Raw genomic sequence first — 57,671 nt, forward strand, 5'->3', positions numbered from 1 at the left:
TCTACGTCGCCATTGTCTCCTCCGCTGTCCTTTCTCGCTAATGGGCTAAAGCCCAAAGTCGAAAGGCACTTCGGCCGTACAGATGTAGAATTGCCATGGGAACAAGCAGATAAGGTTGAAGAACTTAAAATAGCTCTTAAAAAATAATAAAAAAAGCGGATTTCCGCTTTTTTTATTTTCAACGAGTAGAATTGCTTTAAATAGAATACTTAATCCTGTAAAATAGAAGTAACAAGAAAAAAGGAGCTCCTATGAAAAAAATAATCACTAAAGATTACGCCACAATGAGTGAACTTGCTGCAGCGATTGTTCTTGATAAGATGATGCTTTCAAAAAGGGTAAATCTTTCGCTTACAGCGGGAAATACCCCTCTTGGAATGTATGAAATTCTTATTGATAAACTCCAAAAAATGAATTTTGATCGCTCAAATATCCATTATTACAATTTTGATGAAGTACCACTTGCTGGTGAACGCTATGGATTAACAATGAGTGCTTTAAAGACAGCTTTTTATGATCGAGTACATATTGATGATGGTAATCTTCATGAATTAAATGCTCAAAATAATCAAGTTTTTGACCAAAAAATCTTACAGGACGGTGGGATTGATTTGATTGTTATGGGGATAGGAGAAGATGGTCATTTTTGTGCAAATATGCCAGGACATACAAGCTTTGAGCGAGAAATTTTTGCTGTTCCATTTGAAGAAGGGGATGAGATTTATCAGTCAATCAAAAATTTGACAGATAAAGAACCGGCTTCTCCTTATGTCACTTTTGGTCCACGAACAGTTCTAGCAAGCAAGCAACTTTTAGTTTTTGCTGACGGAAAAAAGAAAGCAGAGATTATGAAAAAAGTTCTTGAGGGTCCAATCACAGAAGAAATTCCAGCTTCTATTTTACGGACGCATCCAAATGTTACTTTTATTTTGGATGAAGAAGCCGCTGCTTTACTTGAAAATTAGTTGATGAAGACAGTTAGTAAAATAACTGTTTTTATTTATTCGTGAAGGAGGTCAATTTATGATGACATAATTGACTCTAAATTATTCTGAAAGCGTTACACTATCTTTCATTGAATAATGAGCCTTAAAATGATATAATAAATGAGTGTTTTACTATGTAAAATACATTAATTTATAATCAAACTGTGAGTAGAATTTATTGGAATTACTACTGACTTTAGAGGAGACTAATGGACATTATTTCTATCGTTCTCTTGGTCTTATTGGTTGTATTAGTTGTCGCATTTATTTTTTACGCTCAAAATATAAAGAAAAATAAGCAGGATGCTGAATCTCTTTTTAATGAAGCTGAAAATAAAGCAAATGAGGTGATGGCGAATGCTAAACGTGAGGCGGAGTCTTTGAAAATGGAGGCTGAAGCCTTCAAAAAAGAAGCCCGTTACACCCTTCGTGAAGAAGAACAAAAGCAGCGTCGTGAAATCGAAGATGAATTTAAGCAAGAACGTCAGGAGTTAAAGGAGACTGAAAAGCGCCTAAAACAACGTGAAGAAATCTTAGACCGTAAGGATGATACCTTAACGAAAAAAGAAGAAAACTTAGATTCTAAAGAGGAGAACCTCGTTAGAAAAACTGATACGCTCAGTAAGCGAGAAGAACAATTAGCGCATATTGAAGAAAAGAAACGACTAGAATTGGAGCGTATTTCAAATTTGAGCACAGATGATGCTCGTGAAATTATTTTGAGTGAAACTCGAGATGGTTTGACAAAAGAAATGGCTCAAATTATTCGTCAAAGCGAAGAAAAAGCTCAAGTTGAAGCAGATAAGCGAGCTAAAAATATTATCTCACTTGCTATTCAACGCGTTTCATCTGATTCTGTAGCTGAACAAACTGTTTCGGTTGTCAATTTACCAGACGATGGTATGAAAGGTCGGATTATCGGTCGTGAAGGTCGTAATATTCGTACTTTTGAAGCTTTGACTGGGATTGATGTCATCATTGATGATACGCCAGAAGCAGTTGTACTTTCGGGATTTGACCCAATTCGTCGTGAAATTGCTCGTATGACTCTTGAACAATTAGTTCAAGATGGTCGAATTCATCCAGCGCGAATTGAAGAGTTGGTTGAGAAAAACCGCAAAGCACTTGATCATAAAATGCGTGAATATGGTGAACAAGCAGCCTTTGAAGTTGGGGCGCATAACTTGCATCCTGACTTGATGAAGATTATGGGACGTTTGCATTTCCGTACTTCATATGGACAAAACGTACTTGATCACTCAGTTGAAGTTGCTCATATTGCTGGTAATTTGGCTGGCGAAATGGGAGAAAATGTGGCACTTGCTAAACGTGCAGGTTTCTTGCATGATATTGGTAAAGCACTTGACCATGAAGTTGAGGGAAGCCACGTTGAAATTGGAACAGAACTTGCGCGTAAGTACAAGGAAAATCCAATTGTCATCAATACAATTGCGAGTCACCACGGTGATACAGAACCTTTGAGTAACATTGCGGTACTTGTTGCAGCGGCTGATGCTTTGTCAGCAGCACGTCCTGGAGCTCGTCGTGAATCAATTGAAAATTACATCAAACGTTTGAAAGACCTTGAAGCAATTTCAACAAGCTTTGAAGGTGTGGAAACAGCTTTTGCCTTGCAAGCTGGACGCGAAATTCGTGTAATGGTTAAACCAGAAAAATTAACGGATGACCAAATTGTGATTTTGGCGCGTGATGTGAAAAATCGAATTGAGGATGAAATGGATTATCCTGGTAATATCAAGATTACTGTTATCCGTGAAACTCGAGCGATTGACTATGCAAAATAAAAAACTGTCTTTTGACAGTTTTTTTGTGTCTTATTACGAAATTATATTTCTTTTTTGTTACAAAAGCTGGTTTTAAGAGCTAGCTTTTGATAGAATGAGTTTAATCGTTGATTAAGAGATGGAATTAGAGATATATCGGAGGAAAAAATGCGTGAGCGTGGTTTATTAATTGTTTTTTCTGGACCTTCTGGTGTTGGAAAAGGAACAGTTCGTGCTAAAATTTTTGAGAGTGAAAACAACTTTGAATATTCAGTGTCAATGACAACGCGTAAGCAACGTCCTGGCGAAGTAGATGGAAAAGATTATTATTTCCGGACACGTGATGAATTTGAAGAAATGATTCGCAATGGTCAGATGCTGGAATATGCTGAATATGTTGGGAATTATTATGGCACACCTTTAACTTATGTCAATCAGACATTGGACGAAGGAAAAGATGTTTTTCTAGAAATTGAAGTGCAAGGTGCGCTTCAAGTGAAGGAAAAAGTTCCAGATGGTGTTTTTGTCTTCTTGACTCCACCAGATTTGGAAGAATTGCGTGGACGTTTAGTTGGACGTGGGACAGATTCGGCTGAAGTCATTGCTTCACGACTTGAAAAAGCAAAAGAAGAAATTCGCTTGATGAGTGAATATGATTATGCCGTCGTTAATGACAAAGTTGAACTTGCTGCCGAACGTGTTAAGAAGATTATTGAAGCTGAACATTACCGAGTGGACCGCGTGATTGAACGCTACGTTCATATGATTGATGATGTGAAAGTTTGATTTAATTGGAAAAATTACTGACAGATTTGTCAGTTTAATGCGAAGGAGCTATCAATTCTACTGATAGTCCTGCCGGAAATGATTAAGTTGATAAATTTTACTGACAGAATTGTATTTTGACGATAACAAGTCTGTCAGTAAAAATAGAATGAAAAGTTTAGAAAATGAGGTAATGAATTATGATGTTAGAACCTTCAATTGACAAGTTATTGGACCAAGTTGATTCAAAATATTCTTTAGTAGTTTTGGAAGCAAAACGTGCGCATGAATTGCGTGATAAAGAACGTCCAACAAAAGAATTTAAAGCTGTAAAAAATACTTTGCGTGCTTTGGAAGAAATTGCTGATGGAACAGTTAAAATTCACCCATCACCTGAATTGAAACGTGAAACTTTAGTTGAAAAACGCGAATTGGAACGTTTGCAAGCTAAGATGAAAGAACAACTCATCAAAGAGCAAATTGCTAAAGAAGAAGCTGAAGAAGAAGCAAAACAAAAAAATAGCCGCGCCGCTAAAGCAGCTACCGCAGAATAAATTTTTTAAGCGTCAATTGGCGCTTTTTTTATTTCTAAAAGTTACTGACAGCTTTGTCAGTAAGAAGCGGATAAGTCAAAAGCAGGAAAAATGCTTTTCTGTTATAATTAAAGATAAGAAAACGGAGGTCAAAAATAAATGAAAATTGCTAAAGTCATCGTTGATGTGCCTCTGATGCAGACGGATAAACCCTTTTCTTACAGCCTTTCAGCTGAATTTGAAAATTTGCTTGAAGTGGGCATGCGGGTCCATGTTCCTTTTGGAAGTGGAAACCGGCTTGTTCAAGGAATTGTCATTGGATTTGAAGATGAAGAACTTGAGCCGTCAGTAAATTTGAAAGGAATTTCTGAACTACTCGACGTTGAGCCAGTCCTAACGGATGAACAGCTTTGGTTGGCAGATGAAATGCGTCATTCAGTATTTTCTTATAAAATTTCATGTCTAAAAGCCATGTTACCTAATCTTTTGAATTCTAATTATGACAAGCTCCTAAAATCGACTGACGGAACTTCTGTCAAATGGTCACAACTGACAGAAGCAGAAAAAATCTCGTCAGCAAAGGCTGTGCGTTTGGGTCAGCTGTCAGTAGAATATTTAGCAAAATCTAAAGAAAATAAAAAAACAGAAAAATTCTTATCTATTCCAGATATCGAAAAACTAGCTGAATTTGAAATTGAAAAGAGAGCTAAAAAACGCTTAGAGTTGAAATATTTTCTATTAAGACTTCAAGAAGAAAAAATTGCAGTCAAATCATTAAATTTTTCTTCACAAATCATTAAATTTTTCGTTAAGCATGACCTAGTCAAAATTGAAGAGGTTGAAATTTCGAGGACGAAAGAAAAATTTGAAGATGTGGAAAATGACAGTGCTAAAATTCTCAACTCCGAACAAAATGCAGCTTACGAAAAAATAATTGCATCTTCTGACAAACCATTTTTGTTGGAAGGAATTACTGGTTCAGGTAAAACAGAAGTTTACTTACAGACCATTGACCATTTTCTCAAACTCGGTAAAACAGCAATTATGCTTGTGCCAGAAATTTCTTTGACGCCACAGATTACTAATCGATTTATTGCTCGTTTTGGAGATAAAGTGGCGATTATGCATTCTGGTTTATCTGATGGTGAAAAATATGATGAATGGCGAAAAATTAAATCTGGCAAAGCTCAGGTAGTTGTCGGTGCACGTTCAGCTATTTTTGCACCTGTTGAAAATTTGGGAATTATCATCATTGATGAAGAACATGAAACTTCATATAAGCAAGATTCAAGTCCCCGTTATCATGCAAGAGATATTGCGCTTTTGCGTGCAAAATGGCATGGTGCAAGACTTGTTTTAGGTTCTGCAACGCCAAGTTTAGAAACGCGAGCACGTGCCATGCGCGGAGTTTATGAACTTTTATTACTGACAAAAAGGGCAAATGAAGCAGCAATCCTGCCAGAAATAAAAATCATTGATATGCGCAGTGAAATTTCTGACCAATCTGCTAATTTTTCACAATCTTTACTGACAAAAATAAAAGAAAAAATTGACAAAGATGAACAAGTCATTTTGATGTTGAATCGAAGGGGTTATTCTTCATTTGTCATGTGTCGTGAATGTGGTTTTGTTGTTGATTGTCCCAATTGCGATATTTCCTTGACCCTTCACATGGATACCCGAACTTTGAATTGTCATTATTGTGGTCATGTCGAAGGAATTCCGCAAACTTGTCCTAATTGTCATTCACGAAAAATTCGTTATTACGGTTCAGGAACGCAAAAAGTCGAAGAAGAACTTCGAGAAATCATGCCTGAAGCACGAGTTTTGCGAATGGATGTAGATACGACTCGGACAAAAAATGCTCACGAAAAAATTCTTGAAAAGTTTGGTAATCATGAAGCTGATATCCTCTTAGGAACTCAGATGATTGCCAAAGGTTTAGATTTTCCAAACGTAACCTTAGTGGGTGTCATTAACGCAGATACTGGCCTAAATCTACCTGATTTTAGAGCGAGTGAGCGTTCCTTTGAATTGTTGATGCAGGTGGCTGGACGAGCTGGACGAGCAGATAAAAAAGGTGAAGTATTAATTCAAACTTTCAATCCACATCATTATGCCATTGAAATGACCAAGGCTCAAGATTACGAAAAATTTTATGAAATGGAAATGAGATTTCGTCGCGAGCTTTCCTATCCACCTTATTATTTCACCGTTCAAGTGCTTGTTTCTCATCAAGAGGAAGAAGTTGCCATTCAAAAATCTTATGAAATTGCTCAGCTACTCAAGCAAAATTTGACAGAAAAAGCTAAAATTTTAGGGCCAACCGCCAGACCAATTGCCAGAACACATAACCTTTATCATTATCAAATCTTAGTTAAATATCGTTTTGAAGAAGAATTAGAATCAGCTTTAAATCAAGTGCTTGAATTAACCCAACTTCGGGATAACAAAAATTTACGAGTATTGATTGATAGTGAGCCGCAAAATTTTATATAAAAATTTCCACAGGTGGAAAAGTTAAGAATTTGAAAACAAAAGAAAGTTGGTGTGGAAAATGCAGAAAATAGAACTTTTTCAACAAACAATTGACGCATGGCTGACCAAAGACGTCAAAAAGTTACTGACAGTTCTATCAGAAAATATTATTTATACTGAGTGTTACGGCGCTCAGTATCAAGGAAAAGCTGAAATTGAAAAATGGTTCTGTCAGTGGAATAATCCTGTGGAAAACAAAGTTAAGTCATGGACTGTGGATAAATATTATGTGGATAATGAAACTGGGTTTTTCACATGGACTTTCCACTATGTTTATAAAGGTAAAGAAAATATTTTTGATGGAATTTCTCTTGTTAAATTTTCCGGAAATAAAATTTGTGAAATTCAAGAATTTGAACAAAAACATGAAAAATTTCGGCCATTTTTGAAATGAAATGAGGTAAATATGTTTGAGAAATTCGATTTATTGAAGCATTTTGGAGTCTATGGTGTGGCAATTGACAATGAGAAATTACTTGTCATTGAAAAAAATTCAGGTCCCTATCAAAATCGCTATGATTTACCTGGCGGTTCGCAAGAAGTTGGTGAATCAATGTTTGACACATTAGAACGAGAAGTTCTTGAAGAAACAGGCTTTACGGTTCTTGCAAGTACTAATAATCGCCTGTATTCGGCTTGGATTTATGAAAATGACCGTCGAGTTGTCAGTCATCACATTTTCAACCTTTTTGATGTAAAATTAAATAGTGTAGCCAAAAAATTACCACAATTTGTTGCTGACGGAAAAAATGACTCTGACAGAGCAGTCTGGAAGTCGATTAAAAACTTGTCAGTAGAAAATTCATCTCCACTTGTCCTAAAAGTAATTGCCGAAATCAATAATTATCCCCATGTGGATAAAGCTGAAATTTACAGAGATTGGAAGGTCAACTATGGAAGCAAAAATTATCCCAAGCCTTTGGTTTGATAACAATGCCAAAGAAGCAATGAACTATTATGTATCTGTATTTCCAAATTCAAAAATCAAAAACATCGAATATTATCCTGATGAAAAGCTAGATGAGCATTTCGTAGGAATGTCTGGAAAAGTATTAAATGGTGAATTTAGTCTGAATGGCCTTGACTTTATCTGCCTTGATGGCGGTCCAATTTTCAAATTTAATGAAGCAGTTAGTTTTACTGTAACTTGTAAAAATCAAGCCGAAATTGATGATTATTGGTCAAAACTTTCTCATGTTAAAGAAGCCGAACAATGCGGTTGGTGCAAAGATAAATTTGGTATTTCTTGGCAAATTATTCCAGAAAATCTTGGACAGTTAATGGCAAAAGGCGATAAGGCTGTTCAAGTATTAATGAAACAAAAGAAAATTATTATCGAGGAGTTTGAAAAATTATGACAAAAACAAAAATTATCTTTATGGGGACACCACAATTTGCTGCGACCGTTTTAAAAGGTTTGATTGATTCTAATCAATATGAAATTCTAGCAGTAGTGACTCAACCAGACCGTAAGGTTGGTCGGAAACAGGAATTAAGAATGACACCAGTTAAAGAACTTGCCTTAACGGTTAACTTGCCTGTTCTTCAACCAGAAAAACTTTCTGGCTCAGTAGAAATGACTCAAATCATGACGCTCCTTGAATCAGGAGAAGTTGGAATTGTGACTGCCGCCTTTGGACAATTTTTGCCAGGTAAATTATTAGATGTTGCTCAATTTGCAGTCAATACTCATGCTTCTTTACTACCAAAATATCGCGGTGGGGCACCTATTCATTATGCTATTATGAATGGCGAAAAAGAAGCTGGTGTAACCATCATGGAAATGATCCGTAAAATGGATGCCGGTGACATGATTGCTCAAGATTCTACTCCAATTCTTGAGGATGATAATGTTGGCACTATGTTTGAAAAGTTAGCCCTTGTTGGACGTGATTTGTTACTTGAAACATTGCCAAAATACCTGAGTGGCCAATTAAAAGCTCAAGCTCAAAACGAAGATGAAGTAACTTTTAGTCCTAATATTTCGCCAGAAGAAGAAAAAATCGACTGGAATAAATCTGCACGTGAAATTTTCAATAAAGTTCGTGGTATGAATCCATTCCCAGTTGCACATACCACATGGAATGGAGAGCGTTTCAAGATTTATGAAACAAAAGTTGTTGATGATTCTGTCGGTAACTTACAAGCTGGTGAAATTGTGGAAAAAACGAAGAAATCATTAAAAGTTGCCACAGGTGAGGGCTTCCTTGAACTTCTTTTCGTTCAACCAGCCGGTAAACCCAAGATGGATATCGTTAGCTTTCTTAATGGCCTAGGTCAAAAAATACAGGTTGGGGATAAGTTTGGCGACTAAATTTATCCACAATAATAAATTAAAAGTTCTATCATTTTTAATGATAGAACTTTTTTTACATCAAAATATGGTAAATAAGTTAGAGTGTAATAAAAAGAAAGCGAATTACTTTAAAAGTTGCTTGAAGTTTGATATATTAAAAATGTACAGGAACTGTACTAGAAAGAGGTATTTATGATTTGGTCATTAATTGTTGGAGCTATTATTGGTGTAATTGCAGGAGCAATTACAAATAAGGGTAAATCAATGGGATGGATTGCTAATATTTTAGCCGGTCTTGTTGGGTCTTTCGTCGGGCAAGCACTTTTAGGCTCTTGGGGTCCAAGTTTAGCTGGTATGGCACTTATCCCTTCTATTGTTGGTGCTGTCATCGTTGTTGCTGTCGTTTCATTCTTCTTAGGTAGAGCTAACAACTAGATAAAGCAGCAAAAGAGAGGAGGTATCGTGTCAAAAGGAAAAAAATTTATTTTTATTTTGGCTGATTTATTCTTTCTCACCATTCTTATCCCCATATTATGGGATTACTTTAATTATATGAATTTTCGTTGGGAGCTTATGCCCTCATCAGAAATTCCTTACATTGGGAATCATCTTTCCCAATATATATTTATCAGCTCTTCAATTTTAGGAGCATTATTGTTAATTTGTTTGCTGATTCTTATTTTTTATCCAAAAACTTATCAGGAAGTTCTACTAGATGATAAAACAGGAAATCTAACTTTAAAAGTTTCAGCAATCGAAGGATTGGTCAGAGAAATTGTTAGTAACAACGGTTATATCAGAAATCCAAAAATCAATGTGACTTTATATCAAGCCAAAATAAAAATTGATGTTAAAGGAGAAATTATTCCCAGAGTTGAGATTGTCGAAAAAACAAAAGAAATTGAGCAAGAAATTAAAGAAAGTATCAAAAATTTCTTTGGTATAAATTATGACTTAAAATTAAAAATAAAAGTTAGCTCACTTGCTGAAAATAAAAGTTCGACAAGTCGTCGTGTAGAATAAGGAGGTGGAAATGAATCTTTTAGAAAGATATCGCTATCCGATAATTGGAGGAATAGTAGGTTTAATTATAGCTATTTGTATCTTCACAATCGGATTTTGGAAAATGATTCTTCTCTTCTTACTTATTGGCTTAGGAATTTTCTTTGGCCTTTATCTTCAACGTACGGGAATCATTGAACAACTATTAAAGAAAAAATAAGAAAATACTAGGAGGAAATTATGGTACAAGAAAACACAAAAACAGAAGTAACTGAAGTTAAAGGTAGCTTGACTTACGAAGATAAAGTGATTCAAAAAATTGTTGGACTTGCCCTTGAATCTGTCAATGGACTATTGTCTGTCGATGGAGGATTTTTCTCAAATCTGACAGGAAAACTAGTAAATACAGATGATGTTACAGCAGGTGTCGGTGTAGAAGTTGGTAAAAAACAAGTTGCAGTGGACCTAAAAGTAGTCACAGAATACAAGAAGAACGTTCCTGATATTTACCAAAAAATTAAGGATGTCATTCGTAAAGAAGTTTCTGATATGACTGATTTAGAAGTTGTTGAAGTTAATGTTACAGTTGTTGATATTAAAACGAAAGAACAACAAAAAGATGATGAAAAAAGTTTACAAGATCGTGTGGTTGGCGCAGCTCAAACAACAGGGAAATTTACATCTGATCAAGTAGATAAAGTAAAAGAAAAAGTTGATGACATGGGCGATGATGCTCGTGTAAAATAAGAATCAATTTAACAAAAAAACTGACAAGGTGTCAGTTTTTTTGTTACTTTCAAGAAAATTTTACTTTAAGTAGAAAACGGTTAAGTATTATATATAGTACAAACGAATCATGAAAAGAGAGTATTTTTAAGAAATTTAAGGAAAATCATCTGACGAAAGTCATTGACAGTCATTGACTACTAAGGGTATAATAGCTCTATGACAAAAAATGCAAGACAAACCGCACTCGATGTATTGAATGACATTTTTGGCAATGATGCTTATGCCAATATTTCATTGGATCGAAATTTGCGAGATTCTGAACTATCCACAGTTGATAAAGCTTTTGTGACTGCCCTTGTATATGGAGTGGTTTCTAAAAAGGATTTATTAGAGTGGCATATTACTCCCTTCTTGAAAAAAGAACCAAAACCTTGGGCAAAAATGCTCCTATTGCTTACAGTTTATCAAATCTTATTTATGGATAAGGTCCCAACTTCGGCAGCAGTAGATGAAGCAGTCAAAATCGCTAAACGTCGTGATGGTCAAGCGACGGCTAACTTTATCAATGCTGTGTTACGTAATTTCATGCGTTCTGAACATCGAAATGAAGAACCAAAGGATTGGGAAACAAAATATTCAATGCCCAAACTTTTATTGGATAAAATGGTTCGTCAATTTGGTGGAAAAAGAACAGGAGAAATTTTAGAAAGTCTTGAAAAGCCAAGTCACGTTAGCTTACGAAAAATTGACCCAACCGTAGAAATTTCAGGAGCTCGTGCTTCTCTACTGACAGAAAGTGCTCTAATTGCTGACAGTGGAAATTTTGCAATGACAGAAGAATTTCAATCTGGCAGAATTACGATTCAAGATGAAACAAGTCAATTAGTTGCCCCTCAACTTGATTTAGAAGGAACAGAAGAAGTTCTTGACGCTTGTGCAGCTCCTGGTGGTAAAAGTACTCATATGGCTCAATATTTAACAAGTGGCCATATAACAGCACTAGATTTATATGATCATAAACTTGATTTAATTAATCAAAATGCAGAGCGTCAACATGTTGCGGATAAAATTACTACTCAAAAAGCCGATGCGACAATGATTTTTGAAGAATTTGGTTCAGATAAATTTGACCGAATTCTTGTGGACGCTCCGTGTTCAGGTATTGGATTAATTCGACGCAAACCAGATATTCGCTATAGAAAAGAAAGTTCGGATTTTGTCGATTTACAAAAAATTCAGCTAGAAATTCTGAACAGCGCCTCGAAAAGCCTGAAAAAAAGTGGTATAATGGTATACAGTACTTGTACAATTTTTGATGAAGAGAACTTTGACGTTGTTCGTCAATTTCTAGAAAGTCATCCTAATTTTGAACAAGTTGAAATTTCTAGCGATAAGGCAGATATGATTAAAGAAGGATGTATTTTTATTACTCCAGAAATGTATCATACAGATGGCTTTTTCATCGCGAAATTTAAGAAAATAGGCGAATAACTGCTGACAAATATTTTTTTTAATTCTGTCAGTAATTTTTAGACCTAAAAATAAAACTTTATTCTTGTTAAGGAGAAAAAGTGGAATACAGTATTTTATCAGATATCGGTTCAAAACGTAGTACTAATCAAGACTATGCCGGTACTTATGTCAACCGTGCAGGTTATCAGCTCTTTTTATTAGCTGATGGCATGGGAGGACACAAAGCAGGTAATGTCGCAAGTAAACTTACCGTAGAAGATCTCGGCAAACTTTGGTCAGAGACATTTTTTGATGCGGGAACACCAGAAGCAACTCTTGAGATTTGGCTAAAAAATCAAGTTCGTAATGAAAATGAAAATATTGCCAGCCTTGGAAAACTTGATGAATACCAAGGAATGGGAACAACTCTTGAAGCCTTGGTTATTAAAGCAGGAATGCTCGTTTCTGCCCATGTAGGTGATAGCCGAACTTATTTAATGCGCGATGGTGAATTAAATAAAATAACCACAGACCATTCTTTAGTTCAAGAGCTTGTAGATGCAGGACAAATTACCGAAGAGGAAGCTGAAGTTCATCCGAATAAAAATATCATTACTCGTTCACTTGGGCAAACTAGTGAAGTTCAAGCAGATATTCAAGTTTTAGAACTTCAAGTTGGGGACATTATTTTGATGAACTCCGATGGGTTAACAAACATGGTTTCAACTACCGAAATTATGGAAGTTTTAGAGCGGGAAGATTTAACTTTAGATAATAAATCTGAAGCTTTAGTTCGTTTAGCCAATGAACATGGAGGTTTGGATAATATTACCGTCGTTTTGATTAAGTATGATGAAACGTCAGAAAGCGAAACACCAACGCAGGAGGTTAGTTGATGATTCAAATCGGTAAAATCTTTGCCGATCGTTATCGGATTATCAAAGAAATCGGACGTGGCGGAATGGCGAACGTTTATCAAGGTGAAGATACTTTTCTTGGTGACCGCTTAGTTGCAATAAAAGTGCTACGTTCAAATTTTGAAAACGATGATATCGCGATTGCTCGTTTTCAGCGAGAAGCATTCGCCATGGCAGAACTTTCACATCCAAATATCGTAGGTATTTCTGATGTTGGTGAATTTGAAAGTCAACAATACATTGTCATGGAATTTGTTGACGGCATGACACTTAAACAATACATCAATCAAAATGCACCTTTAGCCAATGATGAAGCTATTGAAATTATTACTGAAATTTTATCAGCAATGGACATGGCCCATTCACATGGTATTATTCACCGGGATTTAAAACCACAAAATGTTTTAGTTTCCAGTAGTGGAACTGTAAAAGTAACGGATTTTGGAATTGCGAAAGCACTCTCTGAAACTTCACTTACTCAAACAAATACAATGTTTGGTTCGGTTCATTATTTATCACCAGAGCAAGCGCGTGGTTCAAATGCAACTGTTCAATCAGATATTTATGCGATTGGAATTATTTTATTTGAACTTTTAACAGGTCAAATTCCATTTGATGGAGATTCTGCAGTTGCTATCGCTCTAAAACATTTCCAAGAGAGTATTCCAAGCATCATCAATCTCAATCCAGAAGTTCCGCAAGCTTTGGAAAATGTTGTCATTAAAGCTACAGCGAAAGATATTAAAAATCGCTATACTGATGTAGAAGAAATGATGACTGATGTGGCAACTTCAACGAGTCTTGACCGTCGTGGGGAAGAAAAATTAGTTTTCAATAAGGACCATGATGAAACAAAAATTATGCCTGCCAATCTAATTAATCCTTATGACACCAAGCCTCTGATTGATAAAAAAGAAGATAATGATTCACAAACAGATGAAAAAGCTGCAAGCTCAGAAGTAGTAAATAAAAACAAAAAATCTAAAAAAGGCTTGATTATTGGTCTTATTATCCTTCTTTTAGTTGTTGGCGGTGCTACTTTGGCTTGGGTTGTCTCAACACCAACTAATGTTAAGATACCTAATGTGACAAACTCGACGCTTGACCAAGCAAAAAGCAAAATTAAAGATGCAAAACTAAAAGTGGGAACAGTTCATAAACAACAAAGTTCAACGATTGCTGAAGGAAAAGTTATCAAGACTGATCCAACTAGTGGAACAACCGTGAGATCTAATAGCTCCGTTGATATTTATGTTTCTACGGGAAATGAAGATATCATCAAAATGAAGGACTTTGTCGGTGAAAAGATTGATGAGGCGATGGCAACATTACTTAAGGATTATGGTATTGATGAAAGCCAAGTCACTCAAACTTCCGTTCCTAGTGATTCTTACCCAGCAGGTACAATCATTAAACAAAGCCCTAAAAAAGGTTCTAGTTTTGATACCAAAGGGAGTGAAAAAATTACCTTTGAAGTTTCAAGTGGAAAACAAGTTGAAGTTCCGGATTATAAACCGAACGGTCAATATATGACTTATTCACAGTATCAAGCTGCCTTAAAAGCTGCAGGATTCACTAATATTACACTAGACCCTCAAGCAACAACGAATCAACAAGCTGATGGTTATGTTTACTCAGTGTATCCAAATGTAGGGACATCTGTTGATCCAACTCAAGAAATTGTAGTCACTTATAGCGTCTATACTGCTCCAAGTTCAAGTTCAACAACTTCTGAATCAACTACGACGTCTGAAACTTCATCAAGTACAACTTCAAGTACTTCAAGCTCTACAACAAGTCAGCCGTCAACAGATAACAACAATAGCAGCAAAGAATCTTCAACAACGTCATCAAGTAGTTGAGAAAAATAAACTAGGAATCTCGTGTTCCTAGTTTTTTGATAAACAAGTTAACTTGCAAGAGACTTGTAAAATTAGGCAAAAAAGTGTATCATGGTAGAGTAGTTTTTTACAACCCGTTCTTGGTTTCATGCTTGCCAAGCTGTCACTCGGACTGGGCAATACAAATAAAGGAGAAAAACTCATGGCAATTTCAAAAGAAAAAAAACAAGAAATCATCGCTCAATACGCTCGTAAAGAAGGCGATACTGGTTCACCTGAAGTACAAATCGCTGTATTGACTTGGGAAATTAACCACCTTAACGACCACATCAAATCTCATAAAAAAGACCACGCAACACAACGTGGTTTGATGAAAAAAATCGGTCACCGTCGTAACCTTCTTGGATACCTTCGTGAAAAAGACGTTCAACGTTACCGTGAGCTTATCGCTTCATTGGGACTTCGTCGTTAATAAAAAAATGCCATATGGCATTTTTTATTTTATAAAATAAAAACTAAAAGGAGCATTTTCCTTCTAGTTTTTTTATTTTTAAAGATTTTTTTCTTTTTCAATAGTAGCACTAATAGCATCAATAACTGTTCCGATAAAATGGTTTTGTTCTAAACTTACCACACCAGCGACAGTAGTTCCACCAGGACTTGAGACTTTATCGACTAATGACCAAGGATTTTCACCACTTTGGAGAATCATTTCAGCTGAAGCGCGAACCGTTTCGGCAACAATTGCTGTGGCTTGATCTTTAGGAATACCATGCAATACACCGGCACGTGCCATGGCATCAATGAACATATAAATAAAAGCAGGGCTTGAACCGGCAATTGCTGCAAATGTTGAAAAATCTTTTTCAGCAATTTCATGGACAGAACCAGTTGATTTAAAAATTTCTTGAACTGTAGCATAAGCAGAATCATCAACAAATTCATTTTTGACAATGGCTGATGTTGACTGACCGATTTGTGCATTGATATTTGGCATCACTCGGATGATCGGTTGATTTTCTGAATCAGCCAGATGTTTCAAGTCAGATAAAGTGAGCCCCGCTGCAATTGAAATTAATGTTTTGTCTTTAGTTAAATGATTGATTAATTTACTTAAAACAGAGGGAAGTACTTGAGGTTTAACTGATAGAATGATAAAATCAGATTCTTGAACGAGTTCTTCATGATTACTTGCAGCCGTAACATTAAGAGTTTCCGCTTGATTTTGAGTTTTTGTTAAATTGTGTCCGGAAATAATGATTTTGAATTTATTTTTGTCAAGTCCAGAAATAATAGCTGTTGCCATTTTTCCAACTCCAATAAAACCTATTGTTTTCATAAATAAAATCCCTTCTTTTCTTTTCGTCCATTTTATCATAAAAAGTAATAATAAATCACTTTAGTAGCATCGTAAAATAAATCAGATTTTTTCTAAGTCTGAGTACTAGCTCGCATATTTAGCGCATATTGAGAGGATTTGAATTAAAAAGATAACGAAAATGCCCCTTGATTATGGTATAATTAGGTAAACATTTTATTTTATTTGTAATAATAAAGGAGAAATCTATGAATAAATTCGCAATTGTCCTAGCGGCTGGTAAGGGAACTCGTATGAAATCAGCACTTCCGAAGGTCTTACATCAAGTGGCTGGAAAATCAATGCTTGCTCATGTTCTTACAAGTGTTTCTGAAGTAGAAATTGCTAAAAATGTGGTGATTGTTGGTCATGAAGCGGATCGTGTGATTGCAACTTTACCTAAAGGGACTCAATTTGTGAAACAAGTTGAGCAATTGGGAACGGGGCATGCCGTTCGGATTGCTGCGGATTTATTGGCAAATGAAGATGGAGCAACTCTTGTTATTGCTGGTGATACACCATTAATTACTGGACAAACGTTAGAAGCACTTTTTGACTATCACTTTGCACAAAATGCAACAGCAACTATCTTGACAGCAATTGCACCAAATCCAACTGGATATGGACGAATTATTCGTGATGAAAATGGCTCAGTAGAAAAGATTGTTGAGCAAAAAGATGCGAATGATTTTGAAAAATCAATTACCGAAATTAATACTGGGACTTACATTTTTGATAATAAGTCACTTTTCAAAGCCTTGAATGAAATCACAACTGATAATGCCCAAGGAGAGTATTATTTAACGGATGTCATTGAAATTTTCAAAAAAGCTGGTCAAACGGTAGCGGCTCATATTCTTGATGATTTTGACGAAAGTTTAGGAGTTAATGACCGTGTTGCCCTTTCACAAGCTGAGTTGACGATGCGCAAACGAATTAATCATCAACATATGGTGAATGGTGTAACTCTTATTGACCCTGCGACAACTTATATTGACAGTGAAGTAACGATTGGTGAAGAAACTGTGATTGAAGCAAATGTAACAATAAAAGGAAATACCTTTATTGGTAAAAATGTTTTGATTACAAATGGTAGCCGTATTGAAAATTCAGAAATTCATTCAAATTGTGAAGTTCGTAATTCAACGGTTGAAGAAAGCAGAATGAGTGTTGGAAGTAATGTAGGACCCTATGCTCATTTGCGCCCCGGAACTGTTTTGAGCGAAGAAGTTCATGTTGGAAACTTTGTCGAAATTAAAGGTTCAACGCTTGGTAAAGGTACAAAAGCTGGTCACTTAACTTATATTGGAAATGCAACGGTTGGTGAGAAAGTGAACTTTGGTGCTGGAACAATTACAGCAAACTTTGATGGTAAAAATAAATTCAATACTGAAATTGATGACTTTGCCTTTATTGGTTCGAATTCAACAATTATTGCTCCATTGCATATCGGTAAAAATGCCTTAACAGCAGCAGGATCTGTTGTAACAGAAGATGTACCAGATGAAGCAGTCGAAATTGGACGTGGAAAACAAGTGAATAAACTTGGACGTGCTAAAAAAATGCCACATTATCGTGGTCAATAATTAACAAATAAAAGAAAGAGTTTCTCCTGAAGCTCTTTCCTTCGATTTTGATGAGAAAACTATTCTTTAAATTATTTTAAAAAGTTTTCGGAAGAAAGGACACAATGTTAAATTTTGATGATAAAAAATTTGAAGAAAAAACTTTAGCTAGAGAAGAAATTTTTAGTGGGAAGATTTTTCATGTTGTAAAAGATGTAGTTTCTTTGTATGATGGACAAGAGAGTTTTAGAGAGCTTGTTTTTCATAATGGAGGAACAGCGATTGCACCTGTTCACAACAATAAGATGATTTTAGTTGGTCAATATCGTAAAGCATTGGAAAAATTTATTTTTGAAATTCCGGCAGGAAAACTTGAAAAAGGTGAAGAAAAAGATCCCAAAGCTGCGGCCTTAAGAGAGCTCGAAGAAGAGACTGGATATCTGGCGCAAGATTTGACAGAAATTACAGCTTTTTATGGGACACCCGGTTTTTCATCAGAGAAAACATATGTCTATTTCTCATCAAATTTAACAAAAGTGGAACATCCAAAACCCGCTGATGACGGTGAGTTTTTGGAACAAATTGAAGTCACTTTAAGCGAAGCAAAAAAAATGATTGAACTTGAACAAATTGCGGATGCAAAAACAATTATGGCTATTTGGTATTGGGAAATGCAATATTTGAAAAAGGAGCTTGAAAATAATGCCTAAACCTCTTTTAACAGACGAAGTAATTGAACAAGCAAAACAGGATAAGAAAAATCTTGAACGCAGATTGCAAAGAGAGCTTGAAGAAGATACTGAAATCGCTGAAAAATACGATAGTATTGAGAAAAATTTAAGCAAAAATGCTGTTTATAAAAGTCGAAGAATTGAAAATGCCAAGGCTCAAAAACGTGGGAAAGCAATTAATAAATGGCTTTTCATCGTTACATTAATTGTTGTTCTATTGGCAGTAGCTTTCTTTTTGTACTACTTTTAGAGAGTAAAAAGATTAGAAAAAAGGTAAAAAAATGAAAATAGGAATTATTTGTGCGATGGATGAAGAAATTCGCATACTTGTTGAAAACTTAGAAAATGCAGAAAAACATACTCGTCATGGTTTAGTTTTTCATACAGGTTCAATTGGCCGGCATGAAGTGGTCCTTGTCCAATCTGGAATTGGTAAAGTGATGTCTGCTTTGGCAGTTGGATTTTTGGTTGACATTTTTGATGTCGACGCCATTATCAATACTGGATCAGCGGGAGCAGTTGCTCAAGGTTTAGCAATTGGTGATGTTGTAGTTGCTGATAAACTTGCTTATCATGATGTTGATGTTACTGCTTTTGGTTATGCTTATGGCCAAATGGCTCAACAACCTTTATATTTTGAATCAAGTAAATATTTTGTTTCTGAATTGAAAAAAGTTTTAGAAAATGTGCATGTTGGATTGATTACTAGTTCGGATAGTTTTATCAGTAGCTCTAGTAAAATTGCTGAGATTAAAGAGCATTTTCCGGATGTTTTAGCCGTTGAAATGGAAGGGGCTTCTATTGCTCAAGCTGCAACAGCACTTGGAAAACCATTTGTAATTATTCGTGCGATGTCTGATACTGCTGACCATGATGCTAATGTTAATTTTGATAAATTTATTATTGAAGCAGGAAAAAAATCAGCTGAGGGCTTGATTCGTTTACTCGAAGAAATGGTATAAAATTGGAATCTATCTTTTGATAGATTTTTCTTTTTATGAGAACAAAGAGGAAGTGAAATGGGAGAAATCAAGGATAAAAGGTTAGAACTCCTAATTGAGGAAGTTAATTTTTTTTTGAATAATGACCAATTGTTTGAGCACTGTTTAGCAGTGGCAAAGACGGTTGAGGCACTGACAGAAGAATTAACTGATTCTAATGAAAGACGTTCGCAAGCTTTTATTGCAGGACTTTTACATGATATTGGTGGAATTTATCCAAATGATCAAAGAGTAGAAAAAGCAGAAATTTTTAATATCGAATTACTGACAGAAGAGCGTGAATTTCCATTAATTATTCATCAGAAACTTTCTAAGTATTTGGCGAGTCAACATTTTAAAATTACTGACGAACAAGTTCTGTCAGCAATTGAATGTCATACTACTCTAAGAAAAAATTTTACAGAATTGGACTTGATTGTTTTTCTTGCTGACAAAATTAGCTGGGATGGTGGAGATAATGCGCCATTTAGGCAGGGATTACTGACAGCTCTGTCAGTAAATTTGCAAAGTGCGGCACTTTATTATATTAATTTCATTATTGCTGATGGATTGAAAGTTGCACATCCATGGCTTTTAGAAGCAAAGAAAGATTTAGAAAATCAGCTTTCCTAGCTGATTTTTTTGATAATTTAGATTATAATAGAAGAATGTAAAAAATAATAGAATATCATTATTCAAAATTGATAATGATTATTTTTATCGAAACTTTTGTCAGAAGTTTCGATTTATTGGGAGGTATTATGACAGTAACATCAGATTTCACACAAAAACTCTACGAAAATTTTGCAGAAAATACAAAGTTGCGTGCGGTGGAAAATGCCGTGACTAAAAATGGTTTGCTTTCATCACTCGAAGTCCGTGGTTCACATGCAGCAAATTTGCCTGAGTTTTCAATTGACTTGACAAAAGACCCTGTAACGAATCAAAAACAATCTGGTCGTTGCTGGATGTTTGCTGCTTTGAACACTTTCCGTCATAAATTTATCAATGAATTTAAAACAGAGGATTTTGAGTTTTCACAAGCTTACACTTTCTTCTGGGATAAATATGAAAAATCAAACTGGTTCATGGAACAAATTATTGGTGATATTGAAATGGACGATCGTCGTTTGAAATTCCTTTTACAAACACCACAACAAGATGGTGGTCAATGGGATATGATGGTTGCAATTTTTGAAAAATATGGAATTGTTCCCAAAGCTGTTTATCCTGAATCACAAGCTTCAAGTAGCTCACGTGAATTGAATCAATACTTGAATAAACTACTCCGTCAAGATGCTGAAATTTTGCGTTATACAATTGAGCAAGGTGGAGATGTTAAAGCAGTTAAAGAAGAACTTTTACAAGAAGTCTTTAATTTCCTTGCGGTAACTTTAGGTTTGCCACCACAAAATTTTGAATTTGCTTTTCGTAATAAAGATAATGAATACAAAAAATTTGTTGGTAGTCCAAAAGAATTTTACAATGAATATGTTGGAATTGATTTGAATAATTATGTGTCAGTAATCAATGCTCCAACTGCTGACAAACCTTATAATAAGAGCTACACAGTTGAGTTTCTTGGAAATGTTGTCGGTGGTAAAGAAGTGAAACATTTGAATGTTGAAATGGACCGCTTTAAAAAATTGGCCATTGCCCAAATGCAAGCTGGTGAAACAGTTTGGTTTGGTTGTGACGTGGGTCAAGAATCAAATCGTTCAGCAGGACTTTTGACAATGGATTCTTATGATTTCAAATCTTCATTGGATATTGAATTTACTCAAAGCAAAGCAGGACGTCTTGATTATGGTGAGTCGTTGATGACACATGCCATGGTTTTAGCGGGTGTTGATTTAGATGCTGACGGAAATTCAACTAAATGGAAAGTTGAAAATTCATGGGGTAAAGATGCGGGTCAAAAAGGATATTTTGTTGCCTCTGATGAATGGATGGATGAATATACTTATCAAATTGTTGTCCGTAAAGACCTTTTAACTGAAGAAGAATTGGCTGCTTACGAAGAGAAACCTCAAGTACTTCTACCATGGGACCCAATGGGTGCTTTAGCTTAATTTGCAAACAAAGAACATTTAACTTTAGGTTAAATGTTTTTTTATTGACTTAAAGTTCACTTCAAGTGTTAAAATAAAAGAATGAATATAAAGAAAGCTGCTGAATTATCAGGGATAAAAACAGATAATATAAGGTATTATGAGAGAATTGGGCTGATTCCTAAAATTACACGGACAGAATCTGGAATAAGAAATTTTACAGAAGCTAATATTAGAACTTTGAAATTTGTCAAACACATGCGAGATGCAGGTGTGCAAGTTGAACCTTTGACCCGTTATATGGCATTAGTGAATGAGGGAAATCCTGAAACAAAAGAAGAAAGAATTGAAATTTTGAAGAATCAGGTTGAACAATTGAGAACAGAAATTATTGAAAAGCAATCTGCCTTGGATTATTTGACCTTCAAAATTGAAAATTATGACGAAGTAATGTTGCCAAGTGAAATTAATTTGGACCAAAGTTCAAAAGAAACAGTCAAGATTTAAATAGGAAAAGAATAAATGGAACTTCGATTATTAAAATATTTTTGGACAGTTGCAACTGCTGGAACAGTATCCAAAGCTGCTGAACAGTTATATATTACGCAGCCAACATTATCTAGACAAATTAAAGAACTTGAACGCGAACTAGATACACAACTTTTTATGCGTGATGGGAAAAAACTGATCTTAACTGAAGATGGACAATTTCTTAAAATTAAGGCTGAGGAAATTTTACAGCTGACCAGTAAAACAGTACAAGTTTTTGAAGACCGAAAAAATGCAGAATTATCTGGCCATCTGACGATTGGTGCTTTAGAAGGCTGGACAACTTCCAGTATCGCTAAAACGCTCCAAAGACTGACAAATAAATATCCGTCAATTACATTTACAATTTTGTCAGGAAATGCTGATGATATCAAATGGAAGATTGACAACGGACTAGTTGATGTTGGTTTTTTGTTAGAGCCAACATCAACTGAAAAATATAATGTTGAAAAAATTGGCTTTCCTGAACGTTGGATGATGCTCACTCAATCCGATTCAGAACTTGCAGAATTAGATGAAGTAAGTCCAGAAATATTTAAAAAGCAAAGAATATTAATTTCAGAACGACCAGAAGTTCGTCAATTTATAGCCGATTGGGCAGGCTGCCAAGTGAGTGATTTAGAAATTATTGGCGGCTTTAATCTCGGTTTTCATCTTTTTGAAATTGCTCGTGCAGGAATTGGCGAAGCAGTTGTTACAGAAGGGGCGCTTATTCGAGATTACCCTGATTTAAAAGCTATTCCATTGAGTCCGGAAGTGAAAACTTTAAGTGTGCTTGCTTGGAAAAAAAATATTCCACTGACTCCTCTTACAAGAGCATTTATTAAGCAATATCTTCAAGATAATGAATAAAAAGTTACTGACAGAAATTAGAGCATATTTGTAAAGACTTAAGTCTCAACAGCTATTCTCAGACAGCTCTGTCAGTAACTTTTTTGTCAGTATTATGCTCGCAAAGCATAATAATAACTAAAATAAGCATTTCTAATCAGTGAATTTTTATTTTAAAATAAATCTATGAAAAATAAAAAAACATTTGGTCTTATCCTTTTTATTATTTTGTTTTCCTATTTCCTTATTTTAATGGATAACTCAATAATATTTACAAGTAGCTTAAAAATTTCTCAAGATTTAAAAATGAATGAATCAACTTTATCTTGGGTTTCTAATGCTTATACGATTACGTTTGGTGGTTTTCTTTTATTAGCAGGACGCCTGGGTGATTTATTAGGGCGAAAAATAATTTTCCTTCTTGGACTTTTCATTTTTGGATTTTCTAGTTTAGTTGTCGGTTTGTCAACTTCTTCAGAAATGATGATTATTGCCAGAGCAGTTCAAGGGATTGGTTCGGCTATTCTTGCTCCAACAAGTTTAGCTTTATTAATGGATACATATAAAGGGGATTTAAGAGTTAGAGCTATCTCATATTATGGAGCAACTGCGGGAATTGGCTCAAGTTTTGGACTTATTCTAGGTGGCTGGCTCACTTCGGCTCTTTCATGGCGTGTTGGCTTTTTATTAAATGTTCCTTTTAGTTTATTATTAATTATTCTAACTCTTGTTAATGTTTATCAAAGCGATATCAAAGCTAGCAAAATAGACTTTTTGGGAAGTTTTCTGTCAGTCCTTATCTCAGTCCTATTTGTTTTCGGAATTACGGTAAGTAATTTGTTCATCATTATCCTCTCATTCATTTTAATTATCTTATTTATACTTTGGGAAAAAAAGTTAACTTATGCATTAATTCCTTTAGAATTATTTAAAAATAAAGTACGGACGGGTTCGTATGTTGCACGCTTTGCCTTTATGATGGCAATGTTGACTTACTGGTTTATTCTGCCGCAGATTATGCAAGAAATGTATCATTTTTCACCATTGCAATCCGGACTTGCTTTTCTTCCTTTAACAATCGTAAATTTTATCGCGGCTCTTTTTCTTCCTAAATTAACTAGAGCATTAGGAAATAGTAAAGTAATGATCCTAGGACAAGTGATTTTACTGACAGGAATGATTTTGTCATTAATTTCGCAACCAGAATGGGGATACTTCTATGCGATGATTTTTCAAATGATGATTATTGGATTAGGGCAAGGTTGGCTTCTTGCTCCGCTGACGGCAGCGGGAGTAGAAGAGGTCAGTCCAGAATTATCAGGAGCTGCATCAGGTTTGACAAATATGATGCATCAACTTGGAGGACCTGTTGGTTTATCTATTGTTGTGTTATTTAGTTCAAATATTGTTGACTTAAATGCTTATTATCATTTGGTCATGGGATTCATCACCGCTTTTCTATCAGTAGGCCTTCTTGTCTTAATTTTTACTAGACCAGACAATAATAAAAAATAAAAGGAGAAAAAATGCAAACAAAATTAACATTAAATGATGGCAATATCATTCCCCAATTCGGTTTGGGACTTTATCAGCTTCCAGAAGGAACAGAAACGCAAAATATTGTAAAAACTGCCTTGGAATTAGGTTATCGTCATCTGGATACGGCACACGCTTATCAAAATGAAGCTTCTGTCGGTCAAGCAATTCAAGACTCAGAAATTTCAAATTCTGAAATCTGGATTACAAGCAAGCTTTGGCCTTCTGATTATGAGCAAGCACCAGAAGCAATTGAGCGAATGCTAAAACGTTTAAAAGTTGAACAAATTGATTTACTCTTATTGCATCAACAGGTTGGAAATTATCGAAAAGCATGGATTGCTTTAGAAAATGCTGTAAAAGAGGGAAAGGTGAAATCAATTGGAATTTCAAATTTTGATGGAGAAAGATTAGTTGATTTATTTAATTTTGCTGATATCAAACCGAGTGTCATTCAAGTAGAAACTCATCCTTATCATCAACAAGTAGAATTACAGGATTTTTTGAAACCTTATGGTACAAAAATTGAAAGTTGGTATCCTCTGGGACATGGCGATAAAAACTTACTTGAAGAAAAAATATTTAAAAAAATGGCTAAAAAATATAATAAAACAGTCGCACAAATCATTTTGCGTTGGCATATTCAAGAGGGAATTATTGTTTTTCCACGCTCAACGCAAAAAGAACATTTAGCAGAAAATATAAATATTTTTGATTTTGAATTATCCTGCTCCGAAATAAAAGAAATTCGTAAATTAAATAAAAAACAACCTTATTTTACGATGACCTATGAGGAGCAAGAAAAAAACTTTTTGTCATGGAAACTAGAAGACTAAAGCACAGATTCTCATGCTTTTATGCAAAAGTGATATACTTTAGAGAGTTAGAACTTTTAAAACAAAAAATAAAATCAAGCCTAGATAGTCTTGATTTTTTCTATATTTCATTGAAAAAAGGAGAATGTGATGAAAAAAATTGCAATTATTGGTGGCGGAATAATCGGTATGACCTTAGCCAATTATTTAGATACTGATAAATTTGATATTAGTCTTTTTGATGATGAAAAAAATCAGGCAACTAAAGCAAGTGCTGGGATTATTTCTCCTTGGCTTTCTAAAAGAAGAAATAAAAAATGGTATCAATTGGCAAAAGATGGTGCAGCTTTTTTTGAAAAAATGAAAAATGATTTTGAGTTAACTGAGGATGTTTATGAAAAATGTGGTACTCTTTTTTTGCGACAAAAATCAGACTTAATTGAGTTAGAGAAGTTGGCAATTGAAAGAAAAAAAGAAGCTCCCGAGATGGGTGAGATTAAGAGACTCTCGGAGGAAGAAACTGTTGCTTTATTTCCATTATTAAAACCAAGAGAAAGTTTGTATCTTTCAGGAGGTGCAAGATTAGATGGAAAAGCTTACTTATCGTCATTAAAAAAGCGAGCTCAAAAAAGAGGGGTCAAATTTTATTCAGAGCGGGCAACAATTGCTCGAGCGTTAGATAAATGGCAAGTCATTCATGAAGGTGTGACGGAAGTGGTAGATGATTTAGTTTTATGCCCGGGGCCAGCTTTAAAAGAACTTTTGGAATCAATTGGCACACAAGTGGATGTCAAGCCACAAAAAGGACAATTAATTTCATTTCAAACGGATTTTGAAACAAAAAATTGGCCAGTTTTATTTTTAGAAGGGGCTGCAGATATCATTCCTTTTCAAAATGGTCAAGTTCTTTTGGGAGCAACCCATGAAAATGAAGAGGGTTGGGATTTGTCAGAGAGTCAGGAAGCTTTTGAAAGTTTGACAGAGGGGGTCAAATCTTACTTATCGGATACAAAACTAATTGACTTTCCATATCATTATCGTGTGGGAACACGTGCTTATTCTTCAGATTTTTCGCCTTTTTTTGGTCCGCACCCTGACTTTTCTTCATTAGCTTTTGCCAGCGCTTTGGGGTCATCTGGATTAACTACTGGTCCTTATATCGCCTATTTACTTGCCCAATATTTTAATCATCCAGAAATTTCTTGGGATAGTTCAAATTATCAAAGAGACATAAAAAATTATATTAATATAGAAAAAACGAGCAATTAAAAGGCTTATTATCACACTAAAAAATTATGTAAATCATTAGAAGAGGAACTTTTGGTGTTTTACATAATTTTTTTGTCAGATACATAATGAGCTAAAGTAACGAATTGAGTCAGGTTTTTTTGTCTAAAAATGATATAATGATTTCATGGAAAATACAGATTTGATTTACGGACTACATGCGGTCACGGAAGCTTTAAATGGAGACCTTGTCAACAAACTTTACGTTCAAGAAGATTTACGTGGTAAAAATGTTGAAAAAATAAAAGAATTAGCACGACTTAAAAAAGTTAATATTTCATGGACACCCAAAACAGAATTAAATAAATTAACAGAAAACGGTGTTCACCAAGGCTTTATGGCAAGAGTGTCCGAATTTGCTTATGCAGATTTAGAAAAGATTCTCCCAGCATTAGCCGAGAAATCTGATGCCACAATTTTAATTTTAGATGAGTTAACAGATCCTCATAATTTAGGGTCAATTGCTCGAACAGCTGATGCTACAGGAGTCGATGCAATTATTATTCCTAAACACCGAGCCGTTGGAATTACTCCAACGGCTGTCAAAGCTTCAACGGGTGCTTTACAACATGTCCCTATTGTCCGTGTTACTAATCTTTCTCAGACCTTGGATAAACTTAAAGCTTCTAATTTCTGGGTTTTTGGAACGGACATGGACGGCACAGTTTACAGTAAGTGGAATACCAAAGGTAAAGTTGCCTTGATTATCGGAAACGAAGGGCATGGAATTGGCCAAAATCTCAAAAAGCAAGTTGATGAAATGATTACAATTCCAATGACAGGACACGTTCAAAGTTTAAATGCATCAGTAGCAGCAAGTATTTTGATGTACGAAATTTTTAGAAATCGACTATAAAAATTACTGATGAAAGCTTTAGCGCTTGGAATCATTAAAGCCCAAACTTATGATTAATCTGTCAGTAAATTCAAGAAATTATCAGCAAGTTGAAACAGCAGAAAGGATTATTATGACTTTTCAAATCATGACAGACTCAACAGCAGACCTGAGTCCGTATTATATTAAAAAACATCATCTTACAGTTTTGGGAATGACTGTAACTGTTGGAGAAGAAACTTATGAAACAATAGGTGAAGCCGCATTAGATAATTCCACGCTTCTTGCAGCAATAAAAAAAGGAGCTACTGTCCACACGTCCCAAATTAATTCTGGACAATTTTTAGAAGTTTTTAAAAAATTTGCATCTGCAGATGAAGAACTCCTTTACCTTGCTTTTTCGTCAGGACTTTCTGGGACTTATCAATCAGCTCTGATTGCTCAAGATATGGTTTTAGAAGAATTCCCTTCTGCAAAAATCACTGTTGTTGATACACTGGCAGCAGCTTCTGGAGAAGGGTTCCTTGTTGAAGAAACTGTAAAGTTGCGTGACTCTGGAAAAACACTGACAGAAACGCTTGAAGTTTTGTCAGATATTATTCCACGTTTACAAAGTCACTTCATGGTTGACGACTTAAACCATTTGGCAAGAGGTGGAAGAATTCCTAAAGCTGTTGCTCTCGTTGGAACAATGGCAAATATCAAACCTCTTCTTGATGTTGACCCTGAGGGAAGACTTCGGCAAGTGACCAAAGTTCGAGGAAAGAAAAAAGCAATTAATCAACTCCTTGAAAAGAGTCTTGAAGAGATGGATACAGCCTATCCCCGCCTACTTATCTCTTATTCTGGAACAGATGAAATAGCACAAGAAATTAAAAAACAAGCTATGCAAAAAAAAGGGATTAGTGATGTCGATGTTCGTCCACTTAGTCCAACAATTGTAACTCATACAGGTGACGGGACAATCGCAATTTTTTCAATAAGTAGAAAAAGTAGAGAATAATTCAATAAAAAACGAAAAAAATCACAGCTAAACTCTTGTTTTACTGTGATTTTATGTTAAAATAATTAATGAGTGTAATTGTATACAAAATTATCTTTACACTTACCTAATTTATTAAAAAAATATGAATCGTGATGTGTGAGGGAAAGGAGTCGCTTTTATGGCCAAAAGTGGACTTTATACAGGCGTAGATATCGGGACAAACACAATAAAGGTGCTTGTTGCTGAATACGTCTCAGGTGAAATGAACATAATCGGTGTCGGAAATGCAAAATCCGATGGCCTTAAAAATGGAATTATTGTAGATATTGAGAAGGTGGCACAAGCATTGCGTAAAGCTGTAAATGCTGCCGAAGAACGCGCAGGAATCACGATTGATAGAATTAACGTGAGCATCCCAGCGAATTCCCTCGAAATGGAACCTTGCCAAGGAATGGTTCCTATTGTCAGTGATACTAAAGAAATCACGGATAACGATGTTATTCAAGTTGTTCAAAATGCTTTGATGCGTGGGATTGTTCCTGAAAGAGAAATTATTGCTGTTGAAACGAAAGAGTTTACAGTTGATGGATTTACAGGTATTTCAGACCCTCGTGGAATGTTTGGTGTACGTCTTGAGATTCGTGGGGTTGTTTACACTGGACCTAAAACTCTTGTTCATAATGTTCGCAAAGTTGTTGAACGCGCAGGATTGCTCGTTGACAATATTGTAATTGCTCCTTTGGCAATGGCACAATACGTGCTTACAGAAGGTGAACGTGAGTTTGGAACAATCATGGTTGATTTGGGTGCTGGACAAACAACAGTTAGCATCGTTAAAGAACAATCATTAAGATTTACACATACTAGCCCCGAAGGTGGCGATTATGTAACTAAAGATATTTCAACAGTTCTTAACACTTCTGTTTCTGCAGCGGAAGATTTGAAAGTCAACTATGGTGAAGCAAGTACAGAACGTGCTAGCCAAGATGAGTACTTCCTTGTTGATGTTGTAGGTAAAGAAGAACCAGAACAAATTACAGAATATTATCTTTCACAAATTATTGAAGCACGTATGACTCAAGTTTTTAATCGTGTACGTCAAGATTTGGAACACGGACATACTTCAGAAACTCCTGGAGGTTTGATTTTGGTCGGTGGAACGGCTGCAATGCCTGGTGTTGTTGATTTAGCAACAAAGATCTTAGGAATAAATGCTCGTCTTTTTGTTCCAGGCGAAATGGGATTACGTAATCCAGCATTTGCTCAAGTGATTAGTGTTGTTAATTACATTGGAAATCGTAGTGATATTGATGTTTTAGTATCTCAAGCATTTTCTGGTGATTATGCTTATACGACGACAGAAGAAACTTATGTTGCTCCTGTTCCAACAATTACACCACAAGCAACAACAGTTGCTGACGTAGAAAATGATTTCTACGTTGAACCTCAGGCACGTCCAGTAGTAGCTCAAAAAGCTTCTGAGCCTGAAGAAGAAAAAGAAGGTCTCGTTGACCGTGCCAAAAATTTCTTTGGCAATCTCTTTGATTAATCTGAAAGTAAAAAACGGAGAAATAAAAACATGGAATTTTCATTTGATACAGACTTAACTTCTGGTGCTGTAATTAAAGTTATCGGTGTTGGTGGCGGTGGTGGTAATGCCATCAACCGTATGATTGAAGAAGGTGTTTCTGGCGTTGAATTTATCGCTGCAAATACTGATGTACAAGCATTGCGTAGCTCAAAAGCAGATACAGTTATTCAACTTGGGCCAAAATTGACTCGCGGTTTGGGTGCTGGTGCGCAACCTGAAGTTGGTAAACGCGCAGCTGAAGAATCAGCTGAAACAGTATCACAAGCCCTTGAAGGCTCAGATATGATTTTCATCACTGCTGGTATGGGTGGTGGAACTGGTACAGGTGCTGCACCAGTTATCGCACAAATTGCTAAAGAGCTTGGCGCTTTGACTGTGGGTGTTGTTACTCGTCCATTTGGTTTTGAAGGATCAAAACGTTCATACTTTGCAACTGAAGGAATTGAAGCTCTTCGTGCAAATGTTGATACACTTCTCATTATTTCAAACAATAACTTGCTTGAAATTGTTGATAAGAAAACTCCTTTAACTGAAGCTTTGCGTGAAGCTGATAATGTTTTACGTCAAGGTGTTCAAGGGGTAACTGACTTGATTACTAACCCAGGAATGATTAACCTTGACTTTGCCGATGTTAAAACAGTAATGGAAAACAAAGGTGATGCCCTTATGGGTATCGGTGTTGCGACTGGTGAAGAACGCGTGATTGAAGCAACTCGTAAAGCAATTTACTCACCACTTCTTGAAACTACAATCGAAGGCGCAGAAAATGTTCTTTTGAATGTTACTGGTGGTATGGATATGAGTTTGATTGAAGCACAAGATGCTTCAGAAATTGTTATCCAAGCAGCTGGCAATGATGTTAATATTATGTTGGGTACAGCAATTGACCCTAACCTTAAAGACGAAATCCGTGTAACAGTTGTTGCAACTGGAGTTGCTAAGGAAGATGCTGACGAAGCTTTGGGTTTGCAACCTGAACCACGTCGTCAACCTAACTTGACTCACAATTCTAATATGCAACATGCTCAAACAAGCCGTCCAATGCAAAGTCAACAACAAACGCAAGCGGCTCCACAAGGGCAAAATCAATCTTCTGCATTTGGAGATTGGGATATTCGTCGTGAAACTTCAACACGTCAAAACGTAAGTAATACACGTGATACTTCTTCAGTAACAAGTTTCGGCGGAGTTCCAACAACAGATGAAGACCTTGACACACCACCATTCTTCCGTAAAAACTAACCAATGACGATTAAAGAGAATGTTAAAAGAATACTGAGTAATGTAGATGCGGCAAAGGCTGCGTCTTCTTATTCTAATCAGTCAGTTTCAGTCGTCGCTGTGACCAAATCTGTTGATGCTAATCTTGCACGTGAAGTTTTTGAAAATGGAGTTTCACATTTAGCGGAAAATCGAACAGAACTTTTTTTGGAAAAATACGAAGCTCTTAAGGATTTAGAAATTACTTGGCATTTGATTGGTAATTTACAAAGACGTAAGGTTAAACAAGTTATTAATTATGTTGATTATTTCCACGCTTTAGATTCTCTGAAATTAGCTCAGGAAATAAATAAACGTGCTGAACACACCATTAAATGTTTTATTGAACTTAACATTTCTGGCGAGGAAAGTAAACATGGATTTTCTGTCAATGAACTTATGGAAATATTACCTGAGTTTTCTGAATTGGAAAATATTGAGATTGTTGGTTTGATGACAATGGCTCCGTTTGATGCGACTGAAAGTGAATGTAATGACATTTTTGGACGAATGAAAAAATTACAAGTTGAAATATCCGAAATGAATCTTTCCAGAATTCCTTGTACTGAATTAAGTATGGGAATGAGCAGAGATTATGAGATTGCCATTAAAAATGGTGCAACTTTTGTTCGAATCGGTACAGAATTTTTTAAAAATCTATAAGTCTTAAGATTAACGTAAACAACGGAGGAAAATATGGCATTTAAAGATTGGATGAATAATCTACGTGATTATTTTGTAGAGGATGATGAAGAGTTCAATGAACCTGCACGTCCTGTGCAAGAATCTAGGCCAACGGTGGCATCTACGCCAAAACCAAAGGTTGAGGAACGCAAAGCACAGCCGGAATATCAGACTCGTCGTCCTGCACAATCAACTTCAAAAGCACAAACACAAACAGCAGCGCCAAAACGCGCTGGTTCAACATTCACAAAACCTATGCCTGAAAAAATCGTACAACAACAAACCGTTTCACAATCTCAATCAGTGGCTGCAACGGTTTCTACTATTGCAATTAAAGAACCACGTGCCTATGCAGACATCATGGAATCAGCACGCATCGTGAAAAACGGTGAATGTGTCCTTGTCAATTTTAAATTTATGGGTGACGCCCAAGCGCGTCGTTCAATTGACTTCATGACTGGGGTGGTCTTTACTCTTGATGGTGATATTCAAAATGTTGGTGGTCAAATTTTCTTGATGACTCCAGCAAATATCACAGTCGATGCAGCGAAAGAAATGTCTATCTTAGCTGGTCAAAATTTTGAAAGTTACGATATTTACTAATGCTTATTACACTTACAATAATAAATTGGCTTTTACGCTTACTTGATGTTTATTCAATTATTCTAGTTATTTACGCCTTAATGAGTTGGATACCAACTCTTTATGGAACTTGGTTTGGACGTATAATTGTTAAAGTTTCTCGTCCCTACTTAAGTTTATTTGAAAATTTACCTCTACAATTTTGGGGATTAGATTTTTCAATCGTTATTGCTTTTATTGTTTTGAAATTTATTCAAAGATTTATTGTTATTGTATTTAACGGAGTATTCTATTGATTACTGAAAATATCTATCAACACTTTCAAGAAAAGGAACGTCATTTTATTGATCGTTGTTTAGAATGGATAAATCGAGTAGAAGAATCTTATTCGGTGATAAGTACATTTTTTCTTAATCCCCGAGAAGTGGATATTTTAAAAACACTGGCAAATAAGAGAAATGTTCAGATTTTTTCTAGTGAGGAACTAGCAAGAACGGAGTTAGTCAAAATAATTTTGGCGCCAGATTTTTATGTTCTTGACAGAGAAGACTTTGATATTTCTTTGCTTGAAATTAATTATGCTTCAAAATTTGTAGAACTTTCACATGCCCAAGTCCTTGGAACTTTTTTGGGACAGGCTGGTGTTAAACGGCAAGAATTGGGTGATATTATTGTTAGTGACAATAAAATTCAAGTTTTTGTCAGTAAACATCTTGTTGAGAGTTTTAAAGCAATAGAAAAAATTGGGCGAGCAGCAGTCAAAATTCAAGAAATTTCTTTGGGAAGCTTAGTTGAAGAAACAGATAAAGCTGTCAGAGAAGTTGTTCTTGTGGATAACTTAAGAGTTGATAAAATGATTGCAGTCGCTTTCAAAATTTCTCGCAATATTGCTACAAATATGTTAGAATCAAAGAAGGTTAAGGTTAATTACCTAGAAATTGATAAAAAAGATTTCTCTGTTGGTCTTGATGATTTGATTAGCGTCCGAGGTTTTGGGCGTATCAAAATATTAAGGATTTTAGATTTTACTAAAAAAGGAAAACAGAGAGTTGAAATAGAACTTATAAGAAATCGAAAAAAATAGATTCTAAGATGAAAATCAGATTTATAAGATTTTCTAAGGATAAAGAGGAGTGATTGATGACATTAAATAGTTTAGATGTTCAAAACAAAACTTTTAATCCACAATTTCGCGGCTTCAGTAAACATGAAGTTGATGAATTTTTGGATATCGTTGTTCGAGATTATGATGAATTCGCTCAAACAATCAAAGATCAAGAACGTGAATTAAAGGCATTACGCGAACGCGTGAAATATTTTGATGACATGAAAGATTCACTGAACAAGTCAATTGTTGTTGCTCAAGATGCTGCTGATAATCTCCGTGAACAAGCCAAAAGTGAAGCTGATACGCTTAGAATTAATTCTGAAAAAGAATCTGCTGATATTATTGCAAATGCAGGACAAAAGAGTTCTTTAATTATTGAAGCGGCTAAAAAAGAAGCTGGATTTATTTTGAATGCTGCTTCTGATGATGCTCGTAAATTAGTACGTGATACTGATGATTTGAAACGTAAAATGCGTCTCTATCACCAACGAATGACTTCAATTATTGAAAATCAACTTGCGTCTATTCAATCGGATGACTGGGCTGAAATCTTTAGACCTACTCAAGATTATGCAATCAATCCTGAAGAAAAATTGCAATCAATCATTGAAGAACATTTGGAAAATGCTGAATCTACTTTGGCAAAAACCCAAGCAATTAAACCTTTAACAGATGAAGATATTGCACAAGCAAATGAAACATCTGATGAAACAGAAACAATTGTTTCAGAGGAAATTGTTGTTGAAACCGAAGTACCTGACGAATTAAAAGAAGAAGTAGAAATTACTGACGAAGCTAATACTACTAATGATTCTAACGAAGAATCAGAAGTTGAAGCTCCAAAAGCAGATGATTCAGAAATTTTCCCAGAATTAGATTCAAAAGCACCAGCTGAAACAGCTGAGGTTGTTGAAAAAGATAATCAAGAAACAATTGATTTAAGCGAATTAAAAAATTAAAAATCAGACCAAGATAAGAAAAAATATAATTCAAGCAAGCGAGTGACGATGGAAGACTCGTATTCCCTATTTTTCTTATTATCAGCTGATTGGACTTCTAAAGTTACTGACAGAATTTATTTTCTCAAAGAATTTTTAGAAAAATCTTGGACTGAACTAAAAGTAAGTTCAAGCGTCTTGCACGTTACGCAAAAGAGTTTCTGTCAGTAAATTTTACTGACAGAAAAAATGAAGGTGGTACCACGGTTTTTCGTCCTTTGCGAAAAATCGTTTTTTTTATTCAATAAAAACAAAATCGAAAGAAAGAAGAAAATATGAAAATCAAAGATACTTTGAATTTGGGGAAAACAGCTTTCCCAATGCGTGCAGGCTTGCCAAATAAAGAACCAAACTGGCAAAAAGACTGGGCAGATGCGACACTTTATGAGAAACGTCAAGAATTAAATGAAGGAAAACCCTCATTTATGCTTCATGACGGGCCTCCTTATGCGAACGGAAATATTCACCTCGGACACTCTTTGAACAAAATTTCAAAAGATATTATTGTTCGTTATAAATCAATGGCAGGATTTCGTGCTCCTTATGTTCCAGGTTGGGATACTCATGGTTTGCCAATTGAGCAACAACTTGCTAAAGCAGGCATGAAGCGTAAAGAAATGGATTTGCTTGATTATCTTGAGGAATGTCGTAAATACGCGATGAAACAAGTAGATATGCAACGTTCAGATTTCAAATCCCTTGGTGTTCTTGCTGATTGGGACCGTCCATATTTGACACTATTGCCAGAATATGAGGCAGCTCAAATTCGCGTTTTTGGTAAAATGGCTGAAAAAGGATATATCTATAAAGGACAAAAACCAATTTATTGGTCACCTTCATCAGAAAGTTCACTGGCTGAAGCTGAAATCGAATATCAAGATGTTCGTTCAGCATCAATTTTTGTGGCATTTAAAGCTAAAGATACTAAAGGTAAATTACCAGAAGATGTAGAATTTGTAATCTGGACAACAACACCATGGACAATTCCATCAAATTTGGGAATCTTTGCTCATCCTGACTATGATTATTCAGTTGTAGCAGTTAATGGTCGTAAATTTGTGATTGCCTCAGAAATGCTTGAAGCTGTTGCTGAAAAATTAGAATGGGAAAATCCAGAAGTCCTTCAAACGATTAAAGGTTCTGAATTAGAATATATGGTTGCAAAACATCCATTCTATGACCGTGAAACTTTAATCATGAATGCAGATTATGTTACTCTTGATTCTGGGACTGGCCTTGTCCACGTTGCTCCAGGACATGGTGAAGATGACTACTTTGCAAGTCGTAAGTATAAATTGCCTGTTCTTTCACCAATTGATAACCGTGGTTATTATACTGATGAAGCTCCTGGACTTGAAGGACTTTTCTACGATGAAGGAAATAAAGTTGTCAGTAAATGGCTAGAAGAAAAAGATGCTTTATTGAAACTCGAATTCTTCACTCACTCATATCCACATGACTGGCGTACTAAAAAACCAGTAATTTTCCGTGCAACACCACAATGGTTTGCTTCAATCGATGACTTCCGTCAAAATATTTTAGATGAAGTTGAAAGAGTAGATTGGGTCATTCCATGGGGTAAAACTCGTTTATTCAATATGGTTCGTGACCGTGGCGATTGGGTCATCTCACGTCAACGTGCTTGGGGAGTTCCATTACCAATTTTCTATGGTGAAAATGGAGAACCAATTATCACACCAGAAACAACTGAACATGTAGCCAAACTTTTTGCTGAATTTGGTTCAAAAGTTTGGTTTGAACGTGAAGCAAAAGACCTTTTACCAGAAGGATTCACTCATCCAGCTTCACCAAATGGTGAATTTACAAAAGAAAAAGATATCATGGACGTTTGGTTTGACTCAGGTTCTTCTTGGAATGGTGTCCTTAACGAACGTGACTACCTGAGCTTTCCTGCAGACCTTTATCTTGAAGGTTCAGACCAATACCGTGGTTGGTTTAATTCATCAATTACAACCTCAGTTGCGGTAAATGGCGTTGCACCATATAAAGCAGTTCTTTCACAAGGATTTGTTTTAGACGGTAAAGGACGTAAGATGTCTAAATCAATTGGAAATACAATCGTGCCAAAAGATGTCACTAAGAAATTTGGTGCTGACATTCTCCGTCTTTGGGTGGCATCAATTGATACTGAATCAGATGTTCGTGTGTCAATGGATATTCTCAGTCAAGTTTCTGAAGTTTACCGTAAAATCCGGAATACATTGCGTTTCTTAATCGCTAATACATCTGATTTTAATCCAAAAGAAGATGCAATTGATTTTGCAGAACTTCGTCCAGTAGACAAATATATGCTTGTGAAATTTAATGAACTTGTAAAACAAATTCGTACAGCTTATGATAACTATAGCTTTATGACTGTTTACAAATCAATCATTAATTTCATCACAAATGATTTGTCATCTTTCTATCTTGATTTTGCTAAAGATGTTGTTTATATTGAAGCAGCAAATTCACCAGAACGCCGCTCAATGCAAACAGTTATGTATGTTATTTTGAAAGATTTAGTGAAAATTCTTGTACCAATTTTGCCACACACGTCAGAAGAAACATGGACTTACTTGGAACATGAACCAGAAAATTTTGCTTATCTTGCAGAAATGCCAGAAGCAGCAGAAATTCCTGGAAGTGAAGAATTGTTAGGAAACTGGCAAGAATTTCTTGATTTCCGTGATAAGATTTTGAAAGCTTTGGAAAGTGCTCGTGAAGCAAAATTGATTGGTAAATCATTGGAAGCAACAGTAACTATTTATCCAAATGAAGTTGTGCGTACTTTATTGACGGCAATTGATGAAAATGTTGCTCAACTTTTGATTGTATCAAACTTTGTAGTTGCCAACGAACCAGTAAATAATGCCCCAGAGTCTGCAATGAAATTTGATGATCTTGCAGTTCTTGTTGAACATGCGGCTGGAGAAGTTTGTGACCGTTGCCGTAGAACAGATGAAACAGTTGGACACAATGCTAATGAACATCTCAAAATGCTTTGTGAACATTGTGCACATATCATTGAAACAGAATTCCCTGAAATTCTTGAAGAAGGTTTTGAAGATTAATAAATAAAAAAAGTTACTGACAAAACTGTCAGTAACTTTTTATTTTAAAATTAATAATTACAATACCGCAAGCATTGATGCAAGTACGCTGAAAAGCGTAAGAACAACCATGATAATCACAACGACCATGGTTACTTTTTGGAAAGTACTTTTTTGTGGTTTTTTATATGCCATAAGTTCCTCAATAAAAATATTTTTAACTAATTGTAACAAGAAAAAGAAGACTTTTCAATTAGTTTGGGTCTTTCTCCTTATTATTTTCTTTTGGAGTCAAAAATTTAGCAAATGGATCTTCCTTTTTTTCAGGAGAAGGAACGCTTTTTTTGTCATCATCAGTTACTAAATCAACAGTTGAGACGCCTAAATCGTCCATCATTTTATCAAAATCATCACGTTTTCTAAAAGTTAAGCCCATTGAGGTCTCCTTGAAATAAAATATTTAACAGTGCTCAAAAAGAGAAGAGCAATACTAGAACTATTTTACTACTTCATAGATAAAAAAGCTAGATATATGAAAAAACTTCTTGAAAAAATGCGATTAAAAGCTGATAAGACTTGCATTTCAAAACTATTTTAAGTATAATGATAAAGAACGGTAGTTTGCTTTATGCAGACTACCTATAATAAAACAAATTCCCCAAAGGAGACATTTTTAAAATGGCTAAAGAAGTATACGACCGTAGCAAACCACACGTTAATATTGGTACTATCGGACACGTTGACCATGGTAAAACTACCCTCTCAGCTGCAATCTCTAAAGTATTGTCTGACAAAGGTTACTCTAAAGCGACTGACTTCGCATCTATCGATGCTGCTCCAGAAGAACGCGAACGTGGTATCACAATCAACACTGCTCACATCGAGTACGAAACTGAAAAACGTCACTATGCCCACATCGACGCTCCAGGTCACGCGGACTACGTTAAAAATATGATCACTGGTGCTGCCCAAATGGACGGTGCAATCCTCGTTGTTGCTGCAACTGATGGACCAATGCCACAAACTCGTGAACACATCTTGCTTTCACGTCAAGTTGGTGTTAAATACCTTATCGTCTTCCTTAACAAGGCTGACCTTGTTGATGATGAAGAATTGATGGAACTCGTTGAAATGGAAGTTCGTGACCTCTTGAGCGAATACGACTTCCCAGGTGACGATATTCCTGTAATCGCTGGTTCAGCACTTGGTGCTTTGAACGGTGAACCACAATGGGTTGCTAAAGTTGAAGAATTGATGGACATCGTTGATGAATACATCCCAACTCCAGAACGCGACACTGACAAACCACTCCTTCTTCCAGTCGAAGACGTATTCTCTATCACTGGTCGTGGTACAGTTGCTTCAGGACGTATCGAACGTGGTACTGTTAAAGTTGGTGACGAAGTTGAAATCGTTGGTATCAAAGAAGAAACTAAAAAAGCTGTTGTTACTGGTATCGAAATGTTCCGTAAAACACTTACTGAAGGTCTTGCTGGTGATAACGTCGGTGCACTTCTCCGTGGTATTCAACGTGACGAAATCGAACGTGGTCAAGTTATTGCTAAACCAGGTTCAATCACTCCACACAAACTTTTCGAAGGTGAAGTTTACGTATTGAGCAAAGAAGAAGGCGGACGTCACACTCCATTCTTCGACAACTACCGTCCTCAATTCTACTTCCACACAACTGACGTTACTGGTTCAGTTAAACTTCCAGAAGGAACTGAAATGGTAATGCCTGGTGACAACGTGCATATCGACGTTGAATTGATCCACCCAGTTGCGATCGAACAAGGTACTACTTTCTCTATCCGTGAAGGTGGACGTACTGTTGGTTCAGGTATCGTTGCTGAAATCAAAGCTTAATTATAAATCTAAGCAAATTGGAGCTGTCATTTATGACAGTTCTTTTTTTTTTTAATTTTCTTAAAATAAAAACCCCCAAAAGGGGAGTTTTTTAAATTTCTGATTTTGTAAATACACCGCGGTCAACAAGTGCATCCATTTGGAAGTAAAATTTATTTTGAATCATTTCACTCGCATTTTTAAAAATATCAACATTTCGTAAACCGGATTTATCAGTAACTGAAAGTTTAAAACCACTTAAATCTGGATTAACAATAATTTTTAATAAAAATCCTTCGTTTGAATTTGGAACTTCTTCAAGAAGTCTTTTAAATTCAAAATTACCAATTTTAGTTTGAATAAAAGTTGTATCTTTTAAAGTGAATTTTTTAACAGTAGGCGCAAGTTGATAAACATATTTGCTACCTTCCAAATGTTTTTCGGTGATAAATGCCATTGTGAGTCTCCTAAATAAATTGTTTATTTTTTTAAAATAGAACTAAGTTTTTCAACGAAGAGATTAACTTCATCAATTGTATTCATTTCTGAAAAAGAAATACGTATGTTTTCTTTTAGTTTTTCAGAATTTTTCCCGTAAACAGCTTCAAGAACATGGGAAGGTTCGATTGTACCGGCTGTACAAGCAGAACCAGTTGAGATTGCGAAACCAGCTAAATCGAGTTTGGTCAAGAGCAAATCATGATTTTCATTCGGAAAAGCAAGATTTAGAACATGAGGCATACTTGGACCAAAATTATTTTTATAAAATGAAATCTTTTGTTCTTCTAGTTTAGTTAGTAAAGTTTCGTTAAGTTTTTCAACTGCTTGATAATTTGATTCAATACTTTCAAGGGCAAGTTCTAAGGCTTTAGCTAAACCAACAAGAGAATGGAGATTTTCTGTACCAGCCCGTCTTTTTTCTTCTTGTTCTCCTCCATGAATCAAAGCATCAAAATGTAGCTTTTCGTTATAGTACAAGAAGCCGACCCCTTTTGGTCCATGAAATTTGTGCGCTGATGCTGAGAGGAAATCAGCCGAAACATCCAGAGGATGCACTGAAATTTTTCCCATTACTTGAGTAGCATCAACATGAAAAACGGCTTGATGTTGCTTCAAGAGCTCTCCGACTTCCTTTACTGGAAGAAGTTGGCCTGTTTCATTATTAGCCCACATCATGCTGACTAAAATTGTATCAGGACGCAAGTTGTCTTCTATAAGTGAAGCTGGGAATGTTCCGTCTGCTTTTGGTTTTACAAAGCTAACATCAAATCCATAACGCTCATGAAGATATTGAACAGTATTTAGAACAGAAGGATGTTCAATAGCTGTTGTGATGATATGATTTCCTTTATCTTTATTAGCCAGTGCATAACCAATTAAGGCTTGGTTATTAGCTTCGCTAGCACCAGAAGTAAAAATGATATTGCGACTTGGAACTTCTAGAGCATTTGCCACAGTTTCACGGGCTTTACGAACAATCTGACTTGAAGCACGTCCGAGACTGTGAATACTAGAGGGGTTTCCAAAATTAGCGGATAAACTTTCTGAGATTGCGGTGATAACATCAGGAAGTAGAGGTGTTGTAGCAGCGTTATCTAAATATATAATTTGATTTTCCTACCTTTCATAGTAATTGCTGGATATTTTATAAGGAAATGATTTAATTCCATCAGGATTAAAAGTCCCCTTATCTGTAAGCTCTATTTTACCATTTTTTTATTCTTTTTATATGAAAAGCAATGAGATTATTCTTTAAATATCTTATAATCTTATTCAGATCAATTAATGTGATTTATTGATGGTATATTTCTAATAATAATTATATAATATTCTTAGGGAGGTTTTATTATGGTTGAAGAATATAAAAATATCTTAGTTGCAGTAGATGGTTCAGAACAAGCTTATGATGCCCTTCGTGAAGCGGTTGACACAGCAAAATTAAATCATTCACATCTTAAAATATTGTATGTTTTAAATGATAAGTTAGCAAATATTCCAGTGCATTTAGACACAATGACTTTGTATAAAAGTGTACAAGAGCATTCTGATTATGTTGTAGAGCAAGTTCAAGAGTATCTTAAAGGCACAGAAGTTGATTTTGAGATTGTACGTTTAACTGGCAGCCCTAAAAGAGAAATTATTAATTATGCAAACGAAAATAATATCGATTTAGTTGTAATTGGGTCAACTGGTCTTGATGCGATTGATCGTTTTATCATTGGTTCAACAACACAGTATATTGTTAACCATGCCTCTTGCAACGTAATGGTTATTAAATAAAGAAAAGAAAAAGTCGTCAATTGAGATGACTTTTATTTTATAAATTAATATATCAAAAATAAAAATACCAACTTAGTGTTGGTATTTTTCAATTGCTTAAAGTGTTTCTATAAGAATTCCTTTAATCTTGAGGTTTTTCATGTTCAAAAAGTGGAGAAACTGGGCGTCCTTCGTGGATACGAAGAATAGCACTGGCTAAGTATTCAGCTGCACTCAAATATTTTACGTTTAAAGGTTTGCGATGGTTTGTTACAACAGAATCTGTGACCAAAATTTCTTTGATATCTGCTTTTTCAAGAACATCAGCGGCTCCGCTAGTAAATAATCCGTGGCTGGCAACTGCATAAATTTCACTTGCTCCCGCTTCGCGTACAACATTTGCAGCGTTGGCAAAAGTGACCCCAGTGTTCAAAATATCATCGATAAGAATAACTTTTTTACCTGAAACATTACCGATAACATATCCGTTTTCACGGTTTTTGTCATCATCTTCATAGTCAACAATGGCAATTGCTGACTCTAAGTATTCAGCAAGTGAGCGTGCACGTTTAATCCCAGAATTTTTTGGTGCAACAACAATCACGTCATCACCAAATAATCCACTCTTACGGTAGTAGTCAGCAAAAAGTGGGACAGTAAACAAGTTGTCTACAGGGATATCAAAGAAACCTTGTACTTGGACAGCGTGAATATCGAGGGTTAATAAGCGGTCAGCTCCAGCTTTAACAATCATATCAGCAACTAATTTGGCTGTGATTGGTTCACGAGAAGTCGCAGTACGGTCTTGACGAGCATATCCAAAGTATGGGATAACAACATTAATTGTACGAGCAGAAGCACGTTTACATGCGTCAATCATGATTAGTAATTCCCAAAGGTGATCGTTAACAGGGCAGCTTGTTGATTGAACAATAAAGATGTCTTGACTACGGACACTTTCTTCCATGTTAATCATAATTTCACCGTCGGAAAACTGTTTTGAAGAAAGTTTTCCTAGAGGAACCCCTGTAAACTGGCTAATTTTCTCAGCAAGACCAGGGTTTGAGTTTAAGGCAAAAAGCTTTAAGTGTGAATCAGAGTAAACCACGATTTCTCTCCATTTTCTTTTATGAAATAATATAGTTCTATTTTAGCAAAATAATAGTGATTTTCATAGTCTATATCTGTAAATATCTTTGTGAATTAATCTGAAAATAAAATTTGAGAGTATTTTGAATAATTTTTTCAAGCAAAAAATTATTTCACAAACTTAAAATTCTAATAAATTACAAAAGCGCTTTAATGCTTGATGTATAAGCGATTGAAAACATTTTCAAAAAAACGAGAATGTAAAGTTTGTGAAAGTTCGTGCAAAGTCTTGCGTTTACAAAAGCGAAGTGTTACAATGGTTCTGTAAGGTTCGTGAAAGCTAAGTGTTACGAACAAATTATTTATTTTTAGGGGAATTAAAAATGAAAAAAACAAAAGTGATTTCACTTCTTGCAGTTTCAGTACTCTCAGTTTCTTTACTTGCCGCTTGTGGAAGTAATAACTCTTCAAGTAGCTCTGATAAAAAAACAGAACAATCATCAAAAGCAGAAGTTTTTGCTGGTGCAACTCAAGGAACAAACAACTTCTCTGATTTGCAAAAAGGCTTTGCTAAAAACGGAGCTTGGTTGAATGCAACTAAAGGAGATATGGATGCTTCTGGGAAAACTTTGACTGTTGAAGGTCTTTTCTTAGGTGACGGACAAGTCGCTCGTAAATTGGCAATCTACAATCAAGATAGCAGCCACAAAATTACTGACCGTTATACTTTGACAGTTGATAAAATTGAAGTGAAATCTCCTGGTTTCTATATTTCAAATGGTACTGTTAAAGGGAATGTTGATGTATTTGCAACTGGCTTCCACGGACAAACTGGTACAGGTGTTGAAGGACAAGCAACAATTGATGGTAACTTGACTTTTGCTAGCCAAGACCTTCTTGATGCTTACAATAAATTACCAGATGCTCAAAAAGTTAAAGTAACTGGTACAACTTCAGTTGTTAAAGGCGATGTTGTTTCATTCAAACCTGGTGGAATTACAGCTGGCGCTCACGGAAATGTAACTTATTCATTTGAAGGAAATGGTACAGATACAGAAACTGGGGCAACAACTGGTACTGCTGATGTTTCAGTATTGAAAAAAGCACTCGGTAAAAATGGTGCTTGGCTTGTAGCTACTAACGCTGATGTTGATGCTTCAGATAAAGACCTTACAATTGATGGTACTTTCCTCAATGAAAAATCAGCTGTTCAACGTACACTTGCAATGATTAAACAAAATGATCAACATCAAGTCACTAAATCTTATACTTTGACAGTTAAACGCTTGATTGTTAACTCACCTGCTTTCGATCTTGAAGGTGGTAATATCAAAGGTGACGTTTATGTCGGTAAAGATGCTTCAATTATGGCACGCGACATGAAAGGGACTGATGGTCAATCAATCCAATCTGAAATCACTGGAAATCTTTACTTTGCAACTCAAGAACAACTTGATACTTACAAAGCTCTTCCAGCTGCAAACCAATTTAAAGTCTCTGGCGAAGTTGCTGTAAAAGCCGCTAACTAATGAACTAAAAATTGTCTAAAAGGCTCTCTATGAGCCTTTTTTTCTTACTTAAAATATAGTATAATGGGACATACGTGTAGTTCTATACAAAAGTGAATCTGTCAGTAAAAATGTTACTGACAGAAAATAAAAAAGTTTTTGTCAGTGAAAAATTACTGACAAGAGGTTCAGTAATGACAGATTGATTTTTGTTTAGAAAAACATAAAGCTAAAATATATTACAAAAGCAGGAGACTGGACTGTTAGAGAAAGTTCATAGCATTTCAAGTCAAGGAGAAAAACATTGGCAAAAGAAACATTTTCAATCGAATTTGCAGGTCGGACATTAACTGTTGAAACAGGTCAAGTTGCAAAACAAGCAAATGGTGCTGTTGTTGTACGTTATGGAGATACAACTGTTTTAACAGCCGCTACAATGGGTAAAATGGCTACGGGTGATTTCTTCCCACTTCAAGTGAACTATGAAGAAAAAATGTATGCTGCTGGTAAATTCCCAGGAGGTTTCAACAAACGTGAGGCTCGTCCGTCGACTGATGCGACATTGACTGCTCGTTTAATTGACCGCCCAATTCGTCCTATGTTTGCGGAAGGTTTTCGTAATGAAGTTCAGGTAATTAATACTGTTCTTTCTTATGATGAAAATGCTTCTGGTCGTGTGGCAGCAATGTTTGGCTCTTCTTTAGCGCTTGCAATTTCTGATATTCCATTTGATGGACCAATTGCAGGTGTTGAAGTTGCTTATATTGATGGAGAATATATCATCAATCCAACTGTTGCGGAAAAAGAGGCATCAAGTTTGGAGCTCTCTGTTGCGGGAAATATCAACGCAATCAATATGGTTGAATCTGGGGCCAAGGAACTTTCAGAAGAAGTGATGCTTGGTGCACTTTTGGCAGGACATAATGCTGTTAAAGAATTAATTGAATTTCAAAATGAAATTGTTGCAAAAGTTGGAAAAGAAAAAGCTGAAGTTGAACTTTTGCATGTTGATGAAGATTTAAAAGCCGAAGTGATTGCAGCTTACAATTCAGATTTGCAAAAAGCAGTTCAAATTGAAGAAAAATTGGCGCGTGAATCTGCGACAAAAGCAGTTAAAGAGGCGATAATTTCTGTTTACAGTGCAAAATATGAGAACGATGAAAATCTATCAATCATTTTGCGTGATCTTACTGAAATTCTTGAAGGAATGGAACATGCGGAAGTTCGTCGCTTGATTACTGAAGATAAAATCCGTCCTGATGGACGTAAGATTGATGAAATTCGCCCGCTTGATGCTGAAATTGACTTTACCCCACGTAATATTACACATGGGACAGGTTTATTTACTCGTGGTCAAACCCAAGCTTTATCAACATTGACTTTGGCACCAATGAATGAAGCACAAATCATTGATGGTTTGAATGATGAATATAAAAAACGTTTTATGCATCATTATAATTTCCCACAGTATTCTGTTGGGGAAACAGGACGTTACGGGGCACCTGGACGTCGTGAAATTGGTCACGGAGCGCTCGGTGAACGTGCTTTAGAACAAGTATTGCCTTCTTTAGAGGAATTCCCTTATGCCATTCGTTTGGTCGCTGAAGTTTTAGAATCAAATGGTTCGTCATCACAAGCTTCAATCTGTGCAGGAACACTTGCACTGATGGCTGGTGGTGTACCAATCAAAGCACCAGTTGCTGGGATTGCGATGGGCTTGATTTCTGACGGAACAAATTATACTGTTTTGACAGATATTCAAGGGCTTGAAGACCATTTTGGTGATATGGACTTCAAGGTTGCGGGAACTCGTGACGGGATTACTGCGTTACAAATGGATATTAAAATTTCAGGAATTACACCAGAAATTCTTGCCGAAGCTCTTGCACAAGCAAAAACTGCACGTTTCCAAATTCTTGATGTAATTGAAGCAACAATTGCACAACCTCGTGAAGAGTTAGCACCTTCAGCACCTAAAATTGATACAATTACAATTCCTGTCGATAAGATTAAAGTTGTCATCGGTAAAGGTGGCGAGCAAATCGATAAAATTATTGCTGAAACGGGCGTAAAAATTGATATTGATGACGAAGGACTTTGTTCAATTTTCTCTTCTGACCAAGCAGCGATTGATCGTGCTAAAGAAATTATTGCTGAACTTGTTCGTGAAGCAAAAGTTGGTGAAATTTACGATGCAAAAGTGGTTCGTATCGAAAGTTTTGGTGCTTTTGTAAATCTATTTGGTAAGCAAGATGCAATGGTGCATATTTCTGAAATGGCTTGGGCTCGGACAGAAAATGTTGAAGATGTTGTGAAATTAGGTGACACTGTCAAAGTTAAAATCATGAAAATTGATGACAAGGGTCGTGTAGATGCATCAATGCGTGCTTTAGTTGAGAAACCAGAAGGTTATGTTGAACCTGAGCGTAAACCAAGAGAACGCCGTGAAAATGGTGACCGTCGCAAAGGTAACGGAAATAATAACCGCGGTAATGGTTTTGACCGTCGTAACAATGACCGTAAAAACCAGGGAAATAAAGCTGGAAACCACAGTTTTGAGCTCCGTGAACGTAAATCACATATTGATGAAGAGTTTCCAGAACTCTCAACTAAAAAACCAGAATAAGCTCAATCATAAAATGGAAAAGCTGTAAAAATAGACCTTGAAATAAAATAAAATTTACTGATGAAAATGCTAGTCTATCCAGAAGTCTTAGAGGGATAATGGATAGATGATAACCGAAATGTGATTATTCATGCTTGAATTCCTGTCAGTAAATTATTTGTTTATTTAGCTTATAAATAATCACTGACAGGTCTGTCAGCAAAAAAATATGTCAAATTATAATCTCAATCCAGAACTAGATGAACGTTTGCGAGTTTCATTAGCAAATCCAGGCTCATTTATGGAAGACCTCTCATTGGTCTATGCTTTTCATCAATTTCCAGTATTGGCACCAAAATCAGTTTTCTTTGTTCCGATTGAAGACCATAAGGCACTACCTGTTTTTACAACAGAAGAAGAACTTGAAGTTTTCCTGTCAGAACTGACAGACTTTGAGACGGAATGGGAATTGCACTCATTAATTGAAATTTTAGACCAATTAATGGAAACGGATATTGATATTTTAGCAATCAATCCTAAATTACCTCAAGATGAAGATAAAGGCAACACCGTTTACTTTGGGACACCAGAATTAATGCAATTTTTAGTTCATTATACTGAAATTTTGAATAAAGTTTTTAGTCCGGAAAATCTTGAGGCTGAACAAAGAGAAAAATATTATTTCGTTCCAGCTTTCGTCACAACAAGTGGTCAGAGAACTTTCCCTAATCTAATCAATCAGGACAATGAAGAATATCTTCCTTTGTTTGATAATTTAGATAGTTTGGCTAAATGGCACAATGAAGCCTACTTTAGTCAAGCCTTTAAGGAAAATAATGGACAAGTTCTACTTTTAAAAATTGATGAATTATTAAATGGAGAAGATGAAGCCATAAATGACTTAGGAAAAAGCCTAGGAATTACTGTAAATCCTTTGGACTACTCACAAGAAGAAGTTCAAAATTCAATGGTCACTTGGGAAGAATTAACAAGAGATTAAATCAATTGAAAGCTTGATTTAGTCAATTACACGTTTTTGAATCAACAAAGCCCACAATGCTTATGGTATAATTTACTATAAGTATTTTTTAACGAAGTAGGAAAAAATGAACGAAAAAAAGAAAGGTTTTTGGTCTGAAGCAATTCGAGTGACCAAAGAAAATGATCCGGCAGCTAGAACTGCCCTGGAAGTCTTTTTGACCTATCCAGGAGTAAAAGCTCTTGCAGCTCACCGAATTTCACATTTTCTTTGGCGTCATCATTTGAAACTTTTGGCTCGGATGCACTCACAATTTTGGCGATTTTGGACTCAAATTGAAATTCATCCAGGAGCAGAAATTGCCCATGGCGTCTTTATTGACCATGGTTCTGGATTAGTTATTGGTGAAACTGCCATTGTTGAAAAGGACGTCAAGCTTTATCATGGAGTTACCTTGGGGGGGACAGGAAAAGATAAAGGGAAACGTCATCCAACAATTAGACAAGGGGCATTAATTTCTGCCCATTCTCAACTTTTAGGTCCTATTGAAGTTGGAGAAAATGCAAAAGTAGGGGCGAGTGCTGTTGTGGTAACAGATGTTCCGCCAGAAGTAACTGTTGTTGGAATACCCGCAAAAGTTGTTCGAGTTAAAGGTAAAAAAGATGTCGAGCGCATCACAAGCCTTGAAGAAAAAAGAGAAGCAAGCTATCATTCATCACATTTGTGAGGAGAAATGAGAAGTGAAAAAGAGAAAAGTAGCCATTTATGAGGGACATTTACTTGCAACTTTAAAATCATTTACGGATGCTGTTATGTCTATCATTGCAACGATTATGGTTTTAGAAATTCCTTTACCAAAACTTATTGGCAATAATCAGTATGATTTTCGTGAAACAAGCAGCTCACTCATTATTTTCTTTGTGAGTTTTCTGGTTGTTGTTTCTTATTATTTTCAATTTAGTAAGTTCTTTGGACGCATAAAGAAAATAAGTGGTTGGCAGATTTTTGCTTATACAATTTTTCTCATGCTTGTCTCACTTTTTCCCTTTATGACCCAAATTGATAATGGAATTCATCCCGCATACTTCACAATCATCTATGTTTTATATATTATTGTGACCTCACGGTTTGCTTCTTTGATTATCAAATATACTTACCGCCTGAATGAAATAATAATTAGCAGACATCAGTCACGTAAACCTTGGGATTTGATTGTGATGTCTGCACTTGCTATTGTGATTTCGAGTATTGGATATCCTGCTTATACGGGGTTTCCATTGCTCTATTTACCAATACGTTCTCTTATCACCTCTATTGTTTATGATGAAGATTAAGAAGGAAATAGAATGAAAATATATAATACTTATAGTCGACAGCTAGAAGATTTTCAGCCGATTGAACCTGGAAAAGTAAAAATGTATGTCTGCGGACCGACCGTTTATAATTACATCCATGTGGGAAATGCTCGTTCTGTTGTTGCTTTTGATTTGGTTAGAAAATATTTGGAATTTCGAGGATTTCAAGTTCAATATATCTCTAATTTCACAGATGTTGATGATAAAATTATCAAGGCAGCAGCTAATGAAAATATCAGTACTAAAGAACTTTCTGAACGTTATATTGCTGCTTTTTATGAAGATACTGATGCTTTAAATGTTAAAAGAGCCAGTCAAAATCCGAAAGCAACAGAATTCATCGAAGCGATGATTGAGTTTATTCAAGAACTTGTGGATAAAGAATTTGCTTATGTTTCTCAAGGAGACGTATATTTCCGTGTATCTAAATCTAAAGATTACGCTAAATTAGCGAATAAAAATCTTGCAGATTTACTTGCGGGCGCTTCTGGACGTACTGATGAAGAAACAAAACTTAAAGAATCACCAGCCGATTTTGCTCTTTGGAAATCTGCGAAAGCTGATGAAGTTTCTTGGCAAGCGCCTTGGGGAGCTGGTCGTCCCGGCTGGCATATTGAATGTTCAGTCATGTCAACCTCATTATTAGGTGAAACAATTGACATTCATGGTGGAGGAGCAGATTTAGAATTTCCACACCATACAAATGAAATTGCACAATCTGAAGCAAAAACTGGGCAAAAGTTTGTTAATTATTGGATGCACAATGGATTCGTAAATGTTGACGGTGAAAAAATGTCTAAATCACTAGGCAATTTCACAACGGTTCATGAACTCCTTCAAGTAGTTAATCCACAAATTTTACGTTTCTTTTTAGCAACTACTCATTATAGAAGACCAGTCAATTTTACTGATGATGCACTGACAGAAGCTGAAAATAATATCAAAAAAATTGAAAATGCTTATCGTCATTTGGATGAGCAAGCTGAGTCTAATTTGTCAGCACTTACGACTTTCAGAAATGATTTTGTTGCTGCCATGGATGAAGATTTCAATATTGCCAATGGAATGACTGTTTTTTATGACTTTGTTTCTTGGGTTAATAAAGGAAACGGTGGGCCTGAGGTCAAAGATTTTTTTGACCAAGTTTTAGAAATTTTAGGGATTAAATTTAAATTTGAGCAAAGTTTGGACAGTGAAATTGAAGCCATGATTGAAGCAAGACAATTGGCACGAGAAGTCCGTGATTTTGCGAAGTCAGATGAAATTCGTGACGCTTTGAAAGCTCAAGGTATTGTTCTTGAAGATACAAAAGATGGGGTACGGTGGCATCGTGAATAAGCAACAAGCAGAACTTTTGAATGGTATTGCATTGGCCTATATTGGGGATGCGATTTATGAGGTCTTTGTGCGTGAGTACTTATTAGATAAAGGCCTGACAAAGCCCGCCATGCTTCAAAAAAATGCAACGAAATTTGTGTCAGCTAAAGCACAGGCAAAAATTATTTCTGCAATGGATGAAGTTGATTTTTTGACTGAATATGAATTGACTTATTTTAAAAGAGGGCGCAATGCTCATTCTAAAACGACGGCCAAAAATACCGATGTTGTTACTTACAGAATATCAACGGGTTTTGAAGCTGTTGTTGGAATTCTCCATTTAACGCAACAAAAAGAGCGACTTCAAGAATTTTGGGATTTTTGCCTTAAAACAATTGAAGCAGATCTGGTTTAAAGTTTATTAATTACAAAGATCAAAGTATTAAGCAAATTATTTTAAAAAAAGAAAAAAATCCGCTAGAATAGGTATGCAAAGATACAAAGAAAAAATCAGCGGAAAGAAGAAGAGATGTATAGAGTAGTTACAATGTACGGCACCGATGAACCATGGTGGTTCTTCGACGGCTGGAAAGAAGATATAGTTTCAGTAGATGAGTTTGATGATTTTTATAAAGCTTTAAAATGTTATAAAAAAGAATGGTTTGAAATGGCTGAGAATTTTAAAGAATTCACTAGCAAGTCTGGCTTGCAAACAGCATTTTGGAAAAACGGAGATGAAGAATGGTGTGAAGACTGTGTAGGTTATTTACAGCGCTATCACAGCATTGCTTTGTTGGAAGACTGGCATGCGATTCCGCTTGAGAAAAAGCGCTCAGGTTATAGTAAAAAATCTGGAGAACTCCCAGAACGTTTCTGTTCCATGAAAACTGAAAATTAAAAAATGAGAAAGTTTACTGACTGAGTAAGCTTTCTTTTGTTCTGATAGAATAATCGTAAGCATTTCATTGGTAAGAAACTTGAAATTATATTATAATTATTTTATAATATAAATCTAATGTTAGGAGGCGCTATGAAGAAACCGTTAATTATATTAGATGGATTTTTAATATTACTTATCGCAGTTCTTGGACTGGCATTATTTCATAATGTTCAGGAACAATCTAAAGAGCATTCACTATCGAATTCAACAGCAAGCACACAAAATTCGACTGAAAATAAAACAAAAACAAATAATACAGGAATCAAAATAAACACCAAAGAAATCAAAAAAGAAAATTTTATGACACTATCAGGTCTTTGGAAGAATAGCTCAATTGCTAAGAAAACTAAAACTCTTGTTATTTCAGGTCCTTCGGCAACTTTTGAGGGTCAACAATATGACTTAACTTTGGAAGGAGTGAGTTCTGAAAATGAGCTACCTTATTTGAAGTTGATAGGTGAAGGAATTAACTCAGGGAAGTTTCTAGGCATCTATCCACAAGGGAGTGCTATTCCAGTAAGATTAGCTAATGGAAAAATTGATTACGCAGGTCAATATGATCCTACTGACAAGAAGAAAGATCGTATCATTCTTTTTAATGATTATATGTCTGCTCAAGATATCATTGAGCAAGTTTTATACCGTGAATTGGAAGAAATCTTTTAAAAACAGTCTAAGATTTAAAATGATAAGAAAATAGTCTTGAAAAAATGTTTAAAATGAGTTAAAATATCATTATCTTAGATAAGAACTCGATGGTCAAAGCTCGGGAAAATATGACAAGAGACTTTTAAAAGTTACTGACAGAAAAATCAATTGTGATTATTTTCTGTCAGTAACTGATGAGAGGATTTTTTGACATATTTTTCACAGCTTTGGCTTTTTTATTTGCAAAATATTTACTGACAGCTTTTAATAAGGCTTATTAAGGGCTATAAAAGCTGTCAGTAAAAGAATGATTAATAACTCTGTCAGTATTTTGCAAGAACTTTTATCAAAATATAAAGAAAGGCGAATTTAAAAAATTCGTAGTAAACAATGAATTTTCAAGAAAATTATGATGTTGTTGTCATTGGAGGAGGACATGCAGGGGTTGAAGCTTCACTAGCAGCTGCACGGATGGGCTCTAAAACATTACTCATGACGATTAATCTTAATATGGTTGCCTTTATGCCATGTAATCCATCAATTGGTGGGTCAGCTAAAGGAATTGTTGTCAGAGAAATTGATGCGCTCGGTGGTGAAATGGGTCGCAACATTGATAAGACTTATATTCAAATGAAGATGCTTAATACCGGAAAAGGTCCAGCAGTTCGAGCTCTTCGTGCTCAAGCCGATAAAGATGAATATGCCGCTTCAATGAAGAATACAGTTTCTGACCAAGAAAATTTGACACTCCGTCAAGGAATGGTTGAAGAACTTATTCTTGATGAAGAAAAGAAAAAAGTCATCGGAATCAAGACTTCGACAGGAACTAAATATGGTGCTAAGGCAGTAATTATCACTACAGGAACAGCTTTGCGTGGTGAAATTATTATTGGAGAACTTAAATATTCTTCAGGACCCAATAACTCTCTTTCATCAATTGGTCTAGCAGATAATTTACGTGAAATTGGATTTGAAATTGGTCGTTTTAAAACCGGAACCCCTCCACGCGTTTTGGCAAGTTCTATTAATTATGACAAAACAGAAATTCAACCAGGTGATGAAGCGCCTAATCATTTTAGTTTTATGAGCTCTGATGAAAATTATCTAAAAGATCAAATTCCATGCTGGCTCACTTATACTACTGAGAATAGTCATACTATTTTGCGTGATAATTTACACCGAGCACCACTCTTTTCAGGAATTGTTAAAGGAGTAGGGCCACGTTACTGTCCTTCAATAGAAGATAAAATCACTCGCTTTGCTGACAAACCTCGTCATCAACTCTTCCTTGAACCAGAAGGACGAAATACAGAAGAAGTCTATATCGGTGGACTCTCAACTTCAATGCCTGAAGATGTCCAATTTGATTTAGTTAAATCAATTCCAGGACTTGAAAATGCTCAAATGATGCGTCCGGGTTATGCTATAGAATACGATGTGGTGATGCCTCATCAACTCCGTCCAACACTTGAAACAAAATTGGTTTCTGGACTATTTACAGCGGGACAAACCAATGGGACCTCAGGCTATGAAGAAGCAGCAGGGCAAGGCTTAGTAGCTGGAATAAATGCAGCACTTAAAGTTCAAGGAAAGCCTGAATTTATCTTAAAACGTAGTGAAGCCTATATTGGGGTAATGATTGATGATTTGGTAACTAAGGGAACGCTGGAACCATATCGTCTTTTGACATCACGTGCAGAATACCGTTTAATTCTTCGCCATGATAATGCTGACCGCCGTTTGACTGAAATTGGCCGTCAAGTGGGCCTTGTTTCAGATGAGCAATGGGAACATTACCAAGCAAAAATGGCTCAATTTGACCGTGAAATGAAACGATTGAATTCAGAAAAACTCAAACCTTTGCCTGACACACAAGAAAAATTAGGAAAATTAGGCTTTGGACCAATTAAAGATGCGCTGACAGGTGCAGAATTTTTGAAACGACCTGAAGTTCACTACAATGAAGTCATCGATTTTATCGGACAAGCACCAGAAAAGATTGATCGTACCGTCATTGAATTGATTGAAACTGAAATTACTTATGAAGGTTACATCAAAAAAGCAATGGACCAAGTGGACAAAATGCATCGCTTGGAAGCGAAACGAATTCCTAAAAATATGGATTGGGATAAGCTTGACTCAATTGCTACTGAAGCCCGTCAAAAATTCAAAAAAATAAATCCAGAAACGCTGGGACAAGCGAGTCGGATTTCAGGTGTAAATCCTGCTGACATCAGTATTCTCATGGTTTACCTTGAAGGAAAATAATTAAAAATTAAAATTTTACTGACAAAAAGTTACTGACAGAAAATTTTGGGGAGAGTCCTTGTGTTTTGGCACTGAGGAAGCAACTTAAAATTTTCGTCAGTAACTTTTTTTCTTGTGGAATACTTTAAAAGTTGATAAAATAGGCTTAAAGAAGGAATGAGGGAAATAGATGACAGAAATAAAAAATATTATTTTTGATTGGGACAATACACTTTTCCCTTTTAAAGAAAAATATTGGGAATTAGCTCACCGCCAACTTTTTTCAGAACAATTAGGACCATTTACTGACCAAGAGCTCAACCGTTTCATGGAGAAATACCATGAATTTGATGAATTGCTTTGGCCACAAGTCCACCAAAGAAAAATGACGATTGAAGAGCTAAGAGAAGAAAGATTAAGTTTGACTATCGAATATTTTGATTTGAAAGTCGATGAAAATTATCTTACAGGCTTTTTCAAAAAATTCTTGAATAGATTGTTTGAATTGATAGAGCCTGATGAACAACTCATCCAAAATCTAAAAAACCTTTCCAAAAACTACAAACTTGCCCTATTAAGTAATGGGGGTCATGTGGAGCAGAGAGAAAAATTACGTCGTTCTCAAGTTGAAAAATTATTTTCGGTTTACATCTCTGGTGAAACAGGCTATCTGAAACCAGATGCGCGTGCCTTTAAAAACGTGCTCACCAAAGAAAATTTCCAAGCGTCTGAGACTTTAATGGTTGGAGATCTTATCGAACATGACATCAAACCCGCCCAAGAGTTGGGAATGAAGACAGCATATATTGGACCTGAAAAAGAAACGATTGCTGATTATGAATTTACAAACATTCAAGATTTTTTTGATTCATTTATAGAAAAAAACGGTGATTAACCGTTTTTTATTATTGGACTAGTTTTAAAGAGTCAGCAGCTAAATAAAGTCTGTCAATAGGCTTGTTAGACAACCGATAAATTCCATTTTTGTTAAAAGTAATCTTTTTTTCTTCAAAAGTTTCGTTAGGGCTTTCAAGGTAAAAAGTAAAATCACCAACAAGATTACCAGTAATAACAAGAGCTATGTCATTTGAACCACGTAAAACCTTTAGCCAACTATTAGAATTTAAAATATATTGGATGCCTGCTTCGTCATCAAAGGATAGAATATGGGAAAATTGAATAGAGGGACAAGTTGTTTTATGATTTTCGACCATTTCCTCAAAAATCGAAATTTCATCATATTCAATCAGCTGGTCAAGAACTTCACTGACCAATTGCGCAGTTAACAAACGGTCACTTGCAGGAATAATTGAATGTTCATTTTCGTTATTTGAACCATCAGTAATATAAAGCTCATGCATTAAACCCATGGCATACATTCTTTTCCGATGAATTGACCAGTTTTTTGTTTTTTTGATATCTTCAGTAAGATGAGTTAAATCTAGTGGAGTCATAGATAATCCTTTCTATTTTTAATTTGATGCTGATGACACTTGAAAAAGTCGTAGAGAATTGTCATCCATCACTTGATAGGTTTTGAGTTGATTGGGAGTTTCTGTAGCACTGGTATTAAAAATTGTAATGAGTTGAATATCTGACATTTTATTCTCCTTTCGATAATTTTAGTTTATTATAATTATTTTATCATTTTATTTTCATTTTATTGAATGATATGGTGTTTGAAATTATAGAAAAAATGCTGAATTGACAAGATTAAAGCCATATTCTAAAATTGTATTCTATAAGTGTCAAAAAATTAGAATTATAACCAGAATTAGAGATAAATTTCACTATAAATAATAAAAAAAATTAGGACTTGACAAGTCTTTAAATAATTGATAGAATAATAGAGTTGAAAAGCAGAAGCACCCGCTTCTCGCCTTAGAGGTTATAGCCCTGGGCAAACGAATGGAATTATTCAAAAACGAATGTTTTCATGAGCGGGGCGAGATTGTCGTTCCGCTTTTGTTTTTCTTTAAAAAAGAAGTTGCCTAAATCTTAGTCAACTTTCACATCATATTAGAAGGAGAACGAACATAGCTAAACAAGACAATAGAAAACCTATGATGAACGGTGCAATCCGTGCTCGTGAGGTTCGTCTCATTGGCGCTGAGGGTGAACAATTAGGTGTCACACCAACGTCTGAGGCGCTAATGCAAGCTGAAAATCTTAACATGGACTTGGTTTTAATTTCAAACCAAGAACCACCTGTTGCAAAAATCATGGATTATACAAAATTCATGTTTGAGCAAAAGAAAAAACAAAAAGAAGCAAAGAAAAAACAAGCTGTTGTTTCTGTAAAAGAAGTCCGTTTGTCACCAGTAATTGACCAAAACGACTTTGATACAAAGCTTCGTCAAGCCATCAAGTTTCTTGAAAAAGGCGATAAAGTTAAGGTTTCAATCCGATTTAAAGGTCGGATGATTACTCACCAAGATGTGGGTCGTCAAGTAATGGACAAGTTCGCGCAAGCAACAAAAGAAGTTGCTGTTGTTGAACAAAGAGCCAAAATGGATGGTCGTCAAATGTTCTTGCAACTTGCACCTATTAAAAAATAGGTCTTAACAAGACAACCATCTGAAAGGTTAACCTTTCACCTCTCTATTCATTGAAAACGAATGTTTAAAATGAATAGAGGTGCAGAATAATTTTTTCTGCCAACTGATATAAATTAAGGAGAATTACAATGCCAAAACAAAAAACTCACCGCGCATCTGCTAAACGTTTCAAACGTACAGGTAACGGCGGTCTTAAACGCTTCCGTGCTTACACTTCTCACCGTTTCCACGGTAAAACTGTAAAACAACGTCGTCAACTTCGTAAATCTTCTATGGTTTCTAAAGGGGACTTCAAACGTATCCGTCGTATGGTTGCGACAATGCGTTAAGCGAACTTTGTTCGCTGCATTGGAGCAATCCTCGCAGGAGCGTAAGCGACTAAGAGGGACAATGAAATAAGTCATCTAATTTTCTTGCTCCAACTCAATAAAAAAATAAATTTGTCATTATGACAAAATTGAAATCTACTAAGAATTAAAGGAGAACACACATGGCACGTGTTAAAGGTAGCGTTGCAACTCGCAAACGCCGTAAACGTATTTTAAAGCTCGCTAAAGGTTACTACGGAGCTAAACATAAACTCTTCAAGACTGCTAAAGAGCAAGTCATGAATTCATACTACTACGCATTCCGCGATCGTCGTCAAAAGAAACGCGACTTCCGTAAATTATGGATTGCAC

The 57,671-nt window shown here is 35.6% G+C and carries 62 protein-coding genes and 1 other annotated feature (1 of these 63 running past the window's edge); of the genes, 54 read left to right on the forward strand and 8 right to left on the reverse strand.

Annotated features, from left to right (window positions below; all coding sequences use genetic code 11):
- The first annotated feature begins 251 nt into the window (after positions 1–251).
- From IAE52_RS04975 to rpsO, 17 genes are all read left to right on the forward strand, one after another.
- Entirely contained in the window at positions 252–965 is a 714-nt protein-coding gene (locus IAE52_RS04975) for a glucosamine-6-phosphate deaminase (protein ID WP_003131466.1), read from the forward strand.
- Positions 966–1,195: 230 nt separating this feature from the next.
- The gene (rny, locus tag IAE52_RS04980; protein WP_003131467.1) at positions 1,196–2,791 is read left to right on the forward strand and encodes a ribonuclease Y; all 1,596 of its coding nucleotides are present in this window, start codon (positions 1,196–1,198) and stop codon (positions 2,789–2,791) included.
- A 147-nt stretch (positions 2,792–2,938) separates the two neighbouring features.
- The gene (gmk, locus tag IAE52_RS04985) at positions 2,939–3,556 is read left to right on the forward strand and encodes a guanylate kinase (RefSeq protein WP_003131468.1); all 618 of its coding nucleotides are present in this window, start codon (positions 2,939–2,941) and stop codon (positions 3,554–3,556) included.
- A gap of 179 nt (positions 3,557–3,735) precedes the next feature.
- On the forward strand, positions 3,736–4,089 hold the full coding sequence (rpoZ, locus tag IAE52_RS04990; protein ID WP_200136728.1) for a DNA-directed RNA polymerase subunit omega: 354 nt from the start codon (positions 3,736–3,738) through the stop codon (positions 4,087–4,089).
- Positions 4,090–4,227: 138 nt separating this feature from the next.
- On the forward strand, positions 4,228–6,567 hold the full coding sequence (locus IAE52_RS04995) for a primosomal protein N' (protein ID WP_200136729.1): 2,340 nt from the start codon (positions 4,228–4,230) through the stop codon (positions 6,565–6,567).
- 58 nt (positions 6,568–6,625) lie between these two features.
- A complete protein-coding gene (locus IAE52_RS05000; protein WP_058205247.1) occupies positions 6,626–7,000 on the forward strand; it encodes a nuclear transport factor 2 family protein in 375 nt (124 codons plus the stop codon).
- Positions 7,001–7,012: 12 nt separating this feature from the next.
- Complete coding sequence (locus IAE52_RS05005; protein WP_109991299.1) at positions 7,013–7,534, forward strand: NUDIX hydrolase; 522 nt, start codon at positions 7,013–7,015, stop codon at positions 7,532–7,534.
- Positions 7,500–7,964: a VOC family protein gene (locus tag IAE52_RS05010; RefSeq protein ID WP_012898447.1), complete on the forward strand. Its 465-nt coding sequence runs from the start codon at positions 7,500–7,502 to the stop codon at positions 7,962–7,964. Before IAE52_RS05005 ends, IAE52_RS05010 begins: the two co-directional genes overlap by 35 nt.
- Positions 7,961–8,920, forward strand: a complete 960-nt coding sequence (gene fmt / locus IAE52_RS05015; RefSeq protein ID WP_033899823.1) for a methionyl-tRNA formyltransferase — start codon at positions 7,961–7,963, stop codon at positions 8,918–8,920. The genes IAE52_RS05010 and fmt overlap by 4 nt, the downstream gene beginning before the upstream one ends.
- A 174-nt stretch (positions 8,921–9,094) precedes the next feature.
- Entirely contained in the window at positions 9,095–9,337 is a 243-nt protein-coding gene (locus IAE52_RS05020; protein WP_003131476.1) for a GlsB/YeaQ/YmgE family stress response membrane protein, read from the forward strand.
- A gap of 27 nt (positions 9,338–9,364) precedes the next feature.
- Positions 9,365–9,925 carry an alkaline shock response membrane anchor protein AmaP gene (amaP, locus tag IAE52_RS05025; protein WP_109991298.1) on the forward strand — a complete coding sequence of 187 codons (561 nt, stop codon included), beginning with the start codon at positions 9,365–9,367 and terminating at the stop codon, positions 9,923–9,925.
- A 10-nt stretch (positions 9,926–9,935) separates the two neighbouring features.
- On the forward strand, positions 9,936–10,124 hold the full coding sequence (locus tag IAE52_RS05030) for a DUF2273 domain-containing protein (protein ID WP_033899826.1): 189 nt from the start codon (positions 9,936–9,938) through the stop codon (positions 10,122–10,124).
- A 20-nt stretch (positions 10,125–10,144) separates the two neighbouring features.
- Positions 10,145–10,651 (forward strand): Asp23/Gls24 family envelope stress response protein, encoded by a 507-nt coding sequence (locus tag IAE52_RS05035; RefSeq protein ID WP_012898444.1) that lies wholly within the window; start codon positions 10,145–10,147, stop codon positions 10,649–10,651.
- A 198-nt stretch (positions 10,652–10,849) separates the two neighbouring features.
- Positions 10,850–12,124: a 16S rRNA (cytosine(967)-C(5))-methyltransferase RsmB gene (rsmB, locus tag IAE52_RS05040; protein ID WP_109991297.1), complete on the forward strand. Its 1,275-nt coding sequence runs from the start codon at positions 10,850–10,852 to the stop codon at positions 12,122–12,124.
- 80 nt (positions 12,125–12,204) lie between these two features.
- Complete coding sequence (locus IAE52_RS05045; protein ID WP_003130802.1) at positions 12,205–12,981, forward strand: Stp1/IreP family PP2C-type Ser/Thr phosphatase; 777 nt, start codon at positions 12,205–12,207, stop codon at positions 12,979–12,981.
- Positions 12,981–14,864 (forward strand): Stk1 family PASTA domain-containing Ser/Thr kinase, encoded by a 1,884-nt coding sequence (pknB, locus tag IAE52_RS05050; protein ID WP_058211607.1) that lies wholly within the window; start codon positions 12,981–12,983, stop codon positions 14,862–14,864. Before IAE52_RS05045 ends, pknB begins: the two co-directional genes overlap by 1 nt.
- A 181-nt stretch (positions 14,865–15,045) precedes the next feature.
- Positions 15,046–15,315: a 30S ribosomal protein S15 gene (gene rpsO, locus IAE52_RS05055; protein WP_015427039.1), complete on the forward strand. Its 270-nt coding sequence runs from the start codon at positions 15,046–15,048 to the stop codon at positions 15,313–15,315.
- A 78-nt stretch (positions 15,316–15,393) separates the two neighbouring features.
- Here the strand turns inward: rpsO and proC are convergent, their stop codons facing one another.
- Entirely contained in the window at positions 15,394–16,182 is a 789-nt protein-coding gene (gene proC, locus IAE52_RS05060) for a pyrroline-5-carboxylate reductase (protein WP_033899830.1), read from the reverse strand.
- 227 nt (positions 16,183–16,409) lie between these two features.
- Here proC and glmU point away from each other — a divergent pair, with 227 nt between their 5' ends.
- The 21 genes from glmU to ileS all read left to right on the forward strand — a co-directional run bounded on the left by glmU (position 16,410) and on the right by ileS (position 37,662).
- Complete coding sequence (gene glmU / locus IAE52_RS05065) at positions 16,410–17,786, forward strand: bifunctional UDP-N-acetylglucosamine diphosphorylase/glucosamine-1-phosphate N-acetyltransferase GlmU (protein ID WP_003130798.1); 1,377 nt, start codon at positions 16,410–16,412, stop codon at positions 17,784–17,786.
- A gap of 104 nt (positions 17,787–17,890) precedes the next feature.
- On the forward strand, positions 17,891–18,475 hold the full coding sequence (locus IAE52_RS05070) for an NUDIX hydrolase (RefSeq protein ID WP_033899834.1): 585 nt from the start codon (positions 17,891–17,893) through the stop codon (positions 18,473–18,475).
- Positions 18,468–18,746 (forward strand): cell wall synthase accessory phosphoprotein MacP, encoded by a 279-nt coding sequence (gene macP, locus IAE52_RS05075; protein WP_003130796.1) that lies wholly within the window; start codon positions 18,468–18,470, stop codon positions 18,744–18,746. Before IAE52_RS05070 ends, macP begins: the two co-directional genes overlap by 8 nt.
- Positions 18,747–18,777: 31 nt before the next feature.
- The gene (locus tag IAE52_RS05080; protein WP_012898438.1) at positions 18,778–19,458 is read left to right on the forward strand and encodes a 5'-methylthioadenosine/adenosylhomocysteine nucleosidase; all 681 of its coding nucleotides are present in this window, start codon (positions 18,778–18,780) and stop codon (positions 19,456–19,458) included.
- 57 nt (positions 19,459–19,515) lie between these two features.
- Complete coding sequence (locus IAE52_RS05085) at positions 19,516–20,109, forward strand: HD domain-containing protein (protein ID WP_109991296.1); 594 nt, start codon at positions 19,516–19,518, stop codon at positions 20,107–20,109.
- A gap of 128 nt (positions 20,110–20,237) precedes the next feature.
- Positions 20,238–21,548, forward strand: a complete 1,311-nt coding sequence (gene pepC, locus IAE52_RS05090) for an aminopeptidase C (protein WP_021722575.1) — start codon at positions 20,238–20,240, stop codon at positions 21,546–21,548.
- A gap of 81 nt (positions 21,549–21,629) precedes the next feature.
- On the forward strand, positions 21,630–22,034 hold the full coding sequence (locus tag IAE52_RS05095; protein ID WP_109991163.1) for a MerR family transcriptional regulator: 405 nt from the start codon (positions 21,630–21,632) through the stop codon (positions 22,032–22,034).
- A gap of 15 nt (positions 22,035–22,049) precedes the next feature.
- Positions 22,050–22,928, forward strand: a complete 879-nt coding sequence (locus IAE52_RS05100) for a LysR family transcriptional regulator (RefSeq protein WP_021722576.1) — start codon at positions 22,050–22,052, stop codon at positions 22,926–22,928.
- Between the two features lie 165 nt (positions 22,929–23,093).
- A complete protein-coding gene (locus tag IAE52_RS05105; protein WP_033899838.1) occupies positions 23,094–24,422 on the forward strand; it encodes an MFS transporter in 1,329 nt (442 codons plus the stop codon).
- An 11-nt stretch (positions 24,423–24,433) separates the two neighbouring features.
- Complete coding sequence (locus IAE52_RS05110; protein ID WP_033899839.1) at positions 24,434–25,279, forward strand: aldo/keto reductase; 846 nt, start codon at positions 24,434–24,436, stop codon at positions 25,277–25,279.
- Positions 25,280–25,408: 129 nt separating this feature from the next.
- The gene (locus tag IAE52_RS05115; protein WP_033899840.1) at positions 25,409–26,527 is read left to right on the forward strand and encodes an FAD-binding oxidoreductase; all 1,119 of its coding nucleotides are present in this window, start codon (positions 25,409–25,411) and stop codon (positions 26,525–26,527) included.
- A 145-nt stretch (positions 26,528–26,672) separates the two neighbouring features.
- On the forward strand, positions 26,673–27,401 hold the full coding sequence (gene rlmB / locus IAE52_RS05120; protein WP_033899841.1) for a 23S rRNA (guanosine(2251)-2'-O)-methyltransferase RlmB: 729 nt from the start codon (positions 26,673–26,675) through the stop codon (positions 27,399–27,401).
- 112 nt (positions 27,402–27,513) lie between these two features.
- Positions 27,514–28,383, forward strand: a complete 870-nt coding sequence (locus IAE52_RS05125) for a DegV family protein (RefSeq protein ID WP_032946801.1) — start codon at positions 27,514–27,516, stop codon at positions 28,381–28,383.
- A gap of 160 nt (positions 28,384–28,543) precedes the next feature.
- Positions 28,544–29,914 carry a cell division protein FtsA gene (gene ftsA / locus IAE52_RS05130; protein ID WP_023164498.1) on the forward strand — a complete coding sequence of 457 codons (1,371 nt, stop codon included), beginning with the start codon at positions 28,544–28,546 and terminating at the stop codon, positions 29,912–29,914.
- 30 nt (positions 29,915–29,944) lie between these two features.
- A complete protein-coding gene (gene ftsZ / locus IAE52_RS05135) occupies positions 29,945–31,198 on the forward strand; it encodes a cell division protein FtsZ (protein ID WP_003132392.1) in 1,254 nt (417 codons plus the stop codon).
- A 3-nt stretch (positions 31,199–31,201) separates the two neighbouring features.
- Positions 31,202–31,879: a YggS family pyridoxal phosphate-dependent enzyme gene (locus tag IAE52_RS05140; protein ID WP_003132391.1), complete on the forward strand. Its 678-nt coding sequence runs from the start codon at positions 31,202–31,204 to the stop codon at positions 31,877–31,879.
- A gap of 33 nt (positions 31,880–31,912) precedes the next feature.
- Positions 31,913–32,503, forward strand: a complete 591-nt coding sequence (locus IAE52_RS05145; protein ID WP_003132390.1) for a cell division protein SepF — start codon at positions 31,913–31,915, stop codon at positions 32,501–32,503.
- Positions 32,503–32,778 (forward strand): YggT family protein, encoded by a 276-nt coding sequence (locus IAE52_RS05150; protein WP_010906174.1) that lies wholly within the window; start codon positions 32,503–32,505, stop codon positions 32,776–32,778. The genes IAE52_RS05145 and IAE52_RS05150 overlap by 1 nt, the downstream gene beginning before the upstream one ends.
- Positions 32,775–33,566, forward strand: a complete 792-nt coding sequence (locus IAE52_RS05155; protein WP_058206360.1) for an RNA-binding protein — start codon at positions 32,775–32,777, stop codon at positions 33,564–33,566. The genes IAE52_RS05150 and IAE52_RS05155 overlap by 4 nt, the downstream gene beginning before the upstream one ends.
- Positions 33,567–33,622: 56 nt before the next feature.
- On the forward strand, positions 33,623–34,549 hold the full coding sequence (locus IAE52_RS05160) for a DivIVA domain-containing protein (RefSeq protein ID WP_109991161.1): 927 nt from the start codon (positions 33,623–33,625) through the stop codon (positions 34,547–34,549).
- Between the two features lie 314 nt (positions 34,550–34,863).
- A complete protein-coding gene (ileS, locus tag IAE52_RS05165; protein WP_109991160.1) occupies positions 34,864–37,662 on the forward strand; it encodes an isoleucine--tRNA ligase in 2,799 nt (932 codons plus the stop codon).
- Between the two features lie 57 nt (positions 37,663–37,719).
- On the opposite strand, the gene IAE52_RS05170 is transcribed toward ileS, so the two are convergent.
- Both IAE52_RS05170 and IAE52_RS05175 read right to left on the reverse strand, forming a co-directional pair.
- Positions 37,720–37,836: a DUF4044 domain-containing protein gene (locus IAE52_RS05170; protein WP_014570713.1), complete on the reverse strand. Its 117-nt coding sequence runs from the start codon at positions 37,834–37,836 to the stop codon at positions 37,720–37,722.
- A 58-nt stretch (positions 37,837–37,894) separates the two neighbouring features.
- On the reverse strand, positions 37,895–38,077 hold the full coding sequence (locus IAE52_RS05175) for an SPJ_0845 family protein (RefSeq protein ID WP_003132378.1): 183 nt from the start codon (positions 38,075–38,077) through the stop codon (positions 37,895–37,897).
- Positions 38,078–38,319: 242 nt separating this feature from the next.
- Between IAE52_RS05175 and tuf the strand changes: the two genes are divergently transcribed.
- Positions 38,320–39,507: an elongation factor Tu gene (gene tuf / locus IAE52_RS05180; RefSeq protein ID WP_003132374.1), complete on the forward strand. Its 1,188-nt coding sequence runs from the start codon at positions 38,320–38,322 to the stop codon at positions 39,505–39,507.
- 91 nt (positions 39,508–39,598) lie between these two features.
- On the opposite strand, the gene IAE52_RS05185 is transcribed toward tuf, so the two are convergent.
- Both IAE52_RS05185 and IAE52_RS05190 read right to left on the reverse strand, forming a co-directional pair.
- Positions 39,599–39,943: a DUF1831 domain-containing protein gene (locus IAE52_RS05185; RefSeq protein WP_015427022.1), complete on the reverse strand. Its 345-nt coding sequence runs from the start codon at positions 39,941–39,943 to the stop codon at positions 39,599–39,601.
- Between the two features lie 23 nt (positions 39,944–39,966).
- Positions 39,967–41,094 (reverse strand): cysteine desulfurase family protein, encoded by a 1,128-nt coding sequence (locus tag IAE52_RS05190; protein WP_081213693.1) that lies wholly within the window; start codon positions 41,092–41,094, stop codon positions 39,967–39,969.
- 240 nt (positions 41,095–41,334) lie between these two features.
- Here IAE52_RS05190 and IAE52_RS05195 point away from each other — a divergent pair, with 240 nt between their 5' ends.
- Positions 41,335–41,766 (forward strand): universal stress protein, encoded by a 432-nt coding sequence (locus IAE52_RS05195; RefSeq protein ID WP_010906170.1) that lies wholly within the window; start codon positions 41,335–41,337, stop codon positions 41,764–41,766.
- A 121-nt stretch (positions 41,767–41,887) separates the two neighbouring features.
- On the opposite strand, the gene IAE52_RS05200 is transcribed toward IAE52_RS05195, so the two are convergent.
- Positions 41,888–42,853 carry a ribose-phosphate diphosphokinase gene (locus IAE52_RS05200; RefSeq protein WP_012898422.1) on the reverse strand — a complete coding sequence of 322 codons (966 nt, stop codon included), beginning with the start codon at positions 42,851–42,853 and terminating at the stop codon, positions 41,888–41,890.
- A 364-nt stretch (positions 42,854–43,217) separates the two neighbouring features.
- On the opposite strand from IAE52_RS05200, the gene IAE52_RS05205 reads away from it, so the two are divergent.
- The 11 genes from IAE52_RS05205 (at position 43,218) to IAE52_RS05255 (ending at position 55,328) form a co-directional block, all read left to right on the forward strand.
- Positions 43,218–44,363, forward strand: coding sequence for a hypothetical protein (locus IAE52_RS05205; protein ID WP_058206357.1), 1,146 nt, complete (start codon positions 43,218–43,220; stop codon positions 44,361–44,363).
- A gap of 283 nt (positions 44,364–44,646) precedes the next feature.
- Positions 44,647–46,968: a polyribonucleotide nucleotidyltransferase gene (gene pnp, locus IAE52_RS05210; RefSeq protein ID WP_200136730.1), complete on the forward strand. Its 2,322-nt coding sequence runs from the start codon at positions 44,647–44,649 to the stop codon at positions 46,966–46,968.
- Between the two features lie 208 nt (positions 46,969–47,176).
- On the forward strand, positions 47,177–47,947 hold the full coding sequence (locus tag IAE52_RS05215; RefSeq protein ID WP_012898420.1) for a hypothetical protein: 771 nt from the start codon (positions 47,177–47,179) through the stop codon (positions 47,945–47,947).
- Positions 47,948–48,053: 106 nt separating this feature from the next.
- Positions 48,054–48,653 (forward strand): serine O-acetyltransferase, encoded by a 600-nt coding sequence (gene cysE / locus IAE52_RS05220; protein ID WP_003132365.1) that lies wholly within the window; start codon positions 48,054–48,056, stop codon positions 48,651–48,653.
- Between the two features lie 13 nt (positions 48,654–48,666).
- Positions 48,667–49,260, forward strand: a complete 594-nt coding sequence (locus IAE52_RS05225) for a TMEM175 family protein (protein ID WP_033899857.1) — start codon at positions 48,667–48,669, stop codon at positions 49,258–49,260.
- Positions 49,261–49,272: 12 nt separating this feature from the next.
- Positions 49,273–50,619, forward strand: coding sequence for a cysteine--tRNA ligase (cysS, locus tag IAE52_RS05230; RefSeq protein ID WP_058206356.1), 1,347 nt, complete (start codon positions 49,273–49,275; stop codon positions 50,617–50,619).
- Complete coding sequence (locus IAE52_RS05235) at positions 50,612–51,013, forward strand: Mini-ribonuclease 3 (protein WP_021722593.1); 402 nt, start codon at positions 50,612–50,614, stop codon at positions 51,011–51,013. Before cysS ends, IAE52_RS05235 begins: the two co-directional genes overlap by 8 nt.
- A 114-nt stretch (positions 51,014–51,127) precedes the next feature.
- Positions 51,128–51,496 (forward strand): DUF1033 family protein, encoded by a 369-nt coding sequence (locus tag IAE52_RS05240; RefSeq protein ID WP_012898417.1) that lies wholly within the window; start codon positions 51,128–51,130, stop codon positions 51,494–51,496.
- Between the two features lie 132 nt (positions 51,497–51,628).
- Positions 51,629–52,204, forward strand: coding sequence for a hypothetical protein (locus IAE52_RS05245; protein WP_014570709.1), 576 nt, complete (start codon positions 51,629–51,631; stop codon positions 52,202–52,204).
- 372 nt (positions 52,205–52,576) lie between these two features.
- Entirely contained in the window at positions 52,577–54,454 is a 1,878-nt protein-coding gene (gene mnmG / locus IAE52_RS05250; RefSeq protein ID WP_033899862.1) for a tRNA uridine-5-carboxymethylaminomethyl(34) synthesis enzyme MnmG, read from the forward strand.
- 169 nt (positions 54,455–54,623) lie between these two features.
- Positions 54,624–55,328: an HAD family hydrolase gene (locus IAE52_RS05255; protein ID WP_012898414.1), complete on the forward strand. Its 705-nt coding sequence runs from the start codon at positions 54,624–54,626 to the stop codon at positions 55,326–55,328.
- A gap of 10 nt (positions 55,329–55,338) precedes the next feature.
- Here IAE52_RS05255 and IAE52_RS05260 read toward each other — a convergent pair whose 3' ends face one another.
- Positions 55,339–55,887, reverse strand: a complete 549-nt coding sequence (locus IAE52_RS05260; RefSeq protein ID WP_021469614.1) for a hypothetical protein — start codon at positions 55,885–55,887, stop codon at positions 55,339–55,341.
- An 18-nt stretch (positions 55,888–55,905) separates the two neighbouring features.
- The gene (locus IAE52_RS11640) at positions 55,906–56,034 is read right to left on the reverse strand and encodes a hypothetical protein (RefSeq protein ID WP_003132356.1); all 129 of its coding nucleotides are present in this window, start codon (positions 56,032–56,034) and stop codon (positions 55,906–55,908) included.
- A gap of 250 nt (positions 56,035–56,284) precedes the next feature.
- Positions 56,285–56,410: a sequence feature (ribosomal protein L20 leader region), on the forward strand.
- A gap of 86 nt (positions 56,411–56,496) precedes the next feature.
- On the opposite strand from IAE52_RS11640, the gene infC reads away from it, so the two are divergent.
- From infC to rplT, 3 genes are all read left to right on the forward strand, one after another.
- On the forward strand, positions 56,497–56,991 hold the full coding sequence (gene infC, locus IAE52_RS05265) for a translation initiation factor IF-3 (RefSeq protein ID WP_003132354.1): 495 nt from the start codon (positions 56,497–56,499) through the stop codon (positions 56,989–56,991).
- Positions 56,992–57,119: 128 nt separating this feature from the next.
- A complete protein-coding gene (gene rpmI, locus IAE52_RS05270) occupies positions 57,120–57,320 on the forward strand; it encodes a 50S ribosomal protein L35 (protein WP_003132353.1) in 201 nt (66 codons plus the stop codon).
- A 161-nt stretch (positions 57,321–57,481) separates the two neighbouring features.
- On the forward strand, positions 57,482–57,671 hold the 5' portion of the coding sequence (gene rplT / locus IAE52_RS05275; RefSeq protein ID WP_003132352.1) for a 50S ribosomal protein L20. The gene runs 170 nt beyond the window's last position; 190 of the gene's 360 nt are visible here — the first part of the coding sequence; it begins with the start codon at positions 57,482–57,484; its stop codon lies beyond the right edge, outside the window.

This window comes from Lactococcus sp. S47 (genome assembly GCF_016517475.1).
GTDB lineage: Bacteria > Bacillota > Bacilli > Lactobacillales > Streptococcaceae > Lactococcus > Lactococcus lactis.

Bases quoted from the DNA above. Each gene is read 5' to 3' on its own strand.
- IAE52_RS04975 (WP_003131466.1), top strand. From the start codon at position 252: ATGAAAAAAATAATCACTAAAGATTACGCCACAATGAGTGAACTTGCT.
- rny (WP_003131467.1), top strand. From the start codon at position 1,196: ATGGACATTATTTCTATCGTTCTCTTGGTCTTATTGGTTGTATTAGTT.
- gmk (WP_003131468.1), top strand. From the start codon at position 2,939: ATGCGTGAGCGTGGTTTATTAATTGTTTTTTCTGGACCTTCTGGTGTT.
- rpoZ (WP_200136728.1), top strand. From the start codon at position 3,736: ATGATGTTAGAACCTTCAATTGACAAGTTATTGGACCAAGTTGATTCA.
- IAE52_RS04995 (WP_200136729.1), top strand. From the start codon at position 4,228: ATGAAAATTGCTAAAGTCATCGTTGATGTGCCTCTGATGCAGACGGAT.
- IAE52_RS05000 (WP_058205247.1), top strand. From the start codon at position 6,626: ATGCAGAAAATAGAACTTTTTCAACAAACAATTGACGCATGGCTGACC.
- IAE52_RS05005 (WP_109991299.1), top strand. From the start codon at position 7,013: ATGTTTGAGAAATTCGATTTATTGAAGCATTTTGGAGTCTATGGTGTG.
- IAE52_RS05010 (WP_012898447.1), top strand. From the start codon at position 7,500: ATGGAAGCAAAAATTATCCCAAGCCTTTGGTTTGATAACAATGCCAAA.
- fmt (WP_033899823.1), top strand. From the start codon at position 7,961: ATGACAAAAACAAAAATTATCTTTATGGGGACACCACAATTTGCTGCG.
- IAE52_RS05020 (WP_003131476.1), top strand. From the start codon at position 9,095: ATGATTTGGTCATTAATTGTTGGAGCTATTATTGGTGTAATTGCAGGA.
- IAE52_RS05030 (WP_033899826.1), top strand. From the start codon at position 9,936: ATGAATCTTTTAGAAAGATATCGCTATCCGATAATTGGAGGAATAGTA.
- IAE52_RS05035 (WP_012898444.1), top strand. From the start codon at position 10,145: ATGGTACAAGAAAACACAAAAACAGAAGTAACTGAAGTTAAAGGTAGC.
- rsmB (WP_109991297.1), top strand. From the start codon at position 10,850: ATGACAAAAAATGCAAGACAAACCGCACTCGATGTATTGAATGACATT.
- pknB (WP_058211607.1), top strand. From the start codon at position 12,981: ATGATTCAAATCGGTAAAATCTTTGCCGATCGTTATCGGATTATCAAA.
- rpsO (WP_015427039.1), top strand. From the start codon at position 15,046: ATGGCAATTTCAAAAGAAAAAAAACAAGAAATCATCGCTCAATACGCT.
- proC (WP_033899830.1), bottom strand. From the start codon at position 16,182: ATGAAAACAATAGGTTTTATTGGAGTTGGAAAAATGGCAACAGCTATT.
- glmU (WP_003130798.1), top strand. From the start codon at position 16,410: ATGAATAAATTCGCAATTGTCCTAGCGGCTGGTAAGGGAACTCGTATG.
- IAE52_RS05070 (WP_033899834.1), top strand. From the start codon at position 17,891: ATGTTAAATTTTGATGATAAAAAATTTGAAGAAAAAACTTTAGCTAGA.
- macP (WP_003130796.1), top strand. From the start codon at position 18,468: ATGCCTAAACCTCTTTTAACAGACGAAGTAATTGAACAAGCAAAACAG.
- IAE52_RS05080 (WP_012898438.1), top strand. From the start codon at position 18,778: ATGAAAATAGGAATTATTTGTGCGATGGATGAAGAAATTCGCATACTT.
- IAE52_RS05085 (WP_109991296.1), top strand. From the start codon at position 19,516: ATGGGAGAAATCAAGGATAAAAGGTTAGAACTCCTAATTGAGGAAGTT.
- pepC (WP_021722575.1), top strand. From the start codon at position 20,238: ATGACAGTAACATCAGATTTCACACAAAAACTCTACGAAAATTTTGCA.
- IAE52_RS05095 (WP_109991163.1), top strand. From the start codon at position 21,630: ATGAATATAAAGAAAGCTGCTGAATTATCAGGGATAAAAACAGATAAT.
- IAE52_RS05100 (WP_021722576.1), top strand. From the start codon at position 22,050: ATGGAACTTCGATTATTAAAATATTTTTGGACAGTTGCAACTGCTGGA.
- IAE52_RS05105 (WP_033899838.1), top strand. From the start codon at position 23,094: ATGAAAAATAAAAAAACATTTGGTCTTATCCTTTTTATTATTTTGTTT.
- IAE52_RS05110 (WP_033899839.1), top strand. From the start codon at position 24,434: ATGCAAACAAAATTAACATTAAATGATGGCAATATCATTCCCCAATTC.
- IAE52_RS05115 (WP_033899840.1), top strand. From the start codon at position 25,409: ATGAAAAAAATTGCAATTATTGGTGGCGGAATAATCGGTATGACCTTA.
- rlmB (WP_033899841.1), top strand. From the start codon at position 26,673: ATGGAAAATACAGATTTGATTTACGGACTACATGCGGTCACGGAAGCT.
- IAE52_RS05125 (WP_032946801.1), top strand. From the start codon at position 27,514: ATGACTTTTCAAATCATGACAGACTCAACAGCAGACCTGAGTCCGTAT.
- ftsA (WP_023164498.1), top strand. From the start codon at position 28,544: ATGGCCAAAAGTGGACTTTATACAGGCGTAGATATCGGGACAAACACA.
- ftsZ (WP_003132392.1), top strand. From the start codon at position 29,945: ATGGAATTTTCATTTGATACAGACTTAACTTCTGGTGCTGTAATTAAA.
- IAE52_RS05140 (WP_003132391.1), top strand. From the start codon at position 31,202: ATGACGATTAAAGAGAATGTTAAAAGAATACTGAGTAATGTAGATGCG.
- IAE52_RS05145 (WP_003132390.1), top strand. From the start codon at position 31,913: ATGGCATTTAAAGATTGGATGAATAATCTACGTGATTATTTTGTAGAG.
- IAE52_RS05150 (WP_010906174.1), top strand. From the start codon at position 32,503: ATGCTTATTACACTTACAATAATAAATTGGCTTTTACGCTTACTTGAT.
- IAE52_RS05160 (WP_109991161.1), top strand. From the start codon at position 33,623: ATGACATTAAATAGTTTAGATGTTCAAAACAAAACTTTTAATCCACAA.
- ileS (WP_109991160.1), top strand. From the start codon at position 34,864: ATGAAAATCAAAGATACTTTGAATTTGGGGAAAACAGCTTTCCCAATG.
- IAE52_RS05170 (WP_014570713.1), bottom strand. From the start codon at position 37,836: ATGGCATATAAAAAACCACAAAAAAGTACTTTCCAAAAAGTAACCATG.
- IAE52_RS05175 (WP_003132378.1), bottom strand. From the start codon at position 38,077: ATGGGCTTAACTTTTAGAAAACGTGATGATTTTGATAAAATGATGGAC.
- tuf (WP_003132374.1), top strand. From the start codon at position 38,320: ATGGCTAAAGAAGTATACGACCGTAGCAAACCACACGTTAATATTGGT.
- IAE52_RS05185 (WP_015427022.1), bottom strand. From the start codon at position 39,943: ATGGCATTTATCACCGAAAAACATTTGGAAGGTAGCAAATATGTTTAT.
- IAE52_RS05195 (WP_010906170.1), top strand. From the start codon at position 41,335: ATGGTTGAAGAATATAAAAATATCTTAGTTGCAGTAGATGGTTCAGAA.
- IAE52_RS05205 (WP_058206357.1), top strand. From the start codon at position 43,218: ATGAAAAAAACAAAAGTGATTTCACTTCTTGCAGTTTCAGTACTCTCA.
- IAE52_RS05215 (WP_012898420.1), top strand. From the start codon at position 47,177: ATGTCAAATTATAATCTCAATCCAGAACTAGATGAACGTTTGCGAGTT.
- cysE (WP_003132365.1), top strand. From the start codon at position 48,054: ATGAACGAAAAAAAGAAAGGTTTTTGGTCTGAAGCAATTCGAGTGACC.
- cysS (WP_058206356.1), top strand. From the start codon at position 49,273: ATGAAAATATATAATACTTATAGTCGACAGCTAGAAGATTTTCAGCCG.
- IAE52_RS05240 (WP_012898417.1), top strand. From the start codon at position 51,128: ATGTATAGAGTAGTTACAATGTACGGCACCGATGAACCATGGTGGTTC.
- IAE52_RS05245 (WP_014570709.1), top strand. From the start codon at position 51,629: ATGAAGAAACCGTTAATTATATTAGATGGATTTTTAATATTACTTATC.
- mnmG (WP_033899862.1), top strand. From the start codon at position 52,577: ATGAATTTTCAAGAAAATTATGATGTTGTTGTCATTGGAGGAGGACAT.
- IAE52_RS05255 (WP_012898414.1), top strand. From the start codon at position 54,624: ATGACAGAAATAAAAAATATTATTTTTGATTGGGACAATACACTTTTC.
- IAE52_RS05260 (WP_021469614.1), bottom strand. From the start codon at position 55,887: ATGACTCCACTAGATTTAACTCATCTTACTGAAGATATCAAAAAAACA.
- IAE52_RS11640 (WP_003132356.1), bottom strand. From the start codon at position 56,034: ATGTCAGATATTCAACTCATTACAATTTTTAATACCAGTGCTACAGAA.
- infC (WP_003132354.1), top strand. From the start codon at position 56,497: ATGATGAACGGTGCAATCCGTGCTCGTGAGGTTCGTCTCATTGGCGCT.
- rpmI (WP_003132353.1), top strand. From the start codon at position 57,120: ATGCCAAAACAAAAAACTCACCGCGCATCTGCTAAACGTTTCAAACGT.